The following is a 55,195-nucleotide window of genomic DNA, read 5'->3' as shown; positions in this document are numbered from 1 at the left end:
TATGATTAAAAGCTGACTGTCAGTTGGCACCAGCCATAAGAAAAGCATCCGGGATACCAAGAGCCATATAAATTGAAAACAAGTGAAAGTTGTGACCTGCCGTTCATGAAAGCGGGTTGCTTTGGGATTAGGAGGAGGATACGGCAGGGTGACATTACAATCACTTGTAATAGCGAACGAATTCTTCGAATTGTTCGAAGTAAGCAGCTCTTGCTACTAGGCTTTGAAAGAAATCATCCATCTATTTCACCTCAATGATTACATAGACATTTAGATTATATTAACAGAAGCCAAGCTAAGTGAAAGTATTCAATCAGATGTATTCTCAAGACCTTTTTTCAGTACAGATACTGCCCTTTCACGCCCGATTCCAAGAATAAGGACAGATTTTTTAGTATTTTTCATGCCCGCAACGATGGAGACTTCTGCTGTCCGCACACCGAACAATGAAGAAAAACTTTCCACCAACTGCTCGTTAGCCTTGCCTTTCTGGGCATTCTCCGAAAGTTTGACCTCGATCCTTTTCCTCCACGGATTGTAACCACCTGGAATACATGCCCTCTTTGCACCAGGCGTTACTTCTACGTCTATAATGGTACCGTCTTGAGCAGTTCTTATTGCATCCTCAAAGGACATGGGATCACCAAAAGAGATAATGGAACGGTGAGATTAAATGATAATGCTGTTGCCCGGCGCACTAACTCCGAAAGATCATACTATGGGATTCCCGCTGTCCCTTCCGGTTTCCCTCGTGACAGGCTTTTATCGCATTATCATGTGTGTAGCGCATTGAGGTTGTCTGTACAATCACAGAAAGGCTCTGCCATACTCTCATGCAAGGACCTAGCAATACGCAGTTGTATCTTATAGAAACCAATATATAAATCTAACGACATCTCAACAGAAGTAAATAATACGTTATATTATCGAGTGTATTATCTCAAAACAGCCAGTTGGAAATAGAACCACTGTGCATTTATTATACAGCGGATGATGCAAATGACCACTGAACAGACAGTTTACGGAACGATCATCTACGGCCCCGAAATGGATATAATCGAAGGCTGTATCGTTATAAGAGATGGCATCATCAGAGAGGTCTCTGAGGAGAAGAACAACTCAAAGAACATCATTGCACCCTGTTTTATAAATGCGCACACGCACATCGGAGACTCTGTACTCAAGGACCCTAAACTGGGGGAATGTATCGATCATTATGTAAAAAGAGACCTCAACACCCTTGTAAAGCCTCCGTACGGATTGAAGCACCAGGTGCTTAACAAAACACATCACAGCGAACTTGTGGAAGCAATGGGACATTCCATCCGGGACATGATCATGACCGGAACCGGCGCTTTTGCGGACTTCAGGGAAGGAGGCCTCCAGGGAGTACTTGCACTGGAAGAAGCGGTTGACGGACTTGGCGTTGAGTGTATCAAACTGGGGAGGCCAAGGGACCCTTCTGTGAATAAAGAAGTAGTGCACAGGGAAATAGAACAGGTTCTTGAGAGAGCTGATGGTATTGGAATGAGCGGTGCCAACGACACGGACATGCATATCCTGGAAGAGATCAGAACCCATACTAAAAGAAATAAGAGGATATTTGCGATCCATGCGGGAGAGAATGACAGGAGCGATATCAAAAAAGCACTCTCTCTTGAACCGGAGTTATTGATACATCTCACAAAAGCACAGGCAAGTGATCTTAAAGACATATCTGCTATGAACATTCCGGTCGTGGTTTGTCCACGCTCTAATTTCATAACAGGAGCAGGTATGGCACCAGTACGTGAAATGCTTAAAGCAGGCATCCGGGTTGCTATAGGGACAGACAATGTTATGCTTAACTCAGTCAGCATGTTCTCAGAAATGGAGATACTATCAAAGGTATTCGGGCTTGAGGACAGACAAGTATTTATTATGTGTACGCTTATGGGTGCAGCAGTATTGGGGCTTAATACCTCCGGTTCTATTCTGGAAAAGAACCACGCGAAATTAATGATCCTCAATGGAAATTCACATAATCTTGCAGGTGTAAGAAATCCTATCAGCAGTATCGTGAGAAGAGGAAGACCTGACGATATTCTATCCATGATCATTTGACTTAAATCTGTTCACAACGGAGAGGGATTATGAAAAGCGACTTATATAAGAAGATTTTTATTGCAACTGACGGATCCGATCAGAACAAGAAAGCTATCCAGCATGCTCTGGAGTTTGCAAAGATGTGCGGGGCTAAACTGTATGCAGGATATGTCGTCGATACAGCTGCTTTTGCATCCATCCCCATGGACGCAGGCTGGGAAATGATGTATGAGCTCCTGGAAAAGGAAGCAATTGAAGTAACGACATCCGTTGGGGAAATTGCGCAAAAAGAGAACATACCATTCGAATCAGTTATCCTTGAAGGTCATCCTGGATCTGAGATAGTTGATTTTGCTGATAAACAGGGTATGGACCTTATTATTATGGGAACTCTCGGGAAGAGAGGACTTGATCATTTCTTACTTGGAAGCGTAGCTGAGAACGTTATTCGCAATTCCAGGGTACCGGTACTTGTTGTTCGTGGCAGGTCCGGAGAGGAATAAGAGGGAGTAAAATATGCCAAAGAATGTAAAAGTTATGGATATTATGAGGAAGGATGTCGCCTATGCAACCATTCCAGGTTCAAGGGACGAAGTCCATAGTTTACTTAAAGATAAAAGGGTATCAGGAGTTCCTGTCCTGAAAGACGGCAAGGTTGTGGGGATAGTCAGCCGGGCAAACTTGTTGAAAAACCCAGAGGAAGAGCAACTGGCTTTGCTTATGACCCGCAACCCCATGACTATCGAGCCACATGTAGACATAACTGTTGCATCTAAGATCCTTCTTGAGAACAACATCAGAAGACTCCCGGTTGTTGAAGATGGGAAACTGGTTGGCATATTGTCAGTTGCTGATATTATAGCAGTTCTTGCTGACATGAATATTACAGAGCATGTTGGCCAGTACTTAAATCCCCTTTCAGTGCCAGTATGGACAGACACTCCATTGAACGTTGTTGCAAGAATAATGGAACTTGCAAAAACAAAAGCTGTCCCTGTGATTGACAGCCATCTTGAAGTGGTAGGCATAATCACCGACAGGGACATAATAAACGCAAGCATTATCGTGGACACTGTCGAAATGGCTGATATGTCCAATGGATCGGACGATGACGAATGGACATGGGAATCCATGAGAGACACTATGAGTATCTATTACAGCGTCTCAAGAGTAAATGTTCCGTCGGTGCCTGCGAAAGATATCATGGTCACAGACCTCGTAAAGGCTGCCTACATCTCCGGGGTCAGCGAGTGTGCACTCAAGATGAAGCGCAACAGGATCGATCAGATCCCTATTGTGAACGCGAACCAGAGATTCCTGGGCCTTTTAAGGGACCGCAACCTGCTAAAGGCAGTAGTGAACAGTGAGTGATATGTGAACCTTCCGACAGGAGGTTCACAGACATTATATTTTTTCTGATCCGTCAGAGTGGTCCTAATGGGAAGACCTTTTATATTCATCAATTCCGCAATGTCAGCGGATGGAAAGATATCCACAAAGGAAAGGAAACAGTTAAGGATATCAGGAAAGATAGATTTTGACAGGATGGACCAATTGAGAGCCTCTTCTGATGCCATTATGGTGGGAATCGGAACCATACTGGCCGATAACCCCAGCCTTACCGTCAAATCTCCGGAAAGGAGGCTTGAGCGCAAAGAGGCAGGACTGAAAGAGAACCCTGTCAGGATAGTGATTGACAGCAAGGCAAGGATACCTCCGGATGCAGACATTTTCATAAAAGGAGAAGGTACACGGATTATAGTTGTAGCTGACTCCGCCCCGGCTGAAAGGGTTGAAAAGCTTCGGGAAAAGGGAACTGTCATCTGTGCCGGTGATAATGAGGTGGACCTCCCTGCAGCCATGGAAATATTGAAGGATATAGGCATAAGCAGGATGATGGTCGAAGGTGGGGCCACCCTCAACTGGGGACTCCTGTCTGCAGGCCTGGTGGATGAGATCTATACCTTTGTTGGCAATCTAATAATAGGCGGTAAGATTGCCCCGACTTTTGCAGATGGCGAAGGGTTTTTGGAAAAGGACATACTAAAACTGGAACTGGTTGATGCGTCCAGGATGGAAGATGGCGTTCTCCTGCAATGGAAAGTATCACATGATTAAATCCCGGCCAAGCTCCCTTCAGAAAGAAAAGCGTATTCATCACACCATGCAAAAGGATATTTAACCGGAAGTTCATAAGGATTCTGGGGGTATAACATGCATAAAAATATCTTGCACTTGATGTTTACTATTGTCATTGTGCTAGCAATCAGTGGATGCGTAGGAAGCGATGTAAATGATACGGATATACCATCCCAGGATAGAGCGGGCATAATACATGTAGCTAGCCTGGGAGACATCAATGCAGCGCTGGAATCAGGAGCTGTGCTTGTTGAGATTGGCTCTGAAAGATGCCCTACTTGCAAAGCACAGATGCCCATCATGGAGGAGATCGCTGCAGAATATGAGGGTAGAGCAAGTGTTATGTACATTGACACGGCGAAGGTCGGTGCGTTAGGATTTGGCGTGAGATACGTGCCAGATTCATTTGTTATAGTTGGTATCGAGAACAAGACTTATGTTTACATGAAACCCGATGGACAGATCACCTCTAACAGGGAAGAAGCAAGATTCGTGGGACTTACAAGAAAAGCAGTGCTTACACAAACACTTGATCATGCCCTCGAAGAGCTTAACAGGTCCAGTCTGCAGGTATAATCCCGGACATGTTCAACGATACTTTTTCATTGGGTCCGATAGCATCATTTTTCGCTGGCATTGTGAGTGTGCTGTCACCGTGTGTACTCCCCTTACTCCCGGTAATCCTGGCATATTCTGCCGGAAAAGGGAAGTTCAGGCCTTTTGCCATTGTGCTTGGACTTAGCATTTCATTCACACTCATGGGTATCATAGCTTCAGCTTTTGGTGCAGTACTCTACCCACATATTGAGAACCTAAGGATCCTTGCAGGACTACTTATAGTTATATTTGGCATCTCTATGCTCTTTGGAGCGGACATTTTCGGTATCGTGGCAAACTATACAGGAAAGATACATGTCCAGAAAAATAGCCCTTTTGGAGGGCTGCTCCTTGGAGCATCCCTTGGAGTGATCTGGATCCCCTGTGTAGGACCGATACTGGGAGCAATACTTGCCGCTGTTGCGCTAGAAGGGAATATGACCTATGGTGCATCAATGCTCTTTATATATTCAATTGGTTTTGCAGTTCCCATGCTTATCATTGCATATTCAGCAAACATATCTTCAGCCAGACTAAGCAAGATAGCAAGATATGACGCAGGAATAAAAAAGGTAGCAGGAGCTTTGCTTATAATTGCCGGCTCCTGGATAGTATACACAAATGCCATAGCAGCGTACATCTAAAAAAAGGAAGCCCTTGAAAAAAGATAAAAGATATTAGTTTTACTCTATACTCTTATCTTCGTTTGCAATGGTAACGAGTTCATTGACACAAGCAACTGCCATAGGCGTGCCACCACGTGTTCCGACACATGTGATGGAGGGAACATCCATGTTTCTGACAGCTTCCTTTGATTCTGCGGCATTGACAAAGCCCACAGGTGTGCCCACAATGATAGCCGGTCTGATGCCGTGCTCTATCATCCTGCATACTGCAAATGCAGCAGATGGCGCATTGCCGATAGCTACAATCGAGCCTTCAAGTATGTCCTTGCATTTCAGGAAACCTGCTGCGGTCCTTGTAATGCCGTACTTGAGGGCAAGTTCTGCATCCTCATCCTTATCGAGTACACAGATTATCTCGCAATTGTGACCTCTCTTGGTAATGCCTGCCTTGACCATGTTGATGTCTACAAGCATTGGAGCACCTTTTTTGATGGCTTCCACACCTGCTTTGATAGGGTCGTTGACAAAACGCATGAGATCCGCAACCGCAGGATCACCTGTTGAGGTAACACAACGCTGTTTGACACGGTCCTCAACCGTCTCATCGCCTACAAGTTTGCGGGCAATATTGCGGCTTGTCATGTAGATAGCCTTTGCTTCGTCGGTCTGTGAACCAAGGTCATTACAGATAGCAATAAGCTCCGGGTCGATCTCAGTAGTCATTTCCACAAGGTCTTCGATACTTGCGTCGGTCTTTTTGGATTCAGTAGTCATATTTCCTGTGATACCCCCTCGGAGTGATGATCCTCTTACCATACGGCGTGTCCCATATACGGGAGTCGTTAGTAGTAATAAGGATGGTGGTGCTCATGTCCACCCAGTCGTTATGGTCAAGTACCTCGCCAAGGGTTGTGACAATATAATCCTGGTCCTTGTCCCTCAGGGCATTCTTTACAAGACCTACAGGCACGGAATCATCCTTATGACGCCTGATGATCTCGATAGCCCGTGAGAAATTAGAATTACGCTGGCGGCTCTTGGGGTTGTAGAGAGACATTACAAAATCTGCTGAAGCTGCTGCATCAAGCCTTTTCTCAATGACTTCCCAGGGAGTCAGCAGGTCACTGAGGCTCACGGTACAGAAATCATTTACAATAGGCGCACCGAGAACACTGGCTGCAGCTGTGATAGCTGTTACACCTGGCAGCACCTCTATCTCAACGTTGAGGTTTGCGTGCTCTGCGACCTCAAGCACAAGGCCTGCCATGCCATAGATATTAGCATCTCCACCGCTGATCATGGAAACTACGTTACCCTGCGCAAGCTCCACTGCCTTACGTGCACGGTCTACTTCCTTACCCATTGCACTGCGGACAATGTTCTGCTTATCCAGCAGACTTGCCATCTGATCAAGATAAGTACCGTTACCGACAATATAATCGGAATTCAGTATGACCTCTCTTGCCTTTACTGTAAGGTGTTCCACGGAGCCTGGACCTATACCTATAATGTATAGCCTTCCTTTCCCGGATGCCTCACTCTGCGATTGCGATTGTGATCCTACCATAAACTTTCTTCCTTAGTATAAGTTCTTTTTTTTCCGATAGCGCCAGTGCAGCCGGTTCTGCCACACCTGTAAGCCCGAAGCGTTTTGCCTGCGAATCAGACGGCGCATCATACCTGTTCAATTCATCGTGATCTATGAACCTTAATTCGATCCCAAGGGCCTTTGATGCCTCATGAAGGCCCTCTTCGTTCTCTTTCAACTTTGCGGAGGCAAGCATCTGCACATCAGCGATGTCCCTTCCAAGTTCTGCCAGAGCATTATGCACAGCATCTATTGCTTCCTGACTGCTGATACCCCTGCGGGCTCCGATACCTACTATCATGAGATTTCTGCCTTCTCTTTTTTCAGGACGGACACATCATCGCCGACAATGACTATCCGGGGCCCTTTTATCTCAAGAATCTCCACATCCTGCTCCAGCAGGGCACAGTTGACCTGCACTGTGGAGGGTTTGTTGACGATATCACAGCCGAGGGATTTAGCGATGCCTTCAACCGAATTGCGATTATGCACTTCGGTCGCTGTCGTGATGACCGGAATCGGCCCGATCTCTGAGATCTTTCGGACCAGATCATTACCTCCATGGTGGCCTCCCAGCAGGGAAATGGCAAAATTCATGTTTGAATCCACCACCACTACCGCCGGGTCCTTCCACTTGTCCTGGATGAGTGGTGCGATATCACGCACAACTATCCCCGTGGCAAAGACCGCCACGATGGAATCATAATCCTCGAATGCTTTACTGAAGATATCCTTCCCATACATCAGGACATCAGCTTTAAGGTGCTCTGCAATACGCTGTGCAACTTCGAGATTGCGCTCGAAGGTTATGACAGCGGTTCTTGTGCCACTCCGTATAAGTAAGACCTCCCATAGTTCACAGGGTCCACAACTCCACCGATCAGTATCATAGCTGAGCGTTTGACACCTGCTTCTTTGACCTTGCCTGCAATATCAGCTACAGTACCTTTTATGATCTTCTGGTCAGGCCATGAAGCGTGGAAGACTACTGCCACTGGAGTTTCCGGCGGGTACTCAACCTTTTCCATGATCTCCTCGATCTTCTGGGTTCCAAGGAAAACAGCCATGGTCGCATTGTGCCTGGAGAGTTCCTTTATCTTGTCCTTTTCCAGGGTCTGTCCTGCCGGGCGTGTGATAATAAGTGTCTCAGAGACATTATTAAGTGTCAGCTGTGTTTGCAAGGCGGCAGCAGTGGCGAAAACGGAAGACACCCCCGGTATGATCTCAATTTCCACACCGGCGTTCTTTAACTCTTCCATCTGCTCCACAATAGACCCGTATAGAGACGGGTCACCGCTGTGTAGCCGGACTACTTTCTTGTCGGCTCTGAGACTGTCAAGTATGAGCTTATTGGTCTCGTCCAGGGTCAGACCATAACTGTCAATTTTCTCCCCTTTAGAGTAATCAAGTACTTTTGGATTCACAAGTGAGCCTGCATATATAACCAGGTCCGCCTCTTCCAGAAGTTCACGGCCTGCAACGGTTATATATTTCTCATTGCCCGGACCGGAACCTACAAAATATACTTTATTGTTCGTCATTGTGATACTCCTGTGAGTCACTCTTTTTCCGCGAAGATAATGCTGAAATAATTGCCTTTCTCCGGAATATTTTCCTGTTCCGCGATAATCACTTCATCAGGACTGAAGAGCCGTTCTGCAAAAGTGAATTTACTGTAACCTTCCTTTTTGAAGGAATCTATGATCTCAAGAGGTCTGCTGGCCTTTAACCGGATCTTATACTTGCTGTCAGATCCGTCACTTACCTCAAATGAAGCATCCACCTCTGCACCGGTCTGTGCGGCAAAGGAGGTTATCGAGCTGATACCCGGAATTGTTGAGGTCTCTACATCAGGATACAGCCTCTTCATCACGCGCTTGAGGTGAGTGAAAGTAGAGAAGAAATTGGGGTCACCGATAAGACCAAAGGAAACAAGATTATCTCTGGACTCCTCAGCTATCATCTCAGCGTTCTTCTTCCAGACTGCATTGAGCACGTTATAATCGGTCAGCATGGGGAAGTCCATTATCTCGGCTTCCGCATAGGGTGCTACCAGTTCTGCTGCAAGGCGGCCGGGAACGTAGACCTTGTAGCTCTTTTTGAGTGTTTCGACAGCTTTCAATGTCAGAAGTTCCGGGTCACCGGGTCCAAGTCCTACTCCAACAAGCATTTTTTGATCACCATACACTTAAGATTGTACTTACATAATTTCACTATGAATTGGCTATAATTATTACTAAACAGTATTACTAACAACTGTTGTTGTGCTTATCTTCGGCTGACCTGCCTACAACGACGTATACAGGATTCTCAGGCTTGAACATGGTCTCGCCGGTCAGCGGTGCACCACGTGACACTATAATGTGTAATACCTCATCGAATAAGCCAAGTTCTTTTAACTTATTTATTACATTTACGACTGTTTCTATCCTGACGGCATTCACCACGATGTTCCTTGCCTTTTTCTCTGCAAGGACCTCAAGCACCCGGGAGATGTTCTTCGTACCGCCGATGAATGCACAGTCAATACTGCCAACCGGCTGTTTGCTAAGAATATCAGAAGATTCGCCTGAATAGAGAGTTACATTATCTATGTTGAAGGAACTGAAATTAGTCCTTGCAACCTCGATTGCCTCTTTCCTGGCATCGATAGCATGGATCTTCAGATCATGCACCATCTTGCTGGCTTCGATGGACACAGCACCTGTACCGCAGCCAATATCGAAAAAACTATCCCCATTTTTTAAATCAAGTTTAGATAGGGATATTGCAATTATCTCGGGTTTTGTAGGTCCGCCACTTACATGCAAAAGTTCAGTCATGTTCCACCTTAACTAAGATAAACTGGAGTTAATTACTAAGATTAACCGGAGTTAAGTAGATATAAGTTGTCCCTCATAAAACTGTTGGACTATCTCAACATCCAAATAATCTTAATTTAAAAACTTCCAAATCCGAAGGGTTGTTCTACATGGCAGACGGTAAAAAAGCAAAGAAACTATTGGTCCTTGGTACTGCATCAGACGTCGGAAAGAGCATTATGGTCACAGGGCTTTGCAAGGTCCTTTCCCGAAAATACAAGGTTGCACCTTTCAAGGCACAGAACATGAGCCTGAACTCCTGGATAACAAAAGACGGCAAAGAGATAGGTATCGCCCAGGCAATACAAGCCAAGGCAGCCGGTGTAGAACCTACTGCCGATATGAATCCTGTCCTTCTGAAACCCAAAGGAGACAGGACATCCCAGGTGATAGTACTGGGCGAGCCATACGCCGACAAGTCTGCAGGCAACTATTATGATTCCATTGAGGAAATGCACGGTGTCCTCCGCGGGGCGCTTGAAAGACTGGAATCCGAATATGAGCTCATAGTAATGGAAGGTGCGGGAGGAGCAGCCGAGATCAACCTCTATGACCGCGACATCGTTAATGTGGGCACAGCCAGGATAACCGGCGCACCCATCATACTTGTAGGCGACATTGAGTCAGGAGGTGTCTTTGCAAGCCTATACGGCACCAAGGCCCTGCTTCCCGAGGACATTAGCAGGAACATCAAGGGATTTGTCATTAACAAATTCAGGGGTGATCCTGCCATACTCGAACCGGGACTCCGGCAGCTTGAAGAACTGACTGGTGTGCCTGTGCTGGGGGTGTTGCCCTATTACAATCTCAAGATACCTTCTGAGGATTCCATGGCTATACGCAAGAAGAAGAAAGGCCAGGAAAAGCAGGAAAATATTAACGATGTTGACATTGCTGTCATCCGCCTGCCCAGGATATCCAACTTCACTGATTTTGAGCCCCTTGAGAGGATAGCACGCGTCAGGTATGTCAATCCTGATGAAGACCTCGGGAAGCCGGACTGCATAATCATCCCCGGCACAAAGAACACTGTGAGCGACCTGCTGGACCTGAAGGAAAGTGGTATGGATGTACGGATACGCGCCCTGCAAGGCAAGATACCCATATTCGGCATATGTGGCGGGTACCAGATGCTTGGCAGGACCATACACGACTCAGGCATCGAGAACGGAGCAGAGGCTGACTACGAAGGTCTTGGCCTGCTGGATACGGAAACTTCCTTTGGAGAATACAAGAAGATGACCACCCAGGTTCGTAAGGAAGTCGTTGCCGAAGGACCCATATTCAAACACATTAAAGGCCAGGAGGTATGGGGTTACGAGATACACATGGGTACTACAAAGACTCCCAGAACTGTTTTTGGCAATGATGGCAGCATCGATGACAGCGGTACTGTTGTGGGCACCTATCTTCACGGCCTTTTCGAGAACGCGAATGTCAGGCATGCCCTCATGATATACCTTGCAGAGAAAAAAGGTGTTGAATATATACCTGAGGTTGTGACGACCGAAGAAGAAGCCTATGAAGAGCTTGCAGGGGTTGTGGAGAGTTGTCTTGACATGAAGAAGATATATGAAATGATAGAAGAACAAGACCAGCGTTAGAGTTCCTTTCCCAGCAGGCAGCATCGCCTACAGCTGCCTGCTTATTTGAGATTATATCTATTTTTTATTCATTATTGAATTTGGCTTGTAGAGTGCCAGCCAACTACATTTTTACATTTTCCAAATCAATAGCCATCTTTCTGAGAATAATATCTTAACCGCGAGGTATGCATAACAAAATAAACTAGACAAGAGAAAACAATATATACAATACAACTGATTGTAGGTTTAACTACATTAAGTAGACATGTATATAGGAGAACCACAATGCCGGAAAAAACACTGGACCTCATTGAACCTGAGACATCTGTAAAGATACTGAAACTTACGGGACAGAGATCCCTAAGAAAAAGAATCCTTGACATGGGACTGACACCGGGGACAAAAGTAGAAGTAATGCGAAGGGCGCCCCTGGGGGACCCCGTGGAATTCAAGATAAAAGGATACAACCTCTCTCTTCGGAAAAAAGAAGCACAGACGGTTCTCGTTGAAACTGTCGAATAGATAGAGCGGAGCGAGACAATGTTGGTGACAGAATGACAAAAAAAATAACAGTAGCTCTTGCGGGGAATCCGAATGTTGGGAAAACCTCCGTATTCAATGCGATAACCGGCTCAAGGCAACATGTTGGTAACTGGCCCGGTGTGACCGTTGAAAGGAAGATGGGAAAAAGGACCTACAAGAACATTGAGATGGAGATCGTAGACCTTCCCGGAACATATAGCCTTACAACATATTCCCTGGACGAGATAATTGCGCGCGATTTCCTGATAGAGGAAAAGCCGGACATTGTAGTACAGGTCATAGATGCAACGAACCTTGAGAGGAACCTTTACCTGTCGACCCAGTTGATGGAACTGGGTGTGAAACTGGTAATTGCACTCAATATGAAAGACCTTGCCCTTGCAAAAGGAAACAGGATCGATGAGGAAAAGATACAGGAATTCCTGGATGTGCCAGTGATACCTACAATCGCAAGCAAAGGCACCGGTATTGAAAGCCTGCTGGATGCCATTATAGAAGAGGCATCTAAGGCCAGGACAAATGATGATCCATTAAGTTATGACGAATCGACAGAGGGCAGGGTACATGAACTTGAGATGATCCTTAAAAGTGACCAGTACTTTGCACATTATCCTTCAAGATGGTTCAGCATAAAGTTACTTGAGGGTGATGAAAATATAATCAAAAAAGCACAGGAGAGTGAGAAATACACTCCGATCAGGGAGATACTCAGGAAGACGGATGCGGACAATTTTGAAACAAAGATCGCAGACCAGCGGTACAGTACTATCCAGGCCATGCTGAGACAGGTATGTGATATCAACACATGCCATCTCAGTGGTTCAGACATGGTTGACCGCGTTGTGACAAACAAACTACTGGGAATCCCCATATTTCTTGCATTGATGTGGGCGGCGTTTGAACTAACATTCACATTTGCCACTCCGTTCATGAACATGATTGATATCTTCTTCGGATGGCTTGCAGGTGCAACTGCCGAAGTTATCAGCACAGAGTGGCTGGCTTCCCTTGTAGGCGACGGCATCATTGCAGGCATCGGATCCGTGCTAATATTCCTTCCGAACATACTGCTGCTCTTCTTCATGCTCTCCCTTATGGAAGATAGCGGATACATGGCAAGAGCGGCATTCATCATGGACAGGGTCATGGGCAGGATAGGGCTTCATGGAAAATCCTTTATTCCCCTGATAATGGGATTCGGTTGTAATGTGCCTGCGATAATGGCAACAAGAACCATCGAGGACCCCCGGGACAGGCTTATCACCATACTTGTCGCTCCGTTCATATCCTGCGGTGCAAGATTACCTGTTTACGTGCTCCTGGCCGGAGCGTTCTTCGGGAGAGATGCAGGAATCGTAATTTTCGGACTCTATGCGCTTGGAATACTGGTTGCGGTGTTAAGTGCAAAGCTCATGAGGACAACAGTCCTCAGGGGAGAAGATGCACCTTTCATCATGGAACTTCCCGATTACCGCCTGCCTACTCTTAAGGGCAGTTTCATCCACATGTGGGAAAGAGCTAAAATATACCTGAAAAAGGCTGGCGGAATAATACTCATCGGTGTTGTAGGTGTATGGCTGCTGGCATCCATTCCTGCACCCGGTAGTGGCGGGATTTTCGGATCTGAAGAAATATACGGCAGCACCGATTCACTTGTAGGAGCGCTAGGGCACCTGATAGAGCCTTTAGTCGCACCCCTTGGATTTGACTGGAGGATAGCTGTTGCACTGGTATTTGGTATTGTTGCCAAGGAGATAGTTGTAGGATCCATGGGCGTGCTCTACGGCGCCGGAGAGGACGAACAGAACCTGTCCAATATTCTGGCAGCCGGAGCAATGACACCCCTTACAGGGCTTGGACTTATGGTGTTCACTCTTCTCTACGTGCCTTGCTTTGCCTGTATAGGCGTTATAAAAAGAGAGACAGGGTCATGGAAATGGACACTTTTCCAGCTTGTATACGGAACAGGGCTGGCATGGGGTTTTGCATTCACTCTGTATCAGGTAGGAAGCAGGACAGGTTTCCTTACTTGAGGATCAGGAAAAGATAGAAAATAGAGAGAGGGAAACAGATGGAACAAACTAATCAAAACAAAGAACTCCTGTTCGCATTACTTGCCGGAGTCCTGTACTCCGTTTTTGGAATACTTCACATTGCAGAAGGACTGAGCATAAATACAGGGATCGCAGAGGTTTTGTTCATTTCCGGAGATATTCTTGGAGGAGCATGCCTTGTGATAATCGGAACCGTGTTCCTCTACGGGTCAAGGGAAATGACAAAAGGTGTCAATGCAGGAGTTTCCTTTGTCTATGTGGGAATACTGTTATCGCTTGTATTCATGGCAGTATATATCCTGACAATGGGAGGGAATCTCCTGGATTCATTTATTGTCCCGGATGATTATGAAGGATGGAGCGCTATGGAGAACTTCAGGCCGGGAATATACCTGGGGATACTTCCATTCATGGGGATACTGTATTGGAAAAACAGGTTCTCACTCAACGAGATACTTGTAGTCAGGGAGGCAGCATGATAATAGGTTACAACTTTTTTTTAAAAAGAATAGCTGCAATGATGGATTCAAAAGAGAATATCACCATGGGAACGATTGCAAGCCGCCTGAACCTCAGACAGGATGAGTTCAAGGACCTGCTCAACATCATGGAAAAAAGAGGGGACCTCAAAGCTATTGTACAAAACGCAGGAACATGTGAAGGAAAATGTGCAGGATGCCGGAGCTCCTGCGCAGCAACCTTTAGCTCTTCCGCACAGAAGAGCACAATATATTACCAGCTAACGGAAAAAGGCAGAAGCGTCTGTGGGAAATTGTCCTGAAAACTGCTACATGTGATCTTGATCAAACCTGCCTTTGTATTCTTTTCTTTCCTGTCTGTCTTTAGTTCCAATACTCTTGTTCCGTAGTTGCCCTGTTTTCAAAAGCCATAAGTTATAAATAGAATTGGCGCTCTTTATCCATTATTGTACAAACATATACATTAATGCTTTTAGAGGTGCTTGGATGAAGGCGTATATCAAGAAAGTAAGTGAAGGGCAGGACCTGACAATAAAGGAAGCTGAGGATGCTATCACCAAGATATTCACAGAGTCCACTGATGCCCAGATCGCAGGCCTGCTAATGGCCTTAAAAGTGAAAGGTGAGACTGCAGATGAGATTGCCGGGTTTGCCACCGGGATGAAAAAAGCAGCCAATCTTATCTATCCTGAAGTAAAAGGAACACTGATTGATATTGTCGGGACGGGGGCTGACAGGCATAATACCATCAATGTTTCAACTGCCGCAGCTATTGTCACTGCCGCCGCCGGCATTCCAGTGGCAAAGCATGGCAACCGTTCCATTACTTCACTCTCGGGAAGTGCTGATGTACTCAGGGAGTTAGGAATAAAGGTGGACAAGAGCCCTGCGGAAGTTAAACGGACCATTGAAAAAGCAGGTATAGGATTCATGTTCGCCCCTGTTTTCCATCCATCCATGAAAAGAGTTGCAGGTATAAGGCAGGAACTTGGTATAAGGACAGTATTCAACATACTGGGGCCACTGACAAACCCTGCCAATGCAAAAGCACAGCTGGTAGGAGTCTTTGACAGCAGGTTGTGTAAGACCTTTGCCGAGGTCATGAAGAAAATGGGAGTTGAAAGGGCAATGGTTGTCCACGGCGACGGCATGGATGAGATATCCAGCATAGCCGAGACATGCGTGGCCGAACTCAGGGATGGCAGGATAAAGACATATACCCTTACTCCTGAAGAGCTTGGGATCAACAGGGCAAAAGCGACAGACATTGTCGGCGGGACACCAAAAGAGAATGCAAGGGACATAATTTACATCCTCAATGGAGAAAAGGGCCCCAAGAGAGATATCATTGTCATCAACTCTGCTGCTGCCCTGTACCTGGCAGGCATGGCTGACTCGATAAAAGAAGCCATCCCACTGGTTGAAGAAATCATAGATAGCGGCAGGGCGCTTGAAAAGCTGATGGATTTCTGCGATGATAAGAACGCCTGTGAGGCAATAAATGAAACACATGCCAAAAGTGAAGATATGCGGTATGCGATGTGCTGAAGACATAGATATGGCTGTAAGGTGCGGAGCAGATGCAGTGGGTTTTATCACCGATGTTCCGGTGCAGACCTCCAGGAAGATAGACCCGGATACTGCAGCAGGGCTTATCCGGCATGTGCCACTCTTTGTTGAGTCTGTCCTTGTAATAATGCCATACAATACTGATCACGCCCTAGAGCTCGTAAGAAAAACCCACCCGGATAGTATTCAGCTCCATAATGACATGGGGCCGGAGGATATAGAAATCATCCGAAATGGAATTAATGGCACCCGGCAAAGAATCATCAAGACATTCACAGTGCCTCCGGGAGCGAGGGAAGTGACGACCGCAGGCCTGATAGCACAGATAGAGGCACTTAGTGAGACAGGCCTGGTAGATGGTGTACTGCTGGATTCCGGAAAGAACGGGATGAGCGGCGGTACAGGAATCACTCATGACTGGTCGGTGAGCAGAGAGATAGTGGAGAATACCGATATCCCAATAATACTTGCCGGCGGACTGAAGCCGGAAAACGTTCGGGACGCTGTTGAACAGGTCCGGCCATTCGCTGTGGATACAGCCTCGGGAGTGGAGACGGAAGGGAACAAAGACCCTGCAAAAGTGTGCAGGTTCATAAGAGAAGCAAGGTGTATCAATGGTTGATTTTGATCTTAATAAGGAAGAGTTCATATCCCTTGTCAGGGGGTCACAGAAACCTGCCATAGTGCAACTCATGGCAAAGGTGCCAAGCGTATGCACCCCGCTGCAGTTATACGCAACCCTGCAGAATGCAGGACATTCGTACCTCCTGGAGTCCGTCGAGAAGGAAAAAAGGCATGCCAGGTACTCTTTCGTGGGTTCCGAGCCGGAGATAGTGGTGTCCATAAAGGACAGGTTCCTGACCATAGAATGCCAGATCAGCTCCGAACTTTCACAGTACATATACAGGAGAGTTAAGCGCATGGGCCAGATGGAATCTCTCATCGGGGGCAAGTACAGGGTGAAAATAGAAGATGATAAAGATGCCTTGGATGCTTTCCGCAGCGTATTCCCTACAAGCAATGATGTTATCCTCCTGAATCAAAAACGCTTTGACAGACAAACCTTCCTGGGAGGGGCGATCGGATACAACAGTTACGACTTTGTGTACGATTCGTGGCTGGAGATTGGCAAGAAACCGGATGCTGATGCACCGGATATGCATTTTGCCATTATGACGAAGACCTTTGTTTTTGACCATATGACCGGTGAAACATACATTGTTATCTCACCCTTTGTGACAGGCGAAAGTGATCTTGAGGCTGTATACGAGCACGCCTGTGAGGACTCACGGCTGATGGAAAGGTCACTTAATATGGCTTCAGTAATTGGGATAAGTGACAGTATCCTGGGAGAAGTGAACGCGGAAGAGCCAGTGCCAGATACTGACCAAAGAACCTTTGAGAAGGCTGTCCTTCGGGCAAAACAACATATCATCGATGGTGATATCTTCCAGATAGTGCTCTCCAGACGCTACACGGTCAGGATGGGACAGACACCCCTTCAATTGTACATAAGGTTAAGGAATATCAACCCAAGCCCTTATATGTATATATTCAATTTTAGAGATATCGGTATCGTGGGTGCAAGCCCTGAGACTCTTATGACCGTCTACGACAGGAAGGTCATAACCAATCCTATAGCAGGAACTTGTCCAAGAGGTAGTGATGAAGAGGAGGACAAAACACTTGCTGCCCTGATGCTCGATGATGAGAAGGAAAGAGCCGAGCATATAATGCTTGTGGACCTGGGCCGCAATGATGTGAGGATGGTATCAAAAGGAGGCACAGTCAGGGTCGATGATCTGATGAGCGTCATCAAGTACTCCCATGTGCAACATATTGAAAGTACGGTGAGCGGGGAAATGAGAGATGACTGCGATCAGTTTGCCGCCACACGTGCCATCTTTCCGGCAGGTACACTGTCAGGCGCTCCAAAGATCAGGGCAATGGAAATAATAGATGCCCTCGAACCGGAGTCAAGAGGAATCTACGGCGGAGGCGTAGGCTATTATTCCTGGAACGGGGATGCCGACTTTGCAATCGTAATAAGGACAGTGCTGATCAAAAACAACACTGCCCATGTGCAGGCCGGTGCCGGAATAGTTGCCGATTCCGATCCCACTTACGAATACCAGGAAACCGAGAGAAAGATGGCTGCAATGATAAAAGCCATAGGAGGGAAGTAATGAAAGTATTATTCATCGACAACAAGGATTCTTTTGTATGGAACCTCGTGGATTATGTTTCCGTTTTCGAGCCGGATACCATGGTAGTCCCAAATACGATCTCAGTCGATGAGGTGAGGCAGATTAAGCCCGATGCTATCGTCATATCTCCGGGACCCGGCACCCCCCACAAATCCACGGATGTAGGTGCATGCCTGGACATCATCAGGGAGTTCGGGGCAGAAATCCCGATGATGGGAATCTGTTTTGGTCATCAGGCCATAAATGCTGCTTTCGGAGGGACTGTCGGGCATGCAAAGAGTGGACCGGTACATGGAAAGACTTCCGATATAAGTCACAAAGGTTCACAACTATTTGAAGGCCTGCCGGAAAATTTTAAAGTTGGAAGGTATCACTCTCTTGCAATAAGTGAATTGGCAGAAGGCCTGATAGTGACTGCAACAACTTCAGACGGCATCATCATGGCCGTGGAGCACAAGGAATACCCTGTTTACGGAGTGCAGTTCCACCCGGAATCCATCCTTACCGAAAAAGGCATGCGTATCATCGGCAACTTCCTGAGAATTGCAGGCATGGGTAAGGATTAAGCCTTTACAGGCTTATTAGGTATCATGCTTGTAGGGATCACAGGAACACCGGGAACCGGGAAAACATCTGTTACAGAGTTACTGGAAAACAGGACACAGTACCGTGTCATTCATATAAACGAACTCATTAAGAAGGAGAAACTCTACTGCGAAGTTGATAATGAAAGGGATTGCGTGGTTGCTGACATGGACCTTGTGGACCGGCGTGTCAGGGAAATGGCAAGTACCGACGAAATTACTGTTCTTGACAGCCATCTTTCTCACCATCTGGCTGACAGTGTCATTGTACTGAGGACAAAGCCGGAGGTACTCAGAGAAAGGCTGCAAAAGAGGAACTATTCCACTGAAAAAGTAGAGGAGAATCTTGAAGCTGAAGCCCTAGACATAATCCTTTGCGAGTCGGCAGAGTGGTGCGATAATATCTTTGAGATCAATACTACATCCCAGTCAGTGGAAAGAACGTTCAATGACATACTAAATATTCTGGATGGACTTGTCAGAGGTAAAGAGAAAGAACTGGCTGACAGGTACAGACCGGGTTCTGTAGACTGGAGTGAGGAGTTCTTCGGCTGAGCATTCATTCTTTTACTATCATTTTGATACCGCTATTGCAGGAAACCGGTTTTACAGTTCCGGATTTTCTGATAGTGGTGCCCTTACCGGAACAGTGAAAGTGAAAGTACTGCCTTTGCCAGGCTCGCTCTCTACCCAAATCGTTCCATCATGCATTTTCACATATTCCTTAACGAGCATGAGCCCTAAGCCGGTACCGCCATAACTGCGTGATGCGGAACTGTCCACCTGGAAAAATGGCTCGAATATGCGCTCCCTTTCATTATCAGGTATCCCAATGCCAGTATCACTTACAGATATCTGCAGGTACTCTCCACAAGGTATTGCCTTTATAGTTACCAACCCACCATCCGGCGTGAACTTGATAGCGTTCTCAACAAGATTATAAAGGATGCTTTTGAATTTCTCGACATCTGCAGTTACTTCGGTCAGACAGCAGTCTATGTCCTTACGAAGTTCGATCCTTTTCCTGACAGCCAGCGAGTTCAGGGACGTATATGTATGCTCAACTGCAGAATGAATGCTCAGGCGGTCCAGCCTTATGCACATCCTGCCTGAATCAATATAGGATATATCCAGTATCTTATTGATTATATGCAGGAGCTGGCTGCCACTTCGATTTATGGTAGAGATATATTTTCTTTGCGTTTCACTTAAACCTTCAGATAACTCTTCAAGCAAGATATCCGAAAAACCAATCACCCCACTTAAGGGAGTTCTCAGTTCATGGCTCATGTTAGCCAGGAACTCACTCTTGCTGCGGTTAGCCTCTTCAGCAGCCATCCTTGCCAGCAACATTTGTTCTTCTGCCTTTTTGCGCTTGGTTATATCGACGTATGTGCCCACTGCCCTGTGTGGCACCCCGTTACCGTCCACTTTGAATGACCTGCTGCGCCCTGTCACCCATACCCACTCACCGGACTTAGACATCATCCGGTAGTCCATTTTGAAATACTGTAGGGCACGAAGGTGGGCCAGCAGGGAATTGAGCACAATGTCGCGCTCATCAGGATGCAGGAGACCAGCCCATGTTTCAAAGTTCATAGCAAGTTCATTAGGTTCATAACCCAGGATCGTGTACCACTTCGGACTGAAGTATGCCTTGTTGCTATCCATATCCCAATCCCAGAAACCATGCTCTGAGACTTCCATGGCCAACTTGAGCCGTTCCTCGCTTTCTTTGAGCGCATCCTCTGCATGTTTCCGGTCAGTGATATCCCGGGCAGCTGCATAGATCATATTATCCTTGGGCGAGGATTCCCATTCTATCCAGCGATATGACCCGTCAATGCACCTGAAACGGTTGACGAAACCGGATATCTCCTGCCCGTTCTGCAGGATAGTTAACATATGTGATGTTGTGTGCAGGTCATCCGGATGAACAAAATCCAGAATGATCTTCCCTTCCAGCTCTCCCATCCTTAGGCCAAGAACTCTCTCCCAGGCTTTGTTGAGGCGTACAAAGTGACCATCTATGCTGACTATACAGAAAAGGTCAAGAGCGTTGTCGAAATAATTGTTCAGCTCTTCTTTTTTCTGGGCAAGCTCTTTCTCGGCCCGGTCTCTGGACAGGCGCATCTTCTTCTTTAAAAGTGCTTCACGTACAGCAAAAGGGAGTCTTTTTGTATGTTCTTTGATGATGTAATCCGTAGCACCGGCTTTCATACAGGCTACAGCAGTCTCTTCATTCATGGAGCCGGTAAACACTATGAAAGGGATAATATCATCATGCTCCAGTGACAGCTTAAGTGCCTGCATGCCATCAAAGGATGGTAAGGAATAATCCGAAATGATAAGATCTGGATTGAAACTACCCAGGTTCTTTTTAAATTCGTCCTGCTTTTCCACTCTTATTGAAATGAAAGAAATTCCGTTTTTTATAAGTTCCCTTTCTGCAAGTTCCATGTCCGAGGGCATATCCTCAACGAACAATATGCGCAGCGGATTATTTTCGTCCATGGTTTTTCCTTTCATCTCTTGCCTGCGGGCAGCTGGTTCAAAAGCAGCCAGTATACACCTATGTCCCGGACCGCTTCGACAAACTTATCAAAGTCAACTGGCTTGACAATATAACTGTTCACTCCTAGGCGATAGCTTTCAACAATATCGTTCTCTTCTTTGGAAGATGTCAGCATGATTATGGGAATTGTCTTTGTGGAATCATGATCTTTCAAAACTTTCAGAACTTCCAGCCCATCCATCTTTGGCAACTTCAGGTCCAGAAGGACCATCTTCGGTACATTGGAGGCATCACGCCCGGAAAATTCCCCTCTCGCAAAGAAAAAATCAAGTGCCTGTTCACCATCTGTTACAACCACTACATTGTTTGCAATCTTGTTCTTCTTCAACGCCCTCAGGGCCAGTTCCGAGTCATTGGGATTGTCTTCCACAAGTAATATTTCCACTTCACCTTCGATCATCACTGTAATCCTCCTTTGCAGGTAATGAGAAATAGAATGTTGCTCCTTCGTTTACCTTGCCCTCTGCCCACACTGTTCCTCCATGACGGTGAACAATGCGCTGCGTGATAGCAAGTCCCACACCTGTTCCTTCGAACTCCTTTTCTGTATGCAAGCGCTGGAAAAGACCGAAGAGCTTATGCACATATTTAGGGTCGAATCCAACTCCCGTATCTTTCACGTAGTAAACGTTCCTTCCATTTTCCCTGTAGCCTCCAATGGATATCGCAGGCTCTTTCACGGGCATAGTATATTTGATGGCATTTGCAATGAGATTGCTCCAGACCTGCTTCATCAGGACAGGATCTCCACAGCCCTCCGGCATCTGACTTATACTGACATTGAATCTGGCTTCTATTTCCGGTGAAGTAAGCTCCCTGAAGACAGATCCAGCCATACCGGCCATATCTATAGTTATCAGGTTCATATCATTTCTGCTGACACGTGAAAGAGAGAGAAGGTCCGTAATAAGTTTATCCATTTTTTGCGCGTTATCCCTGACGACACTCAGCAGCCTGTTGCCTTCCTCGTCCAATTTGTCCGCATAATCTTCCAATATTATCCTGGAAAAGCCGTCAATGGCACGAAGAGGTGAACGAAGGTCATGGGATACGGAATATGCAAAGGCTTCAAGTTCCTTGTTTGCAGTCTCAAGCTGGAATGTTCGCTGCCTGACACTTTCTTCCAGATCGCAGCTGTGGCGCTTTATCTGCTCGTTCAGACGGGCCTGCTGAATAGCAACCGCAAGCTGAGCTGCTATCTCCCGGACAATCTCCAGATGCTCATCATTGAAAAAGTCGTCATCTTCCGCCAGCAGATTCAGGACACCCATGAGCTCACCCTCGAGTATGAGCGGTGCACTGATACCTGAATTAAAACATTCTTGCGATATGTGACCTGATATGGAAGAGAATACATCTTCGAATGCAAGCATGTCGTCAAATGAGATAATGTATCCTGAACGCAGTTCACTCAACTGCTTTTGCTGGAAAAGCCTAAAGCGCATACCTTCGGGAAAAGTTGCATCCATATCACCATCACTTGCAAATACATAAGCTTCTGTTGCATTATTTTCTAACAGCATCAAATGCACATTTGAGCATGCAATTATACGACGCATGCATTTCAGAACAGTGCATGCGATCTCCCGGGAGGAATGGGCACTGATGATACCCGTATCTATCCTGTGAAAGATGCTCAGGCGCTGGTTATACATTTTTAGCTTTTCATCTGCCCGTTTCCTGTCAGTTATATCAAGAGAGATACCGCCCAGATAAGACGAACCATATTTTCTGCTGATAACGAATTTATAGGAAAGAAATGTCTGTATGCTATCGTCCTGGGTTATTTCTTCCTCAACAACCAGAGTACCCTTGTTTTGCAGCACCAACTGGTCATTGACGGAGAATTGCTTCGCTACATCAGAAGGGAACAGGTCTTCATTGGATTTTCCCAATATATGAGGTATTTCCAACCCGACCCTTTCCCCCAATTTCTTATTGCAGAACAAATGCCTTCCGTTTTCATCTTTGATGTAGGCGTATCCAGGGAAATTGTCCATGAACAATCCGAATATCTCCTCGCTTTCCCTGAGTGCCTGCCGGGAGTTCTCCCGGTCGATCTGATAGTTCATCATGTTTCCAAGCAGCACTGTCACCAGAGGGTAAACAACTAAGACCGGAAGAATTATCCTGTTAAGGGTGTCAATTGCGAGCTGCCACGGAAGTATGAAAGTACATAGAAGCATTGTAATGTGGATAGTAAGACCAAAAGCATATAGTTCGAATTTCCCCAAAATGTGTTTAAGTCTTTCATGATAGCGGTTCCAAAAAAGGCCCAGCATCGACGATGTGATTATGACTGAAACTCCCATTAAGGCTCCGGTGCCTCCCTGATACAGCCGGAAAATTGCGGCAATAGACATGGCTATTATTGTCGGTACAAGGCCAAAGAATAGGCCGGTGATACCCAGGAGAATCGAGCGCGTGTCAAAGAACAGTCCGGGAAACAGCTCCCATGGGTTCACCATCAGTGCGATGCATATAAATCCAATGATGATCCCGACAAGCATTTTTTTCAAACGCGGGCTTATGCTGATATTGAGAAAAGTCGCTTCATATATCACCCAGAGTGCAAGAAGCAGCGCAGCATTGCTGATTATGCCTGCCAGAGGTTCATGGTTCACATGAATCTCCCCTGACATCCTGATAGTTCACAGATAGCGCATACATTTTTCTTCACTCCTCCCGACGTTTGCCTTACATAAGGTTGCTGAACATATCCCTTGGAAGGTTACCGGAAACAACGATCATAATTGCCAGAACAATAATACATGCATCACTTTCTAAATTAATATACTAATTATAGATAATATGAGTCATCGCATATAAAATTTGACATTAATCTTATCCAGTTGCTTCATGATGCTACAATAAAAAAGTGCGTATTTGTAAGACAGTTAGAAACTACAGACCTTCCAGAATGAGTGCTTTGGTGCAGGCCATTGCAAGCATGCTGTTGATGAACTTTTCAGCTTCTTCCGTGGTATCCACCATGCGCACGGCCACCCTGCCATCGCTATAGAATGTAATCTCCCTGTACCCGCTCTTCGCCATAACGACACCGAGCCCCTCACTATAGCGCCCCTGTAGGTACTTCGCAAGCATTGGAAGGTCCGGGCATTCATCCAGCTGCGCTATGACCCTGAGCTTCCATGGGTCTGCTATGCATGGCAGTACCTGTTCAACGGATATGACCCTCATAGTTCTACACCCTGTATTTCAAAAGATATTGAAACTAACCTGGATATATTTTGTGGTGCGGACAAGCAAAAACTAAATAAGGCAACCCGCAAACATAAGTTCACAATAGAAGCTGGATAACAGGGCGCCGAGGTGACAGAGTGGCCAATGTGACCGCCTGCAGAGCGGTTTTCCGGGAGTTCGAATCTTCCCCTCGGCACCATAATTTTCTAAGGATCCGCTTAACACCGATGAGGCTTTACTGATGGCATTGAGAGTCTATAATACACTTACCAGAGAGATGGAAGAGTTTGTCCCTCTCCACGGAAAAAAAGTAAATATGTACGTATGTGGCCCCACGGTGTACGACCACTGCCATCTGGGACATGCCAGGAGCTACATATCCTTTGATGTTATCAGGCGCTACTTATCCTATCGCGGCTACGATGTCCGTTACATATCAAACGTAACGGACGTGGATGACAAGATAATAAACAGGGCAAAAGAAACAGGCGAAGACCCTTTCTATCTTTCAGCGAGGTTTACCCGCTCCTTTATTGAGGACATGACAAGCCTGGGGGTAAAAAAGCCAGACGTGCAACCCACGGTAACAGGGCATATCACAGAGATAGTAGACGCCATTAAATTGCTGATACTCAGGGAGCTTGCTTATCCTACGCCCGAAGGCAACGTCTATTACGATCTCACAATGTCCAAGAAAAAGATAGGGATATTGAGCCACCAGACAGAGGAGGGTCTGATGGAGGGTTCCGGTGCCCGTATCGATGTGGAAAAAGATAAGAAGTATCCACTTGACTTCGTGCTCTGGAAATCCTCTGCAGAAAGCGAGCCGGGCTGGGACAGTCCCTGGGGCAGGGGAAGGCCGGGGTGGCACATCGAATGCTCGGCCATGTCCATGAAATACGGCTCAGAGCAGCTGGATATCCATGGAGGCGGGGCGGACCTCATATTCCCGCACCATGAGGCGGAGATACACCAGTCAGAGGGCTGCACCGGCAAGCATCCCTTCAGTAAGTACTGGCTGCACAACGGTTTTCTTACTATTGATAAGGAGAAGATGTCAAAGTCTGTGGGTAATTTCTTTACCATAAAGCAGGTGCTTGAGGAATTCCCGCCTGAGGTCATCAGGTTCTTCATACTCAATACCCACTACCGCAACACCATCGATTTCAGCAGGACCCATCTCGAAGAGGCAGGCCGGGCTTACGAAAGAATAGCAAACACGATCATCAATGTAAGATACGCTATTGAGAACACACCCGGAGGAGACACTGATTCCGGCCTTTCAGACGAGATCAGTAAGGCGAGGGATCAGTTCACCATATCAATGGATGAGGATTTCAATACACGGGAAGCGCTGGCAAATCTTTTCATTTTCTCCCGCAAGGTAAATGCCATCATATCCGGGAGCAGTCCTGGCAGACCTGCCCTGGAAGCAGTCCTTGGTTTCTTCTCTGAGATAGACGAAGTGCTTGGAGTTTTCGGAAAAGACATCAGCGGCGCACCTGAAGGAAAAACAGGAGGATTTTCAGATGAGCAGATAGATGCTATGATACTGAAGCGCGAAGAAGCCCGCATGGCTAAGGACTGGAAAAGGGCCGATACTATAAGGGATGAGCTGAAGGAGAAGGGCATCGTCATCGAGGATGGGAAGGAAGGCGTCAGGTGGAGGCGGGCCTAAAATATGGTCAGGATATACCAGGTCGATGCCTTTACAGACCGGGCTTTCTCAGGGAATCCTGCTGGAGTGTGCATACTTGAGGAGCCTGCGGATGAGAAATGGATGCAGGATATTGCCATGGAGATGTTACTGCCAGAAACTGCTTTTTTGTACCGGATAGAGGAGGGCTATAACCTGCGGTGGTTCGCGCCGGGTGCGGAGGTTGACCTGTGCGGACATGCGACCCTGGCAAGTGCTCATGTGTTATGGGAAAGGGAATATATTGGGAGGGATGAGACGGCAAGGTTCTTTACCAAAAGTGGAATACTCACAGCGACGCTCAGGGAAGAATGGATAGAACTTGATTTCCCGGCACTTATGGAAAATGAAGCTGGTGCACCTGAAGGGCTTATTGAGGCACTGGGTGTTGAACCAGTCTATGTTGGCAGGAACGTTTTCGATTACTTGATAGAAGTTGAGTCGGGGGACATTGTCAGGTCGATTAAACCAGATATGTCAGTTCTTGCAAAAACTACCTCCAGAGGCGTTATTGTCACATCTGCATCTGAAAGTGGGGATTATGATTTTGTTTCCAGGATGTTTGCACCTGCAATAGGCATTCCTGAAGATCCGGCCACAGGGTCAGCGCACTGCTGCCTGGGACCCTACTGGATGAAAAAACTTGGCAGGGACACATTTTACGCTCATCAGGCATCCGACAGGGAAGGATTCCTGAAAGTGCAGGTCAAAGGGGGCAGAGTGCTGCTTTCCGGAAAAGCTGTAACGGTGCTTGAAGGAAAAATTTTCGTCTGAAATGCTTGAGCGGGTACTTGCTAACAAGTGCTTTCAATGGTTATTCAAAAATGAGATTTTGTCGTTAGATATATGTACGTATGTACAAATATACATGGATAATGACCGAAGAAAAAGCCAGATTCTTCAAAGCGTTGGGAGACAGGACCAGATTAACGATTGTCGGATGCCTGCTAAAACATGACCACTGTGCCTGTGATTTTTCAGAGATCGCGGGGAAGGACCAGACAACTATATCACGGCATCTGAAGATACTTCTGGAAGCAGGTATCCTGCGCTATGAGAAGGATGGCAGATACGTAATTTACAGTATAAAGGATGAGATGATGAAAGAAACACTTGAGAAATGCGGGATAGAGAAAGTAGATTCATGCTGTCCCGGAAGCGTGATGGATGCAGATACGAAGAAACACGTCGTAAAGAAAAAGTACGGCAAGATAGCACTGGGCATGGTGCAGGGATGCGGCTGCTGCGATGACCTTAGCGGAGAGGAGATAGCAGGTTCGATTGGATATTCGAATGAGGACATCAGTTCTTTTTCGGATGCAAACCTGGGCCTGGGATGCGGGAATCCCACATCACTCGGGGGCATACACGAAGGCGAAGTCGTGCTTGACCTGGGTTCAGGTGCCGGTTTTGACAGTTTCCTGGCCGCAAGGAAAGTTGGGAAGACCGGAAAGGTCATCGGTGTGGATATGACCGCAGAGATGCTTGCAAAAGCCAGAGAGAATGCTGAAAAGTATGAGTTTGACAATGTGGAGTTCAGACAAGGAGATATCGAGGAACTACCTGTTGAATCAAGCTCCGTGGATGTAGTCATGAGCAATTGTGTCATCAACCTTGCACCCGACAAGTCCCGGGTCTTCAGGGAAGCCCACAGAGTATTGAAAGAAAATGGGAGGATGTATCTGTCAGATATAGTTCTCCTGAAGGACCTGACACCCGAAGAGAGGAGCGACGAGAAGCTCATATGTGCCTGCGTGGGCGGAGCCTTGCTGAAAGAGGATTATCTCAGGATCATAAGGGAGGCAGGTTTCACTATCAGGATAATAGATGCGGATAAGGACATCAGTAAAAGGCAGTACTCGGGATATCCGCTGGAAAGCCTGAAGCTTGAATTGAGGAAGAAATAAGCATCTGCAAGTAAAAATCGTATCAAATTGAGGTATTTATGACAAACAGCTGTTGTGGCACCGGGAAGGGAATAACCCTTAAACAGATTCCATTAACACCAAACTGTTGCAGCGGGGAAATACAGGATACTTCAAATGCGAGTGCTCCATGTCCCCTCTGCAAGACAAAAGGAAGGTATGTCGAGAATATCACAGTGAGGCATCTACTCAAAAAGGAAATGGAAGAGAAAGCAGGCCAAGAGGATTACTACCTGTGCATGAATGAAAAGTGCGACATAGCCTACTACAATGTCAAGACAGGCATTATTTTTTGGAAAACGGACATTACTGTACCTTTATGGTTCAAGGATGATGCCAATCCCAGATATGCATGTTACTGCAGCAAGATAACGCAAGAAGAGGTCATGCGAGCTGTAAGGGAACAGAAAATTACAGATCTAAATGCCATAAGGAAATATTATGATCCGGGTGTAAAGAGCCAGTGTAAAATAAAGAACCCTACTGGCAAGTGCTGTAGCCCCGTATTCAATGAGATCATTAAAAAAGCAAAGGACCTTGAAGGACACTGACCACTTGCTTCAATCAGGTGAATCCTTTCATGAGGGGTCCAGTAAGTTTTCCCCGATGAGTATCAATCGATATCCGTCTTTGAAACCTGCTTTAGTCTCTCAACACCATCGAGATCTTCGATAATATCGATTACAGCCGGGGGCACCAAGTGCTTCCACTCCTCATCAGCGATGATCCTCCTGCGTATCTCCCTTCCGGAATAACCATCCCTGTGATACATGGGCGGCTGGAGCACTTCTATCCCTGCTTCCTCAAAGAGCCTTATGACAAGAGGATTGTTGGAATAGACAAGATCAAAGGGCGGTGTCATAGAAGTTATATGCGAGACCCATACGGCATTTCTCTGCAGGTCCTCGATGGGAATAGCATAGTGAGTGATATCAGTATCTTTAAGAGCATGCCGGATCATCATCACGCGCTCACCGGCAGTAAAAGGGTTCTTAGGTTCATGGCTCTTCTGTGCACTACCAATGCCGATAACCAGTTCGTCCACATCCCGGGCTATACTGGTAATAACGGAATAGTGCCCAAGATGAAATGGTTGGAAGCGTCCTATATAGAACGCTCTTCTCATGTGCATTTGACAACCATCAGTGAATACCACATTCATCGAATGTGAACTCTTCACATACTTCCAGGTAGTGCTTCTTATTATTGTCGTGTTTCATCGTGGTAAGTTTCTTGATAAGATCCAGTCCGGGCTTGGGGTCTTCCATTATCTCTACCTTGTCCCTGATCATATCGAAATACTTCTCACCGACATCAGTGCGTATAAGCACACTGTTCCATCCGTCAGGAGTACCTACAGAACCTACTGAGATATCAGCGAAGTATGATGTATAGTCACAGCAGTGATGGCATGGGTTCCTTGCATGCGGAGCAACCTGTGCGATCTTCACACTGTGTGCCTCGCCGTCTTTTGTATAGTTCCAGAACTGACCTTTGCCGAAGTCCATCTTGACGACATCTTCCGCTTTAAGCCCCATGATTTCCGGAAGTATCTTTTCCTTCATGACATCATGGTAGAAACTTTCCATGCACAGCAGGCCAATAATAACAACTATTTTGTCATTTACGTTCTCAGATATCAGACGAGCTGCATGTACCTGGCAGGGAACGCCTATAACAGCTATCCGGTCGTACTTCTCGAATGGTTCTTTCAGAGCTGACAGCACAGAGTCATAGGTATATTTTGTACCTGTTGTCCTGTCAACATCTTCGGGCTTTGTCATCAGGATCAGTTCTGTATTCCACCCGTCATCGCTGGCGATACCAACGATACATTCAACCTCACCACTCTCAAGCAAAGCTTTTGCAAGAGTGGAAGTTACACCGCCGTCCTGGCCTTTTATATTGCTCTTTGCTCCGAAGAATGACCTTACGTTTGCAAATTCATCTTCCATAAATCCGTCAATGACAGGGCATATCCTTGCGCATGTAAGACATCCCTCACATACACCAGGCGCTGCACCTTTGACGTACAGTTCTAAATTATCAGGGTCACGGATCTCCGCCCTTTTTTCCACGATGATAGCACCGGCGGGGCAGACCGATGCGCATGCCCCGCAAGCTGTGCAGACGTCGTGTTCAATGACCTCTAATATTTTGGGATGGGCCATTAATTGCCTCCGACGTGTTATTTTTTCCCGATTATTTCTTTACCGATGAGCTTGATAGCCTTCTCTTTGTCAGGTCCGATTGGGGAACCGGCAACTATCTGTGTCACACCGATGTCAAGCAGGTCATTGATCCTTGCCTTACAGTCAGCCGGAGTTCCACAGATAGAGAACGCATCAATCATTTCGGTAGTGACCATTCCGCCCATGAGTGAGCCGAAATCGCCCTTTGCAATTGCAGCACCAATGTCTGCCTTTGCTGCTACATCAATGCCGTGGCGCTCAAGCACCATGTCAGGTGAACCTGCAACTATGAATGCGACAACGACCTTTGCTGCGTTGACTGCCTTCTCAGGTTTCTCATCGATTGAGAAGCATGCATATGCTGCAACATCTACTTCCTTGGGGTCGCGTCCTGCTTTCTTTGCACCTGATGCGATCTGTTGCACAGCTACTTCAAAGTCTTTTGGGTGGGATGCATTGATCAGTACACCATCAGCAACTTCTCCGGCAAGTTCGAGCATTTTTGGGCCCTGTGCACCCATATATATAGGAATGCTGCCAGCCTTGAATGCCATCTTTGCACCGCTGATCTTGACCATTTCGCCATCCTGGTTTACCTTCTTCCCTGTGAAGAAAGCGCGGATAGCGGAGATGCTTTCCTTTGTCATTGTCAGTGGCTTGTCCCATGAGATTCCCATGGCATCAAAAGTTGCCTTGTCTCCAGGACCGAGACCAAGAATTGCACGGCCACCTGATATCTCGTTGATTGAAGCGATGCTTGATGCTGTTACAGCAGCGTTCCTTGTGTACGGATTGGTCACACCGGTACCCAGCTTGATGCTGTTGGTGTTCATTGCAAGAACAGCTAAAGTGGAGTACACATCACGGTTGTTGTAGTGGTCAGTGATCCATACATTGTCAAATCCCTGTGTTTCAGCAAGCTTTGCATAATGAGCGATCTTGAGAACCGGGTCGCTCGGTACAAACTCTATTCCAAATGTCATTTGAATCCTCCTGTAAAAGTGTTGTTATTCAGGTGGCTATACATATTTAAAACTTTGTTGGTTTGATTCGCCATCAAAGAAGGATGTCACAGGGAACATTGGTAAACTACGGAGCAACAGCACATTGATATCACAGAAGTACTAGTCCTAAAAATATAGAAAAGAATCCATAAAAAACAATACTCCAGTATTGTCCAGAGTTGCAAAACAACATCACCGATACAGATATATTGAGGAAGTTCCAGATGATTTGCCAGCTAAGATAAATAGGGAGGTGGAGGTTCGGGAAGCCATCACATCAGAAAGAGACATTAATAGCATTCAGGCCTTTTATATGGACCTGTCCTTGAAAATGGTAGTAAGTATGCGTGATTATAATCAGTAAGAAGTGTTAGCATGAAATGTTATGAGTGTTCCAAAAATGGGAAAACCAGCGATACTGTGGCCATCTGCATAGTTTGCGGGCGAGGAGTATGTAAACAACATCTGGTAAGGGAAGATTCTCCTGTATTGGAAGGAGAATACAGCATTAAGCTGAAGTGCGGAATGGGAGTAGAATGTAAGTACGAGGATGTACAGCATATTAAGAAAATACTATGCATACCTTGCCATGAAGCCCTGAAAGAGAACTATTAGGTGATATCATGATGAAATGTTATGATTGCATGGATGCGGAAAAGGACATTGAAGCTGCTTGTGTCTGCATAGTCTGCGGTAAAGGCCTCTGCGTGGACCATGCAAAGGAACTTGAATTGCCGGTATCAATTGGAAAACCACCTCATGTTCAAAGGCTTCCCAAAGGACTTCCCCGGCTCATGTGCAGTTACTGCCTGGGTCATACAATAGAAGAGGGTTTTGACTGAACGTTCATTACTAATACAAAGGAGATAGAGATATGTGCGGAGATAGAAATATGTGTGGAGATAAAAATCCAAACGAAGACAGAAAAATGTGCGGGGAAGGAAAAAGACGCGATGGTTTACTTGGGGATATGTCAGATAAGCTGGGATTCACACCTCACATACTGGAAACCCTTGATGAGCTTGAGCCGGAGTTCCTGCACAAGTACAACATGTGCAACAGCAAATTGCTCCAGGATGGTGCACTTCCTGCCAAAACAAAGATCCTGATGGCACTTGCAGTGGTCGCTTCAAAGCAGTGTGAGGCCTGTGTGGCGGCGCAGATGAAGAGCGCGCTCAACAACGGAGCAACCAAGGATGAGATCATGGAAGTCATGGATGTGATTTTCATAACCTCAGGTGCACCGGCTGTTGCAGCCTGCAGGCATGCATTGAAGATGCTAAGATGAAAGCTTCGAGGGGATCATAAAGATCCTCTTCAATTTAATTATTGTTCATGGGTCATTCATAATAACTTAACTATAGATCAGGTGCTCTTGTAAAAATGGAGTGTTCATCATCAGATACATCATTATTTTTATTGTCGCTGCAATAAGTTTCTGGCTTGCTGAAAAGGTGATTGACGATAACAGGATAGCTCCCCGGGAAACTGTGAGAGAGCAACATATGTTCACCCCGCCTGACAACACATCTTATCCGTTGACTGTTGACGCGACTCTCAATTATATGTCAGCACCTCAGAAACTCATAGACCACTTGTTTGGAGAAGGGATCCATGAAGTACCGGTAATAGCCATGGGGAAGGCATCCGGCAGAATCCATGACCCGGAAAAACCTTTTGAATCCCAGGAGCAGGCTCCCGGATTCATGGCTTCTGCGGCATTGAAGGTCCTGGCAGCGTTGACAATGACCCTGACAATTATAGGCTCATATAAAAAACAATGAAAAGGAGGATATAGTAGTGCCGGCAAAAGTAGATAAAAGCAAGTGTGAAGGCATCGGAGCATGTGTTCAGGCATGCCCGACAGATGTAATAGAGATTCAGAAAGACAATAACGGGGACATGAAGTCCGTTATTGCAAGACCTGAAGATTGTGTGGAATGTGGTATCTGTGTGGATGCCTGCCCCACAGAATCAATAACCATTGAATAAACAAGGAGGTTGGAGTGCCATTGTCTGAAGGTTCAGCTATCCGGCTACTGGGTATATCTGGCAGCCCCAGGAAGAAAGCCACTGATTTTATTGTGAATGAAGCCTTGCGATATGCACAGGAGAAGTTCGGCGCAGAGACGGAGTATTTCTCTGCCAGCGGGAAGGATATGAAATTCTGCATCCACTGTGACTACTGTGTGCGTACTAAGCAGGGCTGCATCCACAAAGATGATCTTGTGGAGCTGTATGATAGAATGATCTGGGCTGATGCCTGGATAATCGGCACTCCTGTTTACCAGGGCACGCTCAGCGCCCAGACAAAGACCATACTGGACAGGTGCAGGGCTGTGGTTGCACGCGACCCAAAAGTATTCCTGAACAAGGTTGGTGCTGCAGCTGCAGTGGGCGGTGACAGGATAGGAGGCCAGGAACCTGCAATCCGGTCCATACATGATTTTTATGTTATCAGCGAAATGATACCTGTGGGTGGAGGGTCCTTCGGTTCCAACCTTGGCGGAACTTTCTGGTCAAAGGACAAGGGAGCAGAAGGAGTGTCTGAAGACCCTGACGGTCTCAGGAGCCTTCGCAGGACAATGAAGAAGCTGATCGAGACAGCTCAGCTAATCAAAAAGATACAACAGGAGTAAGTATCTTGAAATTCCAGGCAAATATAAGTGAAATAATCCAGCGCAGCGCAAATGTAAAGAGCTTCAGGTTCAAAAGACCTGATGATTTTGACTACAAAGCCGGGCAGTACATTGTAGTAACATTGGATTTCAATGGGAAGAGCGTCAGCAAGCCTTTCAGCTTATCCAGCAGCCCGACAGAAAAGGACCACCTGGAATTCACAAAGAAACTTACCGGCCACGAATTCTCAAATGCACTGGATTCCATGGAGACCGGATACCCTTTCAATATCAGTGGTCCCTTCGGAAAAATGAGTTACGAAGGAGAGTATGGAAAGATAGTCTTGCTTAGCGGTGGAATAGGCATAGCACCCATGAGAAGTATCTGCAGGTACTGTACTGACCTGAAACTGGATACGGATGTAGTGCTGATCTGTAGTGACAGGACTGAGGAGGATATGGTATTCTGGAAAGAGTTATCAGAAATGGTCCGGCAGAATCCTCACCTTACCGTATTCCAGACCCTGACCAGAGCCTCCGAAAGCTGGACAGGATGCAGGGAGAGGATCAATGAGAACCTGATACGAAAGGAGGCCCCTGACTATGCGGCAAGGGAATTCTACATTTGCGGACCTCCATCCATGGTGGATTCCATGACGGAAATGCTACGCTCCATGAGTATCCCGGATATGAGGGTCAAGAAGGAATCACTTATAGGATACTGACATCCCGGAAATGTCAGGACAATTATTGCAATAAGATACGAGGAGACATTGAATGAAGAGAATAGCATGGGGAATAACAGGTTCAGGCGACCTGATTAAGGAAACGTACGACATAATGGTGGACATTAAAAAGAAGACTGACATCGAAATGATGGTCTTCCTTTCAAAAGAAGGGGAAGTTGTTATGAAATGGTACAGGATGTGGGACGATATACAGAGGGATTTTCCCAACTTCAAGACAGAAGGAGGTCCAAACTCGCCATTTATCGCCGGTCCCCTTCAGGTGGGCCACTATGATGCACTTATCATTGCTCCTGCAACCGCCAATACCGTTGCAAAAATAGTCTGTGGCATCGCAGATACCCTTGTTACCAATGCTGTTGCACAGACAGCAAAAGGTGAAACTCCTATCTACATACTTGCAGTTGACCAGAAAAGAGGGACTGTAAAAACCGCTTCTCCCGAAGGAAGACAAATGCTACTCAAAATGAGAGAAGCTGATGTTTCCAATTCCGAGAAGCTTGCACAAATGGAAAATATCACGGTGCTGGAGAGCCCCGCTGATATATATGATATAGTTGGCGTGAGCAAGGATTGAGATTCCCGGCAATAGACTTTAGAGGCACTCAGAAGAAAGTGTACCCTTCGATAAGGTATATCCGCGGGAGAGAATCCTGTAAAGTATCTATTCCCCGGACAGCCTTTGAGCTTGCAAAGGCCGCGATCACACTGTCCAGCGCATCGCCGTCTGTGTTTGCGAGGGCAGTATCTCTAATGTGTGAAGGAATGGAGATGCCCCTGTCTACCATCTCCTCAAGGATGTATTTCCTTGCTTCTGACTCTCTTGAAGACTTGCCTTTATAGGGAATATACAGCCCTTCTTTTTTTAATGTTGATGCGGGGCACACTTCTATAAGCCAGGGTTTGTTACTGACAGGCTTCTGCATAGGTAGCACACGTGCTAAGTCCTCTGCAACCAGTGGTCCAAGCACATCACGTATGCCAAAATACGTCTGCCTGTAAAGCCGGAGGTTGTATACGCAGAAAGGTGCCCTTACCTCGATATCGGTAAGGCGCTTCAGTTCCCGGTCAGGAGAAAGGGATCTCATTTCTTCACGGAAATGCTCTACAGAAGGATATTTGCCGGGAAAATCAGAAATAAATGTACTCCAGTCCGAAGAAGAAAGAAGCCGATGGGGCAGGCTGAATGGGAAATCCATGCCAAATATCCCATTTTTGCTGCCGGTGATCAGAGACCTCAGGGCAAACAGGCAGGAACTACGATCCCGGCTCGTTCCCGCAACTATATCCGATATAGGATAACAGGCAGATATCCCGAGAATGCCACCTTCATCGATGATGCCTTCGCTCGCCCATATCTTCCTGCAGGCAGTTTTTGAGCCACTGAAGTCAACACCATATATGCGGCGTTGCTCTTCAGTCTGCATCATAATTACAGCCAGTAGATCCGCTTTCAGTTCTTACGGTCACCGCAGATGAACTCGCTGGTCATCTTGTGAGCCTCATCATCAGTGAACTGTTTTGGAGGATGCTTCATGAAATAGGCCGAAGGTGAATAAAGCACTCCGCCGGTTCCCCTGTCAAGGGCAAGTTTACAGCATCTTATAGCGTCGATGACCACGCCAGCAGAATTGGGAGAATCCTCAACAGAGAGGCGCAACTCCAGATTCATGGGCACATCTCCGAAAAGCTTGCCCTCCATCCTCAGGAAGCACACTTTATTGTCGTTCTGCCATGGAACGTAATCGCTTGGCCCTACATGGATATTATCGTCATCCAGACGCTGTGCGATAACGGATTGCACAGCCTCCGTCTTCGAGGTTTTCTTTGAGGCAAGCCTGCTGCGGTTGAGCATGTTAAGGAAGTCGGTGTTCCCTCCGGTATTGAGCTGGTAGGTTCTTTCCAGTTTCACTCCACGCTTGTTGAAAAGGTCTGCCAGCATCCTGTGAGTGATAGTAGCACCCAGTTGCGCTTTAATATCATCGCCAATGATAGGGATGCCCCTCTTTTCGAATTTAGCGGCCCATTCCGGGTCGCTTGCGATGAAAACGGGCATATTGTTGACGCATGCAACACCTGCATTCAGGGCACAGTCCATATAAAAACGGGTCGCCTGCTCGGAGCCTACAGGAAGATAGTTCAGTAATATCTCTGCACCTGAATCATTCAGTGCCTGGATCACATCTTCCTTGCTGGCTTCAGGCTGATCTGAAGGTACAAATGTCCTTTTCTCATCAAAGTCCATCATATGTTCCGAGAACCCATCCATGATGCATCCCATTTTTACAATTACACCTGTTTGAGGGATATCACTGCAGAATACAGCCGTACAGTTAGGCGGTGCGAAAATGGCCTCCGAAATATCTTTTCCCACTTTCCTTTTATCGATATCGAAGGCTGCGACAACTTCAATATCGGAAGGCCTGTAACCGCCGATATCCCAGTGCATCAGTCCTATAGCATCGTTTTCATGCTTGTCCCTATAGTACTCGATACCCTGAATCAGAGAGCTTGCACAATTGCCAACACCTGCAATTGCGATCTTGATTTTATCCATCACATTACCTCTGTCAAAATAATACATTTAAAATACTGAAATCAAACTAAATATAACCTCTGTAATGGATGATAGTAAATAAAAAGGTTTCTAAATAAAGGTAGAGGTTGCCTTTTTTCGAAAAGGGGTAAACAGGGACCTGATATGGGACCAAAAAATCAATCAGGAAAGGAGTCGACCTTCGAAAGATATATTAAGTCGGACTCCGATAGTTTGAATCTGTGGGATTTGTTCATATTCAGGCAAACGAACACTGAACTGATCTGATTAACTATAGCATGTATTCTGGCGCGAGGTATGGGCATGAAAGACACCTTAAAGGAAATAGCAGATGAGCTTGACCAGCTCGGATCGATCGATGAAGCAATTGCCATGGCCATTGAGCTGGAAAACGAAGGGCGGGAATACTATCTGGAAAAAGCATCTTCTATGAGCAATGCGGTTGCCAGGGATCTTTACACTTTCCTTGCAGAAGAGGAAAAGAAACATGCTGAGTATCTTCGGCAATACAGGGAACAGAAAAAGGCACCTGTCGTTGAGTTTGATTACCCCGATTTCAAGGCATCTTTTGCGGAAGAGTTCTCCGGAAAGAAACTGGAAGAGGTGGGAATATTGCTGGCGGCCCTGAGATTTGAGCACAAGAGTGAGTATTTCTACACAGAACTGGCAAAGAGGGCAGATGATGAGGATCAGAGGGTTTTCTTTGAGAACGTTGCAGCTGCCGAGAGAGGACATTACAGGATAATAGACGAACTTCTCGAATGGGCAACCGAGTTCAGAATGCAGACATAATTTAGATGGAGATAATGCTTATGGATGAGCCACAGCCACTGAAGATAGCAGAGGGGATATACTGGGTAGGTGTTGTTGACTGGAACCTGAGGGACTTTCATGGATACGAGACTCCAAAAGGTGGAAGTTACAACGCGTACCTTATAGTTGATGAAAAGATAGCACTTATCGACACGGTAAAGGCAAGCTTTTCCGAAGAGATGCTTAAGAGAATAAGTCAGATAATTGACCCTGCCAAGATAGATTATGTTATCTCCAACCATGTGGAGATGGACCATTCCGGGTCATTGCCTGCGATAATGGACATCGCTACAAATGCTACCCTTATTGCAAGTTCCAAAGGTAAGTCCGGGCTCTGCGAGCATTACAGGGAGATGGGCTGCGACAACTGGAACTTCCAGGTAGCAAAGACCGGAGATGAGATAAGCCTCGGAAAGCGGACACTGATGTTCATTGAGGCAACTATGCTGCACTGGCCCGATAGCATGCAGACATACCTCAGGGAAGACAAAATACTGTTCTCCAACGATGCATTTGGCCAGCACATTGCAACTTCCAAACGCTTTGATGATGAAGTGGAGGATGTCATGGAGGATGCTGCCATCTACTATGCGAATATCCTGCTGCCTTTTAGTGGCCAGGTCATCAAGTATGTGGAGAAGGTAAAAGAGCTTGGGATAAGCATAGACATGATAGCCCCCGCTCACGGTGTCATCTGGAGGAGGGATCCTGCAAGGATAATTGAAGCCTATGGCAGATGGGCCAGGGGAGAAGCTGCCCAAAAGGTGCTTGTGATCTATGATACCATGTGGGGCAGCACTGAGAAAATGGCAATGGAGATAGCTGAGGGTGTAAGAGAAGCAGGCGTGGAAGTAAGGGTGCGCCATTTGAGAAAGAACGACTGGAGTATGACCATGAAGGAGCTAATGGATTCACCGGTCATTGCTATTGGCTCCCCCACAATGAACAATAAGATGTTTTACACAGTAGCAGGGTTTCTTACGTACATGACAGGGCTTCATCCAAAGAACAAGAAATACTTCCTGTTCGGCTCCTACGGATGGGGAGGTGGAGCTGTTAAAGGCATGGAAAAGGAGATAGAATCTGCAAGGTTCGAACTTGCAACCGAAAGCCTGCAGGTCAAGTTCAGGCCATTTGAGGATGACCTGAAGCAGTGCAGAGATATCGGAAAAAGGCTTGCGGAAATTGCAAAAGAAGAAGCAAAGTCTTAAATCGCGACATGTTAGTATTATGAGAGAACAACTAAAACAGTAAAACAGAGTGATAAAAATGAGATTTGATGGTGAACTTGAAGCTGAATTCTATGAACGTTCGAAGAAAAATGCAGAAAACTCAGGATACAGGCTGAACAGCGACTGGGATGTCATCACTACTGCAGTTAAAGGCATCTGCAATAACAAGAAACTGCTCGGAGAATGGTACTGCTTCTGCCAGAAGAGGACAGAAGACAAAGAAAAGGACAAGAAGATCATTTGCCCATGTGCAGCGCATAAAATAGATCTTGAAACGCGCGGCTCCTGCAAGTGCGGGCTTTTTATTAAATAGGCATCCAGCATACAATTTTAACTTTATGAGGAGGACAATTGGTGCCTCTTCATTATTATTGCCCAATCTTTATTCCAGGAACCTGGCATTGGGCTGCCATGAACTGTGTTCTGAAGACAAGCTTAAATCACAAGATGAAAGAGTAATTACCATCTTTGAGCATACGTAGGCATCCATGAGAAAGGAGGAAGGATGACAGTGGGGAGAGAGACGGACATAAAGAATATCCAGCCGAACGATCTTAACGAGAGTGAGTTCATTCAAACCAAAACTGAAGGAAAAACACCTGCTATTAGCAGAAAGTCGAAACCCGAGGATTATATAAAAGCCCTTGAGGAACTCATCCGGCAGATACCGGTGATAACTCTTGTTAGACCCGTGGGAGAAGGTGGGACTGTTGAAGTCATGTCAGTGCATATATCCACTCTTGGATATAGTCCTGAAGATTTCACATCCGGAAGGCTCACATACGAGGATATGATATACCCAGAGGATGTTCAGGGAGTGATGCTTGAGTTGCTTGAGAACACCCGGGAAGGTGCCTACGAGGTCACGCAAATATACAGGATGAGGACAGAAAGGGGCGAGATCAGACCTGTTGAGGAGCATACTTTAATCCACAGGGATGAAAGAGGAGAGCCTTTATACTACCTGACAATCGTTAAATTATTGGGCTGAGGCCGGTGTCAATAACATATCCGGGGTGTCTGCATTTCCTGTGTATTTGCAATAAGTGAAACATTCTATGACATACTTTTCAAGGAGGGAAAGCCCATTTCAGCCTGCCCGGGAGGAGCCATGCTCAACAGCGCGGTCTCGCTTGGAAGAACAGGCATTCCTGTAGCGCTTGTCAGCGAGCTTGGCAAGGATTTACTGGGAGATATGATATGCAGTTCCCTAAAGAAAAATAATGTTTCCGTAGAGCATGTTTCGAGGTACGAGAACCAAAAATCACCCATCGCACTGGCTTTTCTGGACAGCGGGAACAATGCTCATTATAGTTTTTACGAGGATTTTCCTTATGTAAGGGTTCTGAATGTCGGCCGGAGTTTTACAAAGAAAGATATAGTAATGTTCGGCTCTATTCTGGCAAGCTCGGCTGCTTTGAAAAACGAGCTCACAAGAATTCTTGATAGTGCAGACAGAGCCGGCGCGACCATCATCTACGACCCTAACATCCGGAAAGCTTCTACGCCGGATATTGAAAAAATAAGATCACTTGTTGACAACAATATCCGACACTCCGACATTGTCAGGGCTTCGGATGAGGACATGCTATCTATTGGAGAGTGCAGGAACGCAGATGAAGCCTATGAGTACGTGCTTGCCGCGGGGTGTGAATGCCTTATATATACTACTGCAGGCAGAGGCGTGTTCCTGAGGACATCTTCCATCTCAAAGTACTACAAGACGCCCGCGATCAGGCCAGTCAGTACCGTCGGTGCCGGGGACAGTTTTACCGCCGGCATTGTTTACACACTATATCAGGAAGGTCTGACCGGAGAAAAGCCGGAAAACATCTCATCGGCCGCATGGGATGTGATGGTAAGCACAGGCATTTGTTTTGCTACGGAGGTTTGCATGAGCACTGAGAACTACATCTCAAAGGAGTATGCGCAGAGCCTTGGATCAAAGAACAATGAACACAAATATCTATAAATGCTAACCCTTCAAATGCATATATGGGGAAAGTGCAGTGGAGGAAAATATGGTGGAAGGGGACCTTCCGGCTGTCGAGGATATATTTGCCAGGCTTGGAACATCGGAGGAGGGGCTTCCCGAGCAGCAGATATCCGAGAGACTGGAAAAATATGGAAGCAATGAGCTGACAGAAACAAAAAAAACAACTGCGTGGAAGATATTCACCAGGCAGTTTGCAGATTTCATTGTATGGGTACTTATCGCTGCAGCAATAATCTCCCTGCTGGCAGATGAAGTTATCAATTTCTGGGTCATCGTCTTCATCATTGCTCTTGTGATCATGCTCGGGTTCATTCAGGAGTACAGGGCAGAGAAAGCGATGGAGTCTCTGAAGGATATTGTCAAACCTGAGACGACAGTTATACGGGATAATAAACCCAGGGATGTGCTGACAAGGGAAGTTGTACCTGGAGATGTGCTGGCTCTTGTAATGGGAGATAATATTCCTGCGGATGCGGTTGTTTTCAAATCGGATGGTCTAAGGGTTGAGGAGGCGGCCCTTACGGGTGAGAGCGAACCAGTCTGGAAGGACGTAGGGGACAGGATATTTGCCGGTACGCAGATAGTTCATGGAAAGTGCAGGGCGGTTGTCGTTTCCACCGGGATGGAGACCAAGATAGGAGAAATAGCAGGACTTATTCAGGTAGAAGATGAGCCGACTCCCCTTCAGAGAAGAGTTACAAGTTTATCAAAAAAACTTGCTGCAGTAGCGTTGCTTGCTTCCCTGATCACCTTTGTGCTGGGGCTTTTTGTAGGAGCCCCGCTCACAGAGATCCTTTTGGTAGCACTTGCGCTGGCCGTAGCATCAGTACCTCAGGGGCTGCCACTTATTATGACAATCACGCTTGCTTTCGGGATGAGGCGAATGGCCCAGCACAATGCGATAATCCGAAAGATGCTGGCAGTTGAGACATTAGGTTCTACTACTGTGATATGCACAGACAAGACAGGAACACTTACAAAGAACGAAATGACAGTTGAGAGAATATTTGCCAGCGGACAGATGTTTGAAGTCAGTGGATCAGGATACATACCTGATGGAGAGATCCGGATAGAAGGAGAGAAAGCGAATATAGATCAGCACGATACTGTAAATAAGTTACTCAGGGCCGTAGCATTATGTAATACTTCATCTCTGGAAAAAAGGGAAAAAGAGTGGGATACTGTGGGAGACCCCACTGAGATAGCCCTTGTGGTTGTCGCTGCAAAGGCAGGATTATGGAAAAATGATCTTGAGAAAGAGTACCCGATGATCGATGAGATTGCCTTTACTTCCGAGAGGAAACTCATGACAACCATCCACAATCATGAGAATGAGATGATCTCATTCACAAAAGGGGCTCCTGAGTACGTCCTTAAGCGTTGTACCCATATCGAAAAAGATGGCAGGATTGCAGAAATCAATGAGAATGAGCACAGGAATATACTTGATATAAACCAGAAGATGGCTTCATCAGCATACCGTGTTCTCGGAGTTGCCTGCAACGAGAATCCAGGAGACCCTTCAAAAGATGATCTTGAACAGGGCATGACCTTCCTGGGGCTTGTCGGTATGATAGATCCTCCACGGGACGAGGTAAGAGAAGCAGTGGAAATCGCCCATAAAGCCGGTATCAAGGTGATGATGATAACAGGAGATAATCCGGATACAGCCAAGGCCATAGCCAGGCATATAGGCCTTTTGGGTGACGTGAATACTTGCCAGTTAGATACCGAAATACGGACAGACAGTGATAAAAAAGTGCAGCGCATTATCGCGGACTGCGCTGTAACAGGGTCCGAGCTTGACGAGTTGAACGATGAGGAGTTTGAAAGAGTAGCTGCCAGAATAAGCGTTTATGCAAGGACTATGCCTGAACAAAAGCTGAGGATCGTTAAAGCTTTGCAGAAAAACGGGGAGATTGTCGCAATGACCGGAGACGGTGTTAACGACGCGCCGGCTTTAAGGAAGGCCGACATCGGTGTGGCAATGGGGCTCAATGGAACTGATGTGGCGCAGCAGTCCAGTCTTATGGTGTTACAGGATGACAACTTCGCCACTATAGTGGAAGCAGTTAAAAGGGGCAGATCTATTTACGAAAATATTGAAAAATTCACGACTTACCTTATTTCCAGAAATTTCACAGAAGTGATGCTTATAATGCTGGGACTGGTGCTGCTTGGGTTTGAACTTATTCCCCTGCTGGCACTGCAGATACTGTTTATCAATATGTTTGACGAGATAATGCCTGCAATAGCCCTTGGACTTGATCCGGTGAGAGAAAAAATAATGGACCAGCAGCCCCGTGACCCCAATGAGAGCCTGTTGAAGAAGAGAAATGTGATGATAATGGTAACTATGGCCACCGTAATGGCCTCATCTGCATTTCTTGTGTTTGTACTCAATGACCCTCTCGAGAATACTATAATGGCAAGGACACTTACGTTTGCGACTATTGTCAGTATGATACTTTTCATACCTTTCTCTTTCAGGTCCCTTGAGGAACCTATAACAAAAATAGGAATATTCAGCAACAAGCTTATGGTAGTAGGTGTGCTCAGCACAGTCCTGCTCACACTCCTGGTCATGTACATTCCTTTCCTGAACAATATATTTGAGCTTGTGCCACTTGATCCTGCAGAATGGATGCTGCCGCTGGGAGTTGCTTTTTTGACGTTGCTTTTTGCAGAGGGGATAAAGATCGCTGTGCGGGATGTAAAATAAAAGATAATGGCTGAAGAAGTATAAGGTGGCGCAGGTATGCGATATAAAGTCATGACGGGTGGAGGGGCATAACATGCAATATGGAATTCTTCGCCATAATCCTAATTGAGGAGATGAATACTTAGTTGTTTTGAAAAGGAAGTATATAGACTCATATCCAGAGATCGAACTTATTATATAGAATTTGAGCCGGAACCAGACCAACTTCTATTTATATTTATAGATATATTTATTTTTAGTGATTGATATGGCACTGATAACCTGGTCTGACAAATACAGCATGAACATAAAAGATATAGATGCACAGCATCAGCAACTTGTGAAGATGATCAACGAGCTTCATGATGCTATGTTGAATGCAAAAAGCAAGCAAATAACTCTGGATATAATCACTAAGATGGCTGCGTACACCCAGAATCATTTTACGACTGAAGAGAACTATATGAAAAAGTATGGATATCCACAGTATGCTGCCCACAAAAAGGAACATGAGAAGTTCATCGAGCAGGTCGGCAACTTCAAGAAAGACTACGAAAGTGGAAAAGCGGGCCTCAGTTATGAACTGATAAACTTCCTCAGAGATTGGCTTGTCAATCACATTGAATCAACTGATAAAAAATACGCTCCGTTCTTTAATTCTAAAGGTTTGAACTGATATTTCCTGTAAGTTATCCATAGTCACTACAAAACTTATTAACCCACAACGACAATAATCAAGTAATGAAAGTGGAAACAACTGCGGAATGCCCGGAGCCCTATATTCTTCCCAACGATGTGACCTTGAAGGTCCATGAAACGATACAGGAGGATGTCGGCCCATTGGCATCCATTTTTAAAGTCCTGTCCGACCCTGTGAGGATACACATCCTGAGGGCTCTGGAAGTCAGTGAGCTCTGTGTCTGTGTGCTTGTGGAAATAACTGACTACAAGCATTCTGCACTCTCATATCATCTTAAGCTTCTCAAGGATGCTAACCTTGTAGAATCAAAAAGAGAAAGGAATTTCCAGACCTACTACCTTACAGGTTTTGGGAGATCCCTTTTGCAGACCATAGAATACTCTATCAATGAGAGATTCCAGAAAGAATTATAGGCCTTCTGAGGGCAAAGCAGTATTGAGCTTTACGTAAGTAACACCCTTAAGAGCCATTATCTTCTCTGCAACGGTCTTGACTTCCTCGCCTTCACCGTCAAGGATGATAACTTCAAGGCAATTATCATGGTCAAGATGGATATGTATCCCGGATTTGATAAGATGGGAATGATCATGCTGAATGTCTGTCAGGGCACTGGATAGTCCACGTTTGGTATGATCATATATCAGTGTGATAGTACCCACTCGCCTGCCTTTCACATCGCTCATCCATTCGTAATGGGTGATATAATTCCTGATAGCGTCCCTTATGCCTTCAGACCTTGAAGAATAGCCCCTTTTCTCAATGATAGAGTCGAATTTGGTCAGAAGGTTTTCCGGAAGCGATACACCGATACGCATAAGTTCCTGGTCCATTGTTGAATTCACCTTAAATGATATGTATTAGTCTGAAATAATAACAAGATGTATTCTGTAATAACATTTTGTACCACTTATAGTACATAAATTAAGACATAAATAGTTATACGATACCAAGCATAAAACATTAAAACATAGAATGCCTTAGAGGAGTGATGTTATGAAAAAAGAAGAATTGTATTCAGGGAAAGCAAAGACCATATACAAGACCGACAATCCAAACAGACTTATTGCTGAGTTCAGGGACAGCCTGACAGCATTTGATGGAAAAAAAAAGAGTGAGGCTGCAAAGAAAGGATATTACAATGCCCAGATCTCAAAGAAGATATTCGAGATGCTTGAGAAAGAAGGCATTAAGACCCACTATATAGAGATGGTGTCTGATACAGAGATGCTTGTCGATGCCGTCGAGATAATTCTCATAGAGGTCATACCACGTAACATCGCAGCCGGCTCCATTACCCGCAAATATCCGATAAAAGAGGGAACTGTCTTCAAGAAGCCGGTCATCGTTCTGGACTACAAGAGCGATGAGCATGGAGATCCGATGCTCAATGAAGATATAGCCGTCGCGATGGGAATTGCCACATATGAAGAGATAGCCCAGATACGTGCCATGGCCCTAAAGATCAACGATATCCTTGTGAAGTATCTGGATTCAAAAGGATTCCTGCTTCCGGACTTTAAGCTTGAGTTTGGAAGAAAGAGAGGGGAGATCGTACTGGCCGATGAGATATCCTGTGATACCTGCAGGTTATGGGACAAGAGCACGGGACAGTCCATGGATAAGGATATATTCCGCTTTGACAAGGGAGACCTTTCCAAGGCATATGAGGAAGTCGCAAGACGCATTGTACCAGAGATATTCGAGTAATATCTCTTTCACTATTTTACATTTATACGCAGTCTGAGGGGAAAGGATGGAGAAATACGACGTAATAGTTGTAGGTGCAGGTATAAGCGGCCTGCTATCAGCACTCACACTATCAAAACACGGAAATAAAGTACTGGTCCTCGAAAAGAATAATAACATAGGTGGAAACTGCAATAGTTATGTAGTGGATGGTTTCCAGGTCGATACAGGTGCACACGCCATCACACATCTGGAAGTGGGACCGCTGAGAAGGTTGATGGACAATTATTTTGATTACATGCCTGTTTTTGAAGACTATGGCCACTATTATGTAAGAACCGAAGACCAGTTCCTTAAAGTTCCCTCAAATGTAAGAGACTTTGTTACGTTCGATGTGCTACCCAGAAAAGACAGAATCGTAGTTTCACAGGCTATTACCAAAGCTCTGACACTCTTCACATTTGGAATTGATCTTTCAAAGCAGTCGGTCTATGATTTCATGTCTGATAACCTATCAAAGGACACTTATGATTTTGTGGATGCAATTTCATATTTCCTCTCGGGAAGAGACATGAAAGAAACATCTGTGCAAAGAGTTCTTTCAGGTAGCAGTTTTGTCAGGGACAGCGTTCTTCAGGAGCAGATGGAAAGTATTATGAAGGTTCATGAAAAACCGCAAACTGAGCCAGTTCTCAAATCCATATTGACGTCTAACCTGCACACATCCCTGCAGACAAGGATGAACAAGGCATCCAAGCCACTCACAACCCTTGGAAGGCTTGCCACCAACAAAGTAAGTTATTCTCAGGGATACCCGCGAAAAGGATTGAAGTCACTCCTCAATGCAGTTTTATTTTCTCTTCCAAAGAGCGTGGAGATCAAGACAGGATGCGAGGTCAAGAAGATACTTACAAGTAACGGAAAGGTTGTCGGTGTTGAAGCAGATGAAACCTACTATGCAAATACTGTTGTTTACACCGGATTTGTTACGGACCTTCCAAAGATGGTCGAGACATTGCCAAGCTCATATGTAGAGGAACTTAAAGGTGTGGACCATACAAAAAGCCTGACAGTATGGCTCGGGCTTGATTCCCTGCTTGAGGAATTCAACTATATCGGATCAGAGATCTGGTTCAAGAACCAACCCTACTGGGCAATGCCCATCACTAACTACGACTCGTCCCTTGCACCCAAGGGCAAGCAGCTTGTAGGTTTCTCCTTCATCATCAAAGAGGAAAAGAGCGAAAGCTCAGAAATCAAAAATGCCTATGAGACGATTTTCCGTGCTATCCCCTGTATTGAAGACCATATCCAGATGAAGCACGAACAGATCACAATTCCGGAGAAGGCAGCAGTGACCATTAACGGATATTTTGCAGATGCGAGGACGCCGATCAATAACCTCTATGTTGCAGGCACCGATACCGATAGCCGTAGCATGGGCATCACACGTGCAGCCTATTCGGTCATCGAGTTACTGCAGAAAATGAATGAGGACCGTAACCTTCACAAATAAAAAATAAGAAAAAGGCGAGGATCATCTCCTCAGGACCATGGTCCTCAGCCTGTCAGCAGCATGCTCCGCGTTGTCTGCTATTTTCCCAATACCCATGACCAACCGTGTAAGGTGGAAAACACCCACACCTCCGAGCACATCCTCATTATGGAAGATTTTCCTCACCAGATCCTTTTCTATAACATCGACCTGATGCTCCATTTCCTCAACTTCCACGACCAGTGAAAGAGTGTCGTCAACATCCCTTTTACTGAAAGAGGATTCAAGCAGTTCGCTAAGGGTGTCAACCAATTTCTCGTACTGCTCAACGGTTGCAAGTGTTCTTCCCATCAGTTCCCCAAAACCATTGTGTATCTCGGGAGGGGCATCGAATCTGCGCAATGTTAGCCAGTAGGAAACTTCCTGAGCCTCATCGGATATGGAATCCTGTGGTTTAAGGAAGTTGAGCAAATCAGTAGCATGCACAGGAAGCATTATAGAGGAGGAGAGCTCCCCCCGGATGGTCTGCTTGATGACATCCGCTTCGTGCTCAATGTCATCGATCTCATGGTTAAGCCTCTCAACCGTTTCCATGTCTCCCTCACAGAAAGCGTGTACGGATTCACTTAATTTCCTAACGCAATCTCCGCCCTTGTTTGCATGTATGCACAGGGGCTTGAATGGGGAACTTGCAAATATATTCAAAACCGAGCGAATGTATTCTTTCTTCATATTCCAATCCCTAACAGTCCTACAAATATCAGCGCGGATGTCAATGCTGCCACAGGCACAGTGATTACCCAGGAGAGAAATATCTTTCCTATAACACTTAAATCAACCGCTGCAAGTCCTCCTGCCAGACCTACACCTATAACGGAACCTACAAGAGTATGCGTGGTGGAGATGGGAAGAGCGATATAGCTATGCATTACCACAACTGTCGCGGTGGCAAACTCAGCAGAGAAACCTCTTGTAGGAGTGAGTTCTGTGATCTTTGTCCCAATAGTTTCTATAACACGATAGCCCCATGTCGCAAGACCGAAGACCATGCCAAAGCCCCCCATGATCATTACCCAGAGGGGAACTGTTACTCCTGCCATGTCAAGTGCATTAAGGGCCGCATACAGAGGACCCACAGCATTTGCCACGTCATTTGAGCCATGTGCGAACGCAATAAAGCATGCAGTGGCTACCTGAAGGAAGACAAATTTCTTCTCTATCCTGTAAGGATCATCGCTTTTCTGTAATATGAAATACCTAATCAGGGAAAAGATGATGTAGGCAAGCAGGGCACCAAGTACAGGAGATATCAGCCAGCTGCCAACAATCTTGAAAAGGACAGGCCAGTTTATGTCGTTAAATCCGATGATACCATTATATGCAGCTATCAGGCCAAAACCTAATACAGCACCAACAATAGAGTGAGTCGTTGAGACAGGAAGGTTGTAAAAGGTTGCAAGGGTGATCCAGAAACCTGCCGCAAGAATGGCGGCAAGCATTCCAATAGCTACAAGGTTAGTATCGGTCATGGCTATCGAATCAATAGGTACTATGCCTTTGGCAATAGTGGAGGTAACCCGCTTTCCGAAGAAAACGGCGCCTGCGAACTCAAAGACAGCTGCAACAATAATGACCTGCTTTATTGATAGCGCACCGCTGCCTACTGATGTCCCCATGGCATTGGCCAGGTCGTTGGCACCAATGTTCCATGCCATATATAGGCCTGCGATGATAAGCATAATTACAAGTGGATCAAATAATTCCATTTTGTGAGATTCCTCAATATGATTTTTTAGTACGGCTACGGACCATATATAGATAAAGCTGCCTTATTTAAACTACATACTACTATATAGGAATATATAGGAATACATAGGCAAAGGGGATATGACCTGTTGTCAAAAAAAGGAATCAAGAGTACGCTGTGCCCTTATATTGCAAAGCATCTTTGCTTTTTCCATCCACTTACTTGAAGGAGTACGCAGACGAGAGGACATACCCATGAGCGCCTCTTCCACGGACCCGAATACCTGTGGCTGCGCTTCCAGGGCCGCACGGGCTGCCTCACGCACAACCCAGACTCCCAGAGGAGCCCAGTATTCGGGCCTTATCTCGCGCACCATGAACACCGATGCCTGCCTTCGGATAGAACTCATATGTTCCAGAGCTGCCAGCCTTGCTGCATAGTAGCCGCCGGCAAGATTTGAATAGCCTTTCTTTCCGCTGAGATCCTCACTATCGGATTCTATCCACGTGGTACCTCCGGTCCAGACTGCCTGCGGCATCCATACCTCAATAAGTTCAAAGGTGAAGCTCCTTGGGATCATCATGATCTCAAAGTGGTTGCCAAACGCTCCTCCGCTGAAAACGCACACATTGCTTACCTGCTGGTAGTCCCGTATTTTCATAAGCAGTTGCTTCCCGACCATGTCATCAACAGCAGTAATAGACCAGCGGGTCGGCACCAGACGCCTCTCCTGTCCCAGCAGACCTATGGAAAGAAGGCGAGTTATATGTTCAGCAGGTATGTTGCTTCCCCACAGTTCGGAGATGGCATCCTTTGCAAGAGCATCTGTATCATAAACCAAAGAATCCACTTTCCGGGGAACCCGGGGGTTCTCAGTTATATCGAAATCCTTCAGTTCACCGGACGGACCCATGGGAGTCAATACGTTATCAAACTTAAGCTTATTCCGGATAGGCTTGCTAAACCACGCTTCTGTATCCACCGGTTTTTTAGACAGGGCCAGTTCCTGGGACTTTTCAATGAGGGGATTATCAGTATTGCGAGCATTTTTGACATTTACACCAGTGCTTGCCCTTACCAACCTTGAGCGCGATGAGATGATATCCTGGATCCCCATTTTCAACAGAGCTTTTGGGTCTTCAAGCAGACTGGCCTCATCTCCTCCAAGCTGAGGCGGGATCATGGGCCCGGCCCTGACTTCCGGATAATTGTGCCGGCCTACAAAAACAGAAGGTGGTGATGCCCCGAAAATAGAGGTCTCGCCAGTAATACCGGAAAAAGATGTCTCTATAGACCTGAATTTCTCAAGTATAGGGCAGAAGGGACGGCCACAAAGCCCTTTGCCCTTGCATTTAATACAGAGACTGCTATTCAATGGCTTTTAGGATCTCCGCAAAGGACGCAATAGCCTGCATCAGGCTCATTCTTATTCAACCAGCCGGACAACTGGACATATTTACATATATTGCACATGCCAGTTACCTGTTCCTTATGAGTCAGACCCTGAAGGAGCTGGAAAGCGAATTTGCGTATTTCTTCCTGAGTATCCTCCGAAAGGCCAACTTCAGCACCCCTTTTCTCACTCAGATACTGGGACACGGCCGCCCTTGAGAGACCCAGGATCTCAGCCGCTTCCTGCTGGGTACGGCCACGTTCAGATATGATAATACGAGCTATCTCTGCACGTATGGCAGGCAGCACCCTTTGCACCATGATCTCACATGTAGTCTTCACTGGAATTTCCCCTGTTTTTCAATTATTCATGCTTTATTACGGTAGTCCTCAATGGCTTTATGCAAAGCATCCAAGGCAAACCCTGAGCATCTGTCCTTTCCCGAAGGGAGTCCACCCAAGGCATTCTGAACATCCTCATTAGAAATTGTAAGAGCTTCGTCAACAGTTTTTCCCTTTGCAAGCTGGGTGACCATAGTGGAAGTCGAGATTGCCACGACGCATCCGAATGTTTTGAATTTTACATCAGTGAGCACGTCATCGTTCACCTTGACATATACAGTAATAACGTCGCCATCGATAGTACTGCCAACCTCACCGACACCATCAGCATTTTCAATTATCCCGACATTCTTTGGATTTGTAAATTCTTCGATTATCTTCTTTGAATACATGTCATTTCTCCGGTTATATTCAGCATTTTGCCGGGGAGGATATCTGCCTGAGCTTTGACACAGTCTCCCGCAATGTCCCTGCAAGATAATCTACCTCCTCCATGGTGTTATCCCTGCCCAGGCTTATCCTGATAGAGCCGTGGACATAATCCGGATCAAGCCCGATGGAGTCTAGCACATGGGATGCATGCCGGGACCTGGACGAGCAAGCAGAACCGGTAGATATAGCAATGCCTGCTATGTCAAGTAGCATAAGCATTGATTCACCTTCCACATACCTGAAACTGAGATTGGCATTGTTTGGCAGTCTTTTTGTAGCATGACCGTTAAGGCGGACATCATCTATAGTATCAAATACTTTCTTAATAATAGAATCACGAAGCCTTCCCATCTGAGACGAGTCAATTGCAAGGCGCTCTTTCGCAATAGAAGATGCTTTCGCAAAGCCCACAATACCAGGGATGTTCTCGGTACCCGGACGCAGGCCCGATTCGTGCCCTCCACCGAAAGTGACAGGCTTCAGGAGAGTACCTTCACGTACATATAGTGCACCTACGCCTTTTGGCCCGTGCAACTTATGAGAGGATATTGAAAGCATGTCCACACCGAGCTTGTTCACATCCACAGGTATCTTGCCAACTGATTGCACAGCATCAGTGTGCAGATACACATCATTATCCTTTGCTATCTTCGCAATCTCTTCTATAGGCTGTATGGTGCCTATCTCATTGTTTGCATGCATAACACTTATAAGCACAGTGTCATCCCTGATGGCCTTCTCGATATCGTCCACATTCACAATACCTTCACTGCTTACTGGCACGTAGGTGATATCATGGCCTATGCCCTTCATGAAATCACATGTGCTGAGAACGGCAGGATGCTCTATGACCGATGTAATGATGTGTTGCTTTTTTCCCGAATCCCGTGATATAACACCCTGAATGGCAATGTTATCAGATTCAGTGCCCCCGCTAGTGAATATGACCTCCTCTGCCTGAGCACCAATGGAATCCGCAACCTGGGCACGTGCCAGGGAAAGCGCCTCATCGGCTTCCTGCCCGAAAGAGTGCAGACTTGATGAATTGCCAAACCTTTCCGAAAAATAAGGAAGCATAGCATCCACAACCAAGGGGTCTACCGGCGTGGTTGCACTGTGGTCCATATATATGCGCTTCATAATATCCATCATTGATAGAGGATGTGTTTAACAAATAAATACCCTGCACACCGCCACTAAATGTAAAGGCAGGGAAAACGATCCCTGTCCTGAAAATAAGCTATATAAAAGTATCAAGGAATAGGATATTCAATCCTTTATCTGATCCGGAGAGAAACCCCGTTCAACCAGAACATCCTTCATGCGTCCTATGTGGTTACCTTGCAGTTCCACACCAGTGCCTTTGACAGTCCCTCCACATGCGAACTTGGACTTCAGGTACGTAGAGAGTTCATGAAGATCAATCTCATGGGCATCAAAGCCTTCTACAACAGTGACTTCTTTTCCATAACGTCTTCTATTCACCTTTACCGTTATCCTTTGCTGCTCCTTTGCTACTTCTTCGCATATGCAAAGTTCCTTTGGCAGGCCACATACCGAACACATTTCAGAACTCATCTTTTGATTTATCCTCCGGGATTATTACCTATTTTAAACGCTACATAGTTTTAAATTAAAATAGATGATTAAAGTAAACAACAATGATATTAAAACCTAGTGGTGAATATGTTGCTACAAGTACCGAATTTGCCTGTAGCATTTATAAGCAGGCACTTGGCCTGATGTTCAGAAAGAATATTCCTGAAGATTACGCCCTTATCTTTGTTATGAACAAGAGTAAAAAGGTATCTTTACATATGCTTTTTGTCGCTTTTGCAATAGATGTCCTGTTCCTTGATGAGAACAAGAGGATAGTAAAGATATGCAGGCTTCGGCCATGGACAGGCCTGTGTTCATCCGGAACAAGGGTAAAATATATAATCGAAACTAATAAAGGCAAAGCAAAAAAGGCAGGGCTTAGAGTTGGGGATATACTAACATTCAGGAATGAGTGCTAAGAAAGATATATTTCCACCACCTTTTAAGTCATCAGACTACATCTTTGTATCTGGTGCCTGACAGTCCCGCGTTCCTTAAAGAAACGTTTATTAGTTTCCGCGTGCTTTAAAAGCCTAGTTAATCTTGAGTTTAATACCGAGGCACATGAATGTTATCTGAAAATGATTTTAAGATCGTTACTGAAAAGATGGGAAGGGAACCGAACCTGGTGGAACAGGGATGTTTCCTGAACCTCTGGAGCGAGCATTGCTCATATCGCTCAAGTGCACCACTGCTCAAAACCTTTACAACTACAGGCGAGCGTGTGATCATCGGACCAGGGGACGATGCTGCCATTGTCAATTTTGGTAATGGATGGGTACTTGCCATAGGAATGGAAAGTCACAACCATCCCTCTTATGTGGACCCTTACAATGGGGCAGCGACAGGCGTTGGAGGAATAGTACGTGACATAATATCCATGGGTGCGCGTCCGATAGCATTGATGGACCCTCTATACTTCGGACCGCTTAACAGTCCCAAGAACCTCTACCTCTTTGAACATATCATTGAGGGTATTGCAGGTTATGGGAACTGTATCGGAGTACCTGTTGTCCGTGGAGAGGCTTTCTTTGACGAGGCATATAGCGGCAACCCCCTTGTGAATGTTGTAGCGGTAGGCCTTGCACGTGAGGAAGACATAGTAACGGCATGTGCACAAAAAGCAGGCAACAAACTCATCCTCATGGGTTCGACTACAGGCAGGGACGGACTTGGCGGTGCATCCTTTGCCTCCAGGGACCTTTCGGAAGAATCAGAAGCGCAAGACAGGCCCAGCATACAGATCGGTGACCCTTTTACTGAGAAGCTGGCGATAGAAGCGACCCTTGAGGCAATCAGGAACGGATATGTCAAAGCCTGCAGGGACCTTGGAGCTGCCGGGCTTGCCGGTGCCAGTTCAGAGATGGCTGCCAAGGGTAACCTTGGAATGTACATAATCGCCGATAATGTGATACTTCGCGAAGAAGGCATGGTTCCCTATGAGATACTTATATCGGAGTCACAGGAGAGAATGCTGTTTGAGGTCGAACCACATAACGTCCAGGCTGTCCTTGACATCGCACAGAAATATGACCTCAATGCAAGTGTGATAGGAGAGCTCACCGAAGAACTGACATATACTGTTGAGTTCAAAGGAGACATAGTCGCTGATATCCCAATCAAGC

65 protein-coding genes and 1 tRNA gene (1 of these 66 only partly in view) are annotated in these 55,195 nt (G+C 46.1%); 41 read left to right on the top strand and 25 right to left on the bottom strand.

From position 1 onward, the window contains the following. Positions 1 to 309 precede the first annotated feature (309 nt). Positions 310 to 636 carry a DUF167 domain-containing protein gene (locus QZZ22_RS04715; protein WP_292463088.1) on the bottom strand — a complete coding sequence of 109 codons (327 nt, stop codon included), beginning with the start codon at positions 634 to 636 and terminating at the stop codon, positions 310 to 312. 363 nt (positions 637 to 999) lie between these two features. On the opposite strand from QZZ22_RS04715, the gene QZZ22_RS04710 reads away from it, so the two are divergent. The 6 genes from QZZ22_RS04710 to QZZ22_RS04685 all read left to right on the top strand — a co-directional run bounded on the left by QZZ22_RS04710 (position 1,000) and on the right by QZZ22_RS04685 (position 5,465). Beyond that, positions 1,000 to 2,103 (top strand): amidohydrolase family protein, encoded by a 1,104-nt coding sequence (locus QZZ22_RS04710; RefSeq protein WP_292463087.1) that lies wholly within the window; start codon positions 1,000 to 1,002, stop codon positions 2,101 to 2,103. 29 nt (positions 2,104 to 2,132) lie between these two features. Next, the gene (locus QZZ22_RS04705) at positions 2,133 to 2,588 is read left to right on the top strand and encodes a universal stress protein (RefSeq protein ID WP_292463086.1); all 456 of its coding nucleotides are present in this window, start codon (positions 2,133 to 2,135) and stop codon (positions 2,586 to 2,588) included. 13 nt (positions 2,589 to 2,601) lie between these two features. Further along, positions 2,602 to 3,456, top strand: a complete 855-nt coding sequence (locus QZZ22_RS04700) for a CBS domain-containing protein (protein ID WP_292463085.1) — start codon at positions 2,602 to 2,604, stop codon at positions 3,454 to 3,456. Between the two features lie 66 nt (positions 3,457 to 3,522). Further along, positions 3,523 to 4,203 (top strand): 2,5-diamino-6-(ribosylamino)-4(3H)-pyrimidinone 5'-phosphate reductase, encoded by a 681-nt coding sequence (locus QZZ22_RS04695; RefSeq protein ID WP_292463084.1) that lies wholly within the window; start codon positions 3,523 to 3,525, stop codon positions 4,201 to 4,203. 96 nt (positions 4,204 to 4,299) lie between these two features. Next, on the top strand, positions 4,300 to 4,800 hold the full coding sequence (locus QZZ22_RS04690) for a thioredoxin family protein (protein WP_292463083.1): 501 nt from the start codon (positions 4,300 to 4,302) through the stop codon (positions 4,798 to 4,800). 8 nt (positions 4,801 to 4,808) lie between these two features. Then, positions 4,809 to 5,465: a cytochrome c biogenesis CcdA family protein gene (locus QZZ22_RS04685; protein ID WP_292463082.1), complete on the top strand. Its 657-nt coding sequence runs from the start codon at positions 4,809 to 4,811 to the stop codon at positions 5,463 to 5,465. Between the two features lie 39 nt (positions 5,466 to 5,504). On the opposite strand, the gene QZZ22_RS04680 is transcribed toward QZZ22_RS04685, so the two are convergent. The 7 genes from QZZ22_RS04680 to cbiT all read right to left on the bottom strand — a co-directional run bounded on the left by QZZ22_RS04680 (position 5,505) and on the right by cbiT (position 9,857). Next, a complete protein-coding gene (locus QZZ22_RS04680) occupies positions 5,505 to 6,221 on the bottom strand; it encodes a precorrin-8X methylmutase (RefSeq protein ID WP_292463081.1) in 717 nt (238 codons plus the stop codon). Further along, positions 6,211 to 7,014, bottom strand: a complete 804-nt coding sequence (gene cobJ / locus QZZ22_RS04675) for a precorrin-3B C(17)-methyltransferase (RefSeq protein WP_292463080.1) — start codon at positions 7,012 to 7,014, stop codon at positions 6,211 to 6,213. Before cobJ ends, QZZ22_RS04680 begins: the two co-directional genes overlap by 11 nt. Continuing rightward, positions 6,983 to 7,336, bottom strand: coding sequence for a cobalamin biosynthesis protein (locus QZZ22_RS04670; protein ID WP_292463079.1), 354 nt, complete (start codon positions 7,334 to 7,336; stop codon positions 6,983 to 6,985). The genes cobJ and QZZ22_RS04670 overlap by 32 nt, the downstream gene beginning before the upstream one ends. Beyond that, positions 7,333 to 7,779, bottom strand: a complete 447-nt coding sequence (locus QZZ22_RS04665) for a cobalamin biosynthesis protein CbiG (RefSeq protein WP_292463078.1) — start codon at positions 7,777 to 7,779, stop codon at positions 7,333 to 7,335. The genes QZZ22_RS04670 and QZZ22_RS04665 overlap by 4 nt, the downstream gene beginning before the upstream one ends. 62 nt (positions 7,780 to 7,841) lie before the next feature. Then, entirely contained in the window at positions 7,842 to 8,576 is a 735-nt protein-coding gene (gene cobM, locus QZZ22_RS04660; RefSeq protein WP_015053969.1) for a precorrin-4 C(11)-methyltransferase, read from the bottom strand. A 17-nt stretch (positions 8,577 to 8,593) separates the two neighbouring features. Then, a complete protein-coding gene (locus QZZ22_RS04655; RefSeq protein ID WP_292463076.1) occupies positions 8,594 to 9,205 on the bottom strand; it encodes a cobalt-factor II C(20)-methyltransferase in 612 nt (203 codons plus the stop codon). 79 nt (positions 9,206 to 9,284) lie between these two features. Further along, positions 9,285 to 9,857, bottom strand: coding sequence for a precorrin-6Y C5,15-methyltransferase (decarboxylating) subunit CbiT (gene cbiT / locus QZZ22_RS04650; protein WP_292463075.1), 573 nt, complete (start codon positions 9,855 to 9,857; stop codon positions 9,285 to 9,287). A gap of 149 nt (positions 9,858 to 10,006) precedes the next feature. Between cbiT and QZZ22_RS04645 the strand changes: the two genes are divergently transcribed. From QZZ22_RS04645 to QZZ22_RS04600, 10 genes are all read left to right on the top strand, one after another. Further along, complete coding sequence (locus QZZ22_RS04645; protein ID WP_292463074.1) at positions 10,007 to 11,500, top strand: cobyric acid synthase; 1,494 nt, start codon at positions 10,007 to 10,009, stop codon at positions 11,498 to 11,500. A 267-nt stretch (positions 11,501 to 11,767) separates the two neighbouring features. Beyond that, the gene (locus QZZ22_RS04640; protein WP_015053965.1) at positions 11,768 to 12,004 is read left to right on the top strand and encodes a ferrous iron transport protein A; all 237 of its coding nucleotides are present in this window, start codon (positions 11,768 to 11,770) and stop codon (positions 12,002 to 12,004) included. A gap of 32 nt (positions 12,005 to 12,036) precedes the next feature. Then, positions 12,037 to 14,058, top strand: coding sequence for a ferrous iron transport protein B (feoB, locus tag QZZ22_RS04635; RefSeq protein WP_292463073.1), 2,022 nt, complete (start codon positions 12,037 to 12,039; stop codon positions 14,056 to 14,058). Positions 14,059 to 14,096: 38 nt separating this feature from the next. Next, complete coding sequence (locus tag QZZ22_RS04630; protein ID WP_292463072.1) at positions 14,097 to 14,558, top strand: hypothetical protein; 462 nt, start codon at positions 14,097 to 14,099, stop codon at positions 14,556 to 14,558. Further along, a complete protein-coding gene (locus QZZ22_RS04625) occupies positions 14,555 to 14,860 on the top strand; it encodes a FeoC-like transcriptional regulator (protein ID WP_292463071.1) in 306 nt (101 codons plus the stop codon). The genes QZZ22_RS04630 and QZZ22_RS04625 overlap by 4 nt, the downstream gene beginning before the upstream one ends. Before the next feature lie 184 nt (positions 14,861 to 15,044). Then, a complete protein-coding gene (gene trpD / locus QZZ22_RS04620) occupies positions 15,045 to 16,106 on the top strand; it encodes an anthranilate phosphoribosyltransferase (protein WP_292463069.1) in 1,062 nt (353 codons plus the stop codon). Further along, a complete protein-coding gene (locus QZZ22_RS04615) occupies positions 16,060 to 16,749 on the top strand; it encodes a phosphoribosylanthranilate isomerase (RefSeq protein ID WP_292463068.1) in 690 nt (229 codons plus the stop codon). The genes trpD and QZZ22_RS04615 overlap by 47 nt, the downstream gene beginning before the upstream one ends. Next, on the top strand, positions 16,742 to 18,313 hold the full coding sequence (trpE, locus tag QZZ22_RS04610; RefSeq protein ID WP_292463067.1) for an anthranilate synthase component I: 1,572 nt from the start codon (positions 16,742 to 16,744) through the stop codon (positions 18,311 to 18,313). The genes QZZ22_RS04615 and trpE overlap by 8 nt, the downstream gene beginning before the upstream one ends. After that, the gene (locus QZZ22_RS04605; RefSeq protein ID WP_292463066.1) at positions 18,313 to 18,900 is read left to right on the top strand and encodes an aminodeoxychorismate/anthranilate synthase component II; all 588 of its coding nucleotides are present in this window, start codon (positions 18,313 to 18,315) and stop codon (positions 18,898 to 18,900) included. Before trpE ends, QZZ22_RS04605 begins: the two co-directional genes overlap by 1 nt. Before the next feature lie 24 nt (positions 18,901 to 18,924). Then, positions 18,925 to 19,473 (top strand): adenylate kinase family protein, encoded by a 549-nt coding sequence (locus QZZ22_RS04600; protein WP_292463065.1) that lies wholly within the window; start codon positions 18,925 to 18,927, stop codon positions 19,471 to 19,473. A 51-nt stretch (positions 19,474 to 19,524) separates the two neighbouring features. Here QZZ22_RS04600 and QZZ22_RS04595 read toward each other — a convergent pair whose 3' ends face one another. From QZZ22_RS04595 to QZZ22_RS04580, 4 genes are all read right to left on the bottom strand, one after another. After that, complete coding sequence (locus QZZ22_RS04595; protein WP_292463064.1) at positions 19,525 to 21,447, bottom strand: PAS domain-containing protein; 1,923 nt, start codon at positions 21,445 to 21,447, stop codon at positions 19,525 to 19,527. Then, positions 21,444 to 21,893 (bottom strand): response regulator, encoded by a 450-nt coding sequence (locus QZZ22_RS04590; protein WP_292463063.1) that lies wholly within the window; start codon positions 21,891 to 21,893, stop codon positions 21,444 to 21,446. The genes QZZ22_RS04595 and QZZ22_RS04590 overlap by 4 nt, the downstream gene beginning before the upstream one ends. Further along, complete coding sequence (locus QZZ22_RS04585; protein WP_292463062.1) at positions 21,880 to 24,117, bottom strand: LytS/YhcK type 5TM receptor domain-containing protein; 2,238 nt, start codon at positions 24,115 to 24,117, stop codon at positions 21,880 to 21,882. The genes QZZ22_RS04590 and QZZ22_RS04585 overlap by 14 nt, the downstream gene beginning before the upstream one ends. A 280-nt stretch (positions 24,118 to 24,397) precedes the next feature. Further along, complete coding sequence (locus QZZ22_RS04580) at positions 24,398 to 24,694, bottom strand: hypothetical protein (protein ID WP_292463061.1); 297 nt, start codon at positions 24,692 to 24,694, stop codon at positions 24,398 to 24,400. 126 nt (positions 24,695 to 24,820) lie between these two features. Between QZZ22_RS04580 and QZZ22_RS04575 the strand changes: the two genes are divergently transcribed. From QZZ22_RS04575 to QZZ22_RS04555, 5 genes are all read left to right on the top strand, one after another. Beyond that, positions 24,821 to 24,896, top strand: a tRNA-Cys gene (locus QZZ22_RS04575). 42 nt (positions 24,897 to 24,938) lie between these two features. Then, positions 24,939 to 26,375: a cysteine--tRNA ligase gene (cysS, locus tag QZZ22_RS04570; RefSeq protein WP_292463060.1), complete on the top strand. Its 1,437-nt coding sequence runs from the start codon at positions 24,939 to 24,941 to the stop codon at positions 26,373 to 26,375. Positions 26,376 to 26,378: 3 nt separating this feature from the next. Then, positions 26,379 to 27,167 (top strand): PhzF family phenazine biosynthesis protein, encoded by a 789-nt coding sequence (locus QZZ22_RS04565; protein WP_292463059.1) that lies wholly within the window; start codon positions 26,379 to 26,381, stop codon positions 27,165 to 27,167. Positions 27,168 to 27,268: 101 nt separating this feature from the next. Next, entirely contained in the window at positions 27,269 to 28,300 is a 1,032-nt protein-coding gene (gene arsM / locus QZZ22_RS04560; protein ID WP_292463057.1) for an arsenite methyltransferase, read from the top strand. Positions 28,301 to 28,338: 38 nt separating this feature from the next. Next, complete coding sequence (locus QZZ22_RS04555; RefSeq protein ID WP_292463056.1) at positions 28,339 to 28,869, top strand: (2Fe-2S)-binding protein; 531 nt, start codon at positions 28,339 to 28,341, stop codon at positions 28,867 to 28,869. 62 nt (positions 28,870 to 28,931) lie between these two features. Here QZZ22_RS04555 and QZZ22_RS04550 read toward each other — a convergent pair whose 3' ends face one another. From QZZ22_RS04550 to mer, 3 genes are read right to left on the bottom strand one after another with little or no spacing between them, the layout of a single operon-like run. After that, complete coding sequence (locus QZZ22_RS04550) at positions 28,932 to 29,450, bottom strand: nicotinamide-nucleotide adenylyltransferase (protein ID WP_292463054.1); 519 nt, start codon at positions 29,448 to 29,450, stop codon at positions 28,932 to 28,934. Positions 29,451 to 29,460: 10 nt separating this feature from the next. Further along, positions 29,461 to 30,489 carry a F420H2 dehydrogenase subunit FpoF gene (gene fpoF / locus QZZ22_RS04545; protein WP_292463052.1) on the bottom strand — a complete coding sequence of 343 codons (1,029 nt, stop codon included), beginning with the start codon at positions 30,487 to 30,489 and terminating at the stop codon, positions 29,461 to 29,463. Between the two features lie 17 nt (positions 30,490 to 30,506). Further along, the gene (gene mer / locus QZZ22_RS04540; RefSeq protein WP_292463050.1) at positions 30,507 to 31,493 is read right to left on the bottom strand and encodes a 5,10-methylenetetrahydromethanopterin reductase; all 987 of its coding nucleotides are present in this window, start codon (positions 31,491 to 31,493) and stop codon (positions 30,507 to 30,509) included. A 396-nt stretch (positions 31,494 to 31,889) separates the two neighbouring features. Here mer and QZZ22_RS04535 point away from each other — a divergent pair, with 396 nt between their 5' ends. From QZZ22_RS04535 to afpA, 8 genes are all read left to right on the top strand, one after another. After that, a complete protein-coding gene (locus QZZ22_RS04535) occupies positions 31,890 to 32,129 on the top strand; it encodes a DUF2180 family protein (RefSeq protein ID WP_292463049.1) in 240 nt (79 codons plus the stop codon). A gap of 8 nt (positions 32,130 to 32,137) precedes the next feature. Next, positions 32,138 to 32,356 (top strand): DUF2180 family protein, encoded by a 219-nt coding sequence (locus QZZ22_RS04530; protein WP_292463048.1) that lies wholly within the window; start codon positions 32,138 to 32,140, stop codon positions 32,354 to 32,356. Between the two features lie 86 nt (positions 32,357 to 32,442). Next, positions 32,443 to 32,802 carry a carboxymuconolactone decarboxylase family protein gene (locus QZZ22_RS04525; RefSeq protein WP_292463178.1) on the top strand — a complete coding sequence of 120 codons (360 nt, stop codon included), beginning with the start codon at positions 32,443 to 32,445 and terminating at the stop codon, positions 32,800 to 32,802. A gap of 100 nt (positions 32,803 to 32,902) precedes the next feature. Further along, on the top strand, positions 32,903 to 33,298 hold the full coding sequence (locus tag QZZ22_RS04520) for a hypothetical protein (protein ID WP_292463047.1): 396 nt from the start codon (positions 32,903 to 32,905) through the stop codon (positions 33,296 to 33,298). Positions 33,299 to 33,314: 16 nt separating this feature from the next. Then, positions 33,315 to 33,506: a 4Fe-4S binding protein gene (locus QZZ22_RS04515; protein ID WP_292463046.1), complete on the top strand. Its 192-nt coding sequence runs from the start codon at positions 33,315 to 33,317 to the stop codon at positions 33,504 to 33,506. Positions 33,507 to 33,520: 14 nt separating this feature from the next. After that, the gene (locus QZZ22_RS04510; protein ID WP_292463045.1) at positions 33,521 to 34,153 is read left to right on the top strand and encodes a flavodoxin family protein; all 633 of its coding nucleotides are present in this window, start codon (positions 33,521 to 33,523) and stop codon (positions 34,151 to 34,153) included. 5 nt (positions 34,154 to 34,158) lie between these two features. Then, positions 34,159 to 34,857 (top strand): FAD-binding oxidoreductase, encoded by a 699-nt coding sequence (locus QZZ22_RS04505; RefSeq protein ID WP_292463043.1) that lies wholly within the window; start codon positions 34,159 to 34,161, stop codon positions 34,855 to 34,857. A gap of 52 nt (positions 34,858 to 34,909) precedes the next feature. Then, positions 34,910 to 35,455 (top strand): archaeoflavoprotein AfpA, encoded by a 546-nt coding sequence (gene afpA / locus QZZ22_RS04500; protein WP_292463042.1) that lies wholly within the window; start codon positions 34,910 to 34,912, stop codon positions 35,453 to 35,455. 28 nt (positions 35,456 to 35,483) lie between these two features. On the opposite strand, the gene QZZ22_RS04495 is transcribed toward afpA, so the two are convergent. Together QZZ22_RS04495 and QZZ22_RS04490 are read right to left on the bottom strand one after the other, a co-directional pair. Next, the gene (locus tag QZZ22_RS04495; protein WP_292463041.1) at positions 35,484 to 36,308 is read right to left on the bottom strand and encodes a hypothetical protein; all 825 of its coding nucleotides are present in this window, start codon (positions 36,306 to 36,308) and stop codon (positions 35,484 to 35,486) included. A 23-nt stretch (positions 36,309 to 36,331) separates the two neighbouring features. Further along, entirely contained in the window at positions 36,332 to 37,435 is a 1,104-nt protein-coding gene (locus QZZ22_RS04490) for an inositol-3-phosphate synthase (RefSeq protein WP_292463040.1), read from the bottom strand. Between the two features lie 303 nt (positions 37,436 to 37,738). Between QZZ22_RS04490 and QZZ22_RS04485 the strand changes: the two genes are divergently transcribed. The 8 genes from QZZ22_RS04485 to QZZ22_RS04450 all read left to right on the top strand — a co-directional run bounded on the left by QZZ22_RS04485 (position 37,739) and on the right by QZZ22_RS04450 (position 45,290). Then, positions 37,739 to 38,227 (top strand): ferritin family protein, encoded by a 489-nt coding sequence (locus QZZ22_RS04485; RefSeq protein ID WP_292463038.1) that lies wholly within the window; start codon positions 37,739 to 37,741, stop codon positions 38,225 to 38,227. 20 nt (positions 38,228 to 38,247) lie between these two features. Then, complete coding sequence (locus QZZ22_RS04480; protein ID WP_292463036.1) at positions 38,248 to 39,459, top strand: FprA family A-type flavoprotein; 1,212 nt, start codon at positions 38,248 to 38,250, stop codon at positions 39,457 to 39,459. 58 nt (positions 39,460 to 39,517) lie between these two features. Then, complete coding sequence (locus QZZ22_RS04475; RefSeq protein ID WP_292463035.1) at positions 39,518 to 39,793, top strand: ferredoxin-thioredoxin reductase catalytic domain-containing protein; 276 nt, start codon at positions 39,518 to 39,520, stop codon at positions 39,791 to 39,793. Positions 39,794 to 39,985: 192 nt separating this feature from the next. After that, the gene (locus QZZ22_RS04470) at positions 39,986 to 40,471 is read left to right on the top strand and encodes a PAS domain-containing protein (protein ID WP_292463034.1); all 486 of its coding nucleotides are present in this window, start codon (positions 39,986 to 39,988) and stop codon (positions 40,469 to 40,471) included. Positions 40,472 to 40,489: 18 nt separating this feature from the next. Then, positions 40,490 to 41,452 carry a PfkB family carbohydrate kinase gene (locus tag QZZ22_RS04465; RefSeq protein WP_342765078.1) on the top strand — a complete coding sequence of 321 codons (963 nt, stop codon included), beginning with the start codon at positions 40,490 to 40,492 and terminating at the stop codon, positions 41,450 to 41,452. A gap of 49 nt (positions 41,453 to 41,501) precedes the next feature. Next, positions 41,502 to 44,198: a cation-translocating P-type ATPase gene (locus QZZ22_RS04460; protein ID WP_292463033.1), complete on the top strand. Its 2,697-nt coding sequence runs from the start codon at positions 41,502 to 41,504 to the stop codon at positions 44,196 to 44,198. A 247-nt stretch (positions 44,199 to 44,445) separates the two neighbouring features. Beyond that, the gene (locus QZZ22_RS04455) at positions 44,446 to 44,853 is read left to right on the top strand and encodes a bacteriohemerythrin (RefSeq protein ID WP_292463032.1); all 408 of its coding nucleotides are present in this window, start codon (positions 44,446 to 44,448) and stop codon (positions 44,851 to 44,853) included. 65 nt (positions 44,854 to 44,918) lie between these two features. Next, positions 44,919 to 45,290 (top strand): metalloregulator ArsR/SmtB family transcription factor, encoded by a 372-nt coding sequence (locus QZZ22_RS04450; protein WP_292463031.1) that lies wholly within the window; start codon positions 44,919 to 44,921, stop codon positions 45,288 to 45,290. Here the strand turns inward: QZZ22_RS04450 and nikR are convergent. After that, entirely contained in the window at positions 45,285 to 45,707 is a 423-nt protein-coding gene (nikR, locus tag QZZ22_RS04445) for a nickel-responsive transcriptional regulator NikR (RefSeq protein ID WP_292463030.1), read from the bottom strand. The genes QZZ22_RS04450 and nikR overlap by 6 nt on opposite strands. A 163-nt stretch (positions 45,708 to 45,870) precedes the next feature. Between nikR and purC the strand changes: the two genes are divergently transcribed. Then, a complete protein-coding gene (gene purC, locus QZZ22_RS04440; RefSeq protein WP_292463029.1) occupies positions 45,871 to 46,584 on the top strand; it encodes a phosphoribosylaminoimidazolesuccinocarboxamide synthase in 714 nt (237 codons plus the stop codon). Positions 46,585 to 46,630: 46 nt separating this feature from the next. Next, positions 46,631 to 48,079 carry an NAD(P)/FAD-dependent oxidoreductase gene (locus QZZ22_RS04435; RefSeq protein WP_292463028.1) on the top strand — a complete coding sequence of 483 codons (1,449 nt, stop codon included), beginning with the start codon at positions 46,631 to 46,633 and terminating at the stop codon, positions 48,077 to 48,079. A gap of 21 nt (positions 48,080 to 48,100) precedes the next feature. On the opposite strand, the gene QZZ22_RS04430 is transcribed toward QZZ22_RS04435, so the two are convergent. From QZZ22_RS04430 to yciH, 7 genes are all read right to left on the bottom strand, one after another. After that, positions 48,101 to 48,790: a TIGR00153 family protein gene (locus QZZ22_RS04430; RefSeq protein WP_292463027.1), complete on the bottom strand. Its 690-nt coding sequence runs from the start codon at positions 48,788 to 48,790 to the stop codon at positions 48,101 to 48,103. Continuing rightward, complete coding sequence (locus QZZ22_RS04425) at positions 48,787 to 49,824, bottom strand: inorganic phosphate transporter (RefSeq protein WP_292463026.1); 1,038 nt, start codon at positions 49,822 to 49,824, stop codon at positions 48,787 to 48,789. The genes QZZ22_RS04430 and QZZ22_RS04425 overlap by 4 nt, the downstream gene beginning before the upstream one ends. Before the next feature lie 132 nt (positions 49,825 to 49,956). Beyond that, the gene (locus QZZ22_RS04420; protein ID WP_292463025.1) at positions 49,957 to 51,180 is read right to left on the bottom strand and encodes an Nre family DNA repair protein; all 1,224 of its coding nucleotides are present in this window, start codon (positions 51,178 to 51,180) and stop codon (positions 49,957 to 49,959) included. Beyond that, the gene (locus QZZ22_RS04415; protein ID WP_292463024.1) at positions 51,177 to 51,539 is read right to left on the bottom strand and encodes a helix-turn-helix domain-containing protein; all 363 of its coding nucleotides are present in this window, start codon (positions 51,537 to 51,539) and stop codon (positions 51,177 to 51,179) included. Before QZZ22_RS04415 ends, QZZ22_RS04420 begins: the two co-directional genes overlap by 4 nt. Before the next feature lie 26 nt (positions 51,540 to 51,565). Next, positions 51,566 to 51,931 carry an iron-sulfur cluster assembly scaffold protein gene (locus tag QZZ22_RS04410; protein WP_292463023.1) on the bottom strand — a complete coding sequence of 122 codons (366 nt, stop codon included), beginning with the start codon at positions 51,929 to 51,931 and terminating at the stop codon, positions 51,566 to 51,568. Positions 51,932 to 51,950: 19 nt separating this feature from the next. Then, positions 51,951 to 53,111 carry a cysteine desulfurase family protein gene (locus QZZ22_RS04405; RefSeq protein WP_292463021.1) on the bottom strand — a complete coding sequence of 387 codons (1,161 nt, stop codon included), beginning with the start codon at positions 53,109 to 53,111 and terminating at the stop codon, positions 51,951 to 51,953. Positions 53,112 to 53,240: 129 nt separating this feature from the next. Next, on the bottom strand, positions 53,241 to 53,549 hold the full coding sequence (gene yciH / locus QZZ22_RS04400) for a stress response translation initiation inhibitor YciH (protein ID WP_048147043.1): 309 nt from the start codon (positions 53,547 to 53,549) through the stop codon (positions 53,241 to 53,243). 83 nt (positions 53,550 to 53,632) lie between these two features. Here yciH and QZZ22_RS04395 point away from each other — a divergent pair, with 83 nt between their 5' ends. Together QZZ22_RS04395 and purL are read left to right on the top strand one after the other, a co-directional pair. Then, positions 53,633 to 53,989, top strand: a complete 357-nt coding sequence (locus tag QZZ22_RS04395) for a DUF192 domain-containing protein (protein ID WP_292463020.1) — start codon at positions 53,633 to 53,635, stop codon at positions 53,987 to 53,989. 149 nt (positions 53,990 to 54,138) lie between these two features. After that, positions 54,139 to 55,195: the 5' portion of a phosphoribosylformylglycinamidine synthase subunit PurL gene (gene purL, locus QZZ22_RS04390; protein WP_292463019.1), read on the top strand. It continues 1,091 nt past the right edge of the window; 1,057 of the gene's 2,148 nt are visible here — the first part of the coding sequence; the start codon lies at positions 54,139 to 54,141; the stop codon falls past the right edge of the window.

This window comes from Methanolobus sp., assembly GCF_016278365.1.
Taxonomy (GTDB): domain Archaea; phylum Halobacteriota; class Methanosarcinia; order Methanosarcinales; family Methanosarcinaceae; genus Methanolobus.
This window is presented reverse-complemented; position numbering and strand designations above follow the sequence as displayed.

Bases quoted from the DNA above. Each gene is read 5' to 3' on its own strand.
- QZZ22_RS04715 (WP_292463088.1), bottom strand. From the start codon at position 636: ATGTCCTTTGAGGATGCAATAAGAACTGCTCAAGACGGTACCATTATA.
- QZZ22_RS04710 (WP_292463087.1), top strand. From the start codon at position 1,000: ATGACCACTGAACAGACAGTTTACGGAACGATCATCTACGGCCCCGAA.
- QZZ22_RS04705 (WP_292463086.1), top strand. From the start codon at position 2,133: ATGAAAAGCGACTTATATAAGAAGATTTTTATTGCAACTGACGGATCC.
- QZZ22_RS04700 (WP_292463085.1), top strand. From the start codon at position 2,602: ATGCCAAAGAATGTAAAAGTTATGGATATTATGAGGAAGGATGTCGCC.
- QZZ22_RS04695 (WP_292463084.1), top strand. From the start codon at position 3,523: ATGGGAAGACCTTTTATATTCATCAATTCCGCAATGTCAGCGGATGGA.
- QZZ22_RS04690 (WP_292463083.1), top strand. From the start codon at position 4,300: ATGCATAAAAATATCTTGCACTTGATGTTTACTATTGTCATTGTGCTA.
- QZZ22_RS04685 (WP_292463082.1), top strand. From the start codon at position 4,809: ATGTTCAACGATACTTTTTCATTGGGTCCGATAGCATCATTTTTCGCT.
- QZZ22_RS04680 (WP_292463081.1), bottom strand. From the start codon at position 6,221: ATGACTACTGAATCCAAAAAGACCGACGCAAGTATCGAAGACCTTGTG.
- cobJ (WP_292463080.1), bottom strand. From the start codon at position 7,014: ATGGTAGGATCACAATCGCAATCGCAGAGTGAGGCATCCGGGAAAGGA.
- QZZ22_RS04670 (WP_292463079.1), bottom strand. From the start codon at position 7,336: ATGATAGTAGGTATCGGAGCCCGCAGGGGTATCAGCAGTCAGGAAGCA.
- QZZ22_RS04665 (WP_292463078.1), bottom strand. From the start codon at position 7,779: ATGTATGGGAAGGATATCTTCAGTAAAGCATTCGAGGATTATGATTCC.
- cobM (WP_015053969.1), bottom strand. From the start codon at position 8,576: ATGACGAACAATAAAGTATATTTTGTAGGTTCCGGTCCGGGCAATGAG.
- QZZ22_RS04655 (WP_292463076.1), bottom strand. From the start codon at position 9,205: ATGCTTGTTGGAGTAGGACTTGGACCCGGTGACCCGGAACTTCTGACA.
- cbiT (WP_292463075.1), bottom strand. From the start codon at position 9,857: ATGACTGAACTTTTGCATGTAAGTGGCGGACCTACAAAACCCGAGATA.
- QZZ22_RS04645 (WP_292463074.1), top strand. From the start codon at position 10,007: ATGGCAGACGGTAAAAAAGCAAAGAAACTATTGGTCCTTGGTACTGCA.
- QZZ22_RS04640 (WP_015053965.1), top strand. From the start codon at position 11,768: ATGCCGGAAAAAACACTGGACCTCATTGAACCTGAGACATCTGTAAAG.
- feoB (WP_292463073.1), top strand. From the start codon at position 12,037: ATGACAAAAAAAATAACAGTAGCTCTTGCGGGGAATCCGAATGTTGGG.
- QZZ22_RS04630 (WP_292463072.1), top strand. From the start codon at position 14,097: ATGGAACAAACTAATCAAAACAAAGAACTCCTGTTCGCATTACTTGCC.
- QZZ22_RS04625 (WP_292463071.1), top strand. From the start codon at position 14,555: ATGATAATAGGTTACAACTTTTTTTTAAAAAGAATAGCTGCAATGATG.
- trpD (WP_292463069.1), top strand. From the start codon at position 15,045: ATGAAGGCGTATATCAAGAAAGTAAGTGAAGGGCAGGACCTGACAATA.
- QZZ22_RS04615 (WP_292463068.1), top strand. From the start codon at position 16,060: ATGAAACACATGCCAAAAGTGAAGATATGCGGTATGCGATGTGCTGAA.
- trpE (WP_292463067.1), top strand. From the start codon at position 16,742: ATGGTTGATTTTGATCTTAATAAGGAAGAGTTCATATCCCTTGTCAGG.
- QZZ22_RS04605 (WP_292463066.1), top strand. From the start codon at position 18,313: ATGAAAGTATTATTCATCGACAACAAGGATTCTTTTGTATGGAACCTC.
- QZZ22_RS04600 (WP_292463065.1), top strand. From the start codon at position 18,925: ATGCTTGTAGGGATCACAGGAACACCGGGAACCGGGAAAACATCTGTT.
- QZZ22_RS04595 (WP_292463064.1), bottom strand. From the start codon at position 21,447: ATGAAAGGAAAAACCATGGACGAAAATAATCCGCTGCGCATATTGTTC.
- QZZ22_RS04590 (WP_292463063.1), bottom strand. From the start codon at position 21,893: ATGATCGAAGGTGAAGTGGAAATATTACTTGTGGAAGACAATCCCAAT.
- QZZ22_RS04580 (WP_292463061.1), bottom strand. From the start codon at position 24,694: ATGAGGGTCATATCCGTTGAACAGGTACTGCCATGCATAGCAGACCCA.
- cysS (WP_292463060.1), top strand. From the start codon at position 24,939: ATGGCATTGAGAGTCTATAATACACTTACCAGAGAGATGGAAGAGTTT.
- QZZ22_RS04565 (WP_292463059.1), top strand. From the start codon at position 26,379: ATGGTCAGGATATACCAGGTCGATGCCTTTACAGACCGGGCTTTCTCA.
- arsM (WP_292463057.1), top strand. From the start codon at position 27,269: ATGACCGAAGAAAAAGCCAGATTCTTCAAAGCGTTGGGAGACAGGACC.
- QZZ22_RS04555 (WP_292463056.1), top strand. From the start codon at position 28,339: ATGACAAACAGCTGTTGTGGCACCGGGAAGGGAATAACCCTTAAACAG.
- QZZ22_RS04550 (WP_292463054.1), bottom strand. From the start codon at position 29,450: ATGCACATGAGAAGAGCGTTCTATATAGGACGCTTCCAACCATTTCAT.
- fpoF (WP_292463052.1), bottom strand. From the start codon at position 30,489: ATGGCCCATCCCAAAATATTAGAGGTCATTGAACACGACGTCTGCACA.
- mer (WP_292463050.1), bottom strand. From the start codon at position 31,493: ATGACATTTGGAATAGAGTTTGTACCGAGCGACCCGGTTCTCAAGATC.
- QZZ22_RS04535 (WP_292463049.1), top strand. From the start codon at position 31,890: ATGAAATGTTATGAGTGTTCCAAAAATGGGAAAACCAGCGATACTGTG.
- QZZ22_RS04530 (WP_292463048.1), top strand. From the start codon at position 32,138: ATGATGAAATGTTATGATTGCATGGATGCGGAAAAGGACATTGAAGCT.
- QZZ22_RS04525 (WP_292463178.1), top strand. From the start codon at position 32,443: ATGTGCGGGGAAGGAAAAAGACGCGATGGTTTACTTGGGGATATGTCA.
- afpA (WP_292463042.1), top strand. From the start codon at position 34,910: ATGAAGAGAATAGCATGGGGAATAACAGGTTCAGGCGACCTGATTAAG.
- QZZ22_RS04495 (WP_292463041.1), bottom strand. From the start codon at position 36,308: ATGATGCAGACTGAAGAGCAACGCCGCATATATGGTGTTGACTTCAGT.
- QZZ22_RS04490 (WP_292463040.1), bottom strand. From the start codon at position 37,435: ATGGATAAAATCAAGATCGCAATTGCAGGTGTTGGCAATTGTGCAAGC.
- QZZ22_RS04485 (WP_292463038.1), top strand. From the start codon at position 37,739: ATGAAAGACACCTTAAAGGAAATAGCAGATGAGCTTGACCAGCTCGGA.
- QZZ22_RS04480 (WP_292463036.1), top strand. From the start codon at position 38,248: ATGGATGAGCCACAGCCACTGAAGATAGCAGAGGGGATATACTGGGTA.
- QZZ22_RS04475 (WP_292463035.1), top strand. From the start codon at position 39,518: ATGAGATTTGATGGTGAACTTGAAGCTGAATTCTATGAACGTTCGAAG.
- QZZ22_RS04470 (WP_292463034.1), top strand. From the start codon at position 39,986: ATGACAGTGGGGAGAGAGACGGACATAAAGAATATCCAGCCGAACGAT.
- QZZ22_RS04460 (WP_292463033.1), top strand. From the start codon at position 41,502: ATGGTGGAAGGGGACCTTCCGGCTGTCGAGGATATATTTGCCAGGCTT.
- QZZ22_RS04455 (WP_292463032.1), top strand. From the start codon at position 44,446: ATGGCACTGATAACCTGGTCTGACAAATACAGCATGAACATAAAAGAT.
- QZZ22_RS04450 (WP_292463031.1), top strand. From the start codon at position 44,919: ATGAAAGTGGAAACAACTGCGGAATGCCCGGAGCCCTATATTCTTCCC.
- nikR (WP_292463030.1), bottom strand. From the start codon at position 45,707: ATGGACCAGGAACTTATGCGTATCGGTGTATCGCTTCCGGAAAACCTT.
- purC (WP_292463029.1), top strand. From the start codon at position 45,871: ATGAAAAAAGAAGAATTGTATTCAGGGAAAGCAAAGACCATATACAAG.
- QZZ22_RS04435 (WP_292463028.1), top strand. From the start codon at position 46,631: ATGGAGAAATACGACGTAATAGTTGTAGGTGCAGGTATAAGCGGCCTG.
- QZZ22_RS04430 (WP_292463027.1), bottom strand. From the start codon at position 48,790: ATGAAGAAAGAATACATTCGCTCGGTTTTGAATATATTTGCAAGTTCC.
- QZZ22_RS04425 (WP_292463026.1), bottom strand. From the start codon at position 49,824: ATGGAATTATTTGATCCACTTGTAATTATGCTTATCATCGCAGGCCTA.
- QZZ22_RS04410 (WP_292463023.1), bottom strand. From the start codon at position 51,931: ATGTATTCAAAGAAGATAATCGAAGAATTTACAAATCCAAAGAATGTC.
- QZZ22_RS04405 (WP_292463021.1), bottom strand. From the start codon at position 53,111: ATGAAGCGCATATATATGGACCACAGTGCAACCACGCCGGTAGACCCC.
- yciH (WP_048147043.1), bottom strand. From the start codon at position 53,549: ATGAGTTCTGAAATGTGTTCGGTATGTGGCCTGCCAAAGGAACTTTGC.
- QZZ22_RS04395 (WP_292463020.1), top strand. From the start codon at position 53,633: ATGATATTAAAACCTAGTGGTGAATATGTTGCTACAAGTACCGAATTT.